The organism is Haladaptatus halobius, assembly GCF_020618475.1.
In the GTDB taxonomy this organism is placed as follows: Archaea; Halobacteriota; Halobacteria; order Halobacteriales; family Haladaptataceae; genus Haladaptatus; species Haladaptatus halobius.
On record NZ_CP085335.1, the window covers coordinates 168,913 to 221,125 of the forward strand.

69 protein-coding genes and 1 pseudogene (2 of these 70 running past the window's edge) are annotated in these 52,213 nt (G+C 64.0%); 34 read left to right on the top strand and 36 right to left on the bottom strand.

The annotated features are described in order from the left end of the window. Positions 1 to 672, bottom strand: the start of a protein-coding gene (locus tag LIW51_RS00850; RefSeq protein WP_227376696.1) for an ABC transporter ATP-binding protein. It extends 1,200 nt beyond the left edge of the window; the window shows 672 of its 1,872 coding nt (coding positions 1-672); its start codon is at positions 670 to 672; its stop codon lies off the left edge, out of view. A 183-nt stretch (positions 673 to 855) separates the two neighbouring features. Here LIW51_RS00850 and uvrA point away from each other — a divergent pair, with 183 nt between their 5' ends. The 3 genes from uvrA (at position 856) to LIW51_RS00865 (ending at position 5,704) form a co-directional block, all read left to right on the top strand. Further along, positions 856 to 3,798 carry an excinuclease ABC subunit UvrA gene (uvrA, locus tag LIW51_RS00855; RefSeq protein WP_227375376.1) on the top strand — a complete coding sequence of 981 codons (2,943 nt, stop codon included), beginning with the start codon at positions 856 to 858 and terminating at the stop codon, positions 3,796 to 3,798. Positions 3,799 to 3,996: 198 nt separating this feature from the next. Further along, complete coding sequence (locus tag LIW51_RS00860) at positions 3,997 to 4,542, top strand: DUF7344 domain-containing protein (RefSeq protein ID WP_227375377.1); 546 nt, start codon at positions 3,997 to 3,999, stop codon at positions 4,540 to 4,542. A gap of 76 nt (positions 4,543 to 4,618) precedes the next feature. Next, positions 4,619 to 5,704, top strand: a complete 1,086-nt coding sequence (locus LIW51_RS00865) for a geranylgeranyl reductase family protein (RefSeq protein ID WP_227375378.1) — start codon at positions 4,619 to 4,621, stop codon at positions 5,702 to 5,704. 38 nt (positions 5,705 to 5,742) lie between these two features. On the opposite strand, the gene LIW51_RS00870 is transcribed toward LIW51_RS00865, so the two are convergent. Then, the gene (locus LIW51_RS00870; protein WP_227375379.1) at positions 5,743 to 5,889 is read right to left on the bottom strand and encodes a hypothetical protein; all 147 of its coding nucleotides are present in this window, start codon (positions 5,887 to 5,889) and stop codon (positions 5,743 to 5,745) included. A gap of 73 nt (positions 5,890 to 5,962) precedes the next feature. On the opposite strand from LIW51_RS00870, the gene LIW51_RS00875 reads away from it, so the two are divergent. Then, on the top strand, positions 5,963 to 6,211 hold the full coding sequence (locus tag LIW51_RS00875) for a hypothetical protein (protein ID WP_227375380.1): 249 nt from the start codon (positions 5,963 to 5,965) through the stop codon (positions 6,209 to 6,211). A 131-nt stretch (positions 6,212 to 6,342) separates the two neighbouring features. Here LIW51_RS00875 and LIW51_RS00880 read toward each other — a convergent pair whose 3' ends face one another. The 7 genes from LIW51_RS00880 to LIW51_RS00910 form a co-directional block, all read right to left on the bottom strand. Continuing rightward, a complete protein-coding gene (locus LIW51_RS00880; protein ID WP_227375381.1) occupies positions 6,343 to 7,851 on the bottom strand; it encodes a carboxypeptidase M32 in 1,509 nt (502 codons plus the stop codon). Between the two features lie 54 nt (positions 7,852 to 7,905). Then, positions 7,906 to 9,015: a M20 family metallopeptidase gene (locus tag LIW51_RS00885; RefSeq protein WP_227375382.1), complete on the bottom strand. Its 1,110-nt coding sequence runs from the start codon at positions 9,013 to 9,015 to the stop codon at positions 7,906 to 7,908. A gap of 63 nt (positions 9,016 to 9,078) precedes the next feature. After that, positions 9,079 to 9,333: a glutathione S-transferase N-terminal domain-containing protein gene (locus LIW51_RS00890; RefSeq protein WP_227375383.1), complete on the bottom strand. Its 255-nt coding sequence runs from the start codon at positions 9,331 to 9,333 to the stop codon at positions 9,079 to 9,081. A gap of 25 nt (positions 9,334 to 9,358) precedes the next feature. Beyond that, entirely contained in the window at positions 9,359 to 9,985 is a 627-nt protein-coding gene (locus tag LIW51_RS00895; protein WP_227375384.1) for a DUF2238 domain-containing protein, read from the bottom strand. Continuing rightward, the gene (locus LIW51_RS00900) at positions 9,985 to 10,566 is read right to left on the bottom strand and encodes a hypothetical protein (protein ID WP_227375385.1); all 582 of its coding nucleotides are present in this window, start codon (positions 10,564 to 10,566) and stop codon (positions 9,985 to 9,987) included. Before LIW51_RS00900 ends, LIW51_RS00895 begins: the two co-directional genes overlap by 1 nt. 41 nt (positions 10,567 to 10,607) lie before the next feature. Then, complete coding sequence (locus LIW51_RS00905; protein ID WP_227375386.1) at positions 10,608 to 10,916, bottom strand: DUF7344 domain-containing protein; 309 nt, start codon at positions 10,914 to 10,916, stop codon at positions 10,608 to 10,610. A 60-nt stretch (positions 10,917 to 10,976) separates the two neighbouring features. Beyond that, a complete protein-coding gene (locus LIW51_RS00910; protein ID WP_227375387.1) occupies positions 10,977 to 11,138 on the bottom strand; it encodes a hypothetical protein in 162 nt (53 codons plus the stop codon). Between the two features lie 81 nt (positions 11,139 to 11,219). Between LIW51_RS00910 and LIW51_RS00915 the strand changes: the two genes are divergently transcribed. Next, positions 11,220 to 13,058, top strand: coding sequence for a PINc/VapC family ATPase (locus LIW51_RS00915; protein WP_227375388.1), 1,839 nt, complete (start codon positions 11,220 to 11,222; stop codon positions 13,056 to 13,058). Positions 13,059 to 13,080: 22 nt separating this feature from the next. Here LIW51_RS00915 and LIW51_RS00920 read toward each other — a convergent pair whose 3' ends face one another. Further along, the gene (locus LIW51_RS00920) at positions 13,081 to 13,359 is read right to left on the bottom strand and encodes a MarR family transcriptional regulator (RefSeq protein WP_227375389.1); all 279 of its coding nucleotides are present in this window, start codon (positions 13,357 to 13,359) and stop codon (positions 13,081 to 13,083) included. Positions 13,360 to 13,675: 316 nt separating this feature from the next. Further along, positions 13,676 to 14,296 carry a GTP-binding protein EngB gene (gene engB, locus LIW51_RS00925; RefSeq protein WP_227375390.1) on the bottom strand — a complete coding sequence of 207 codons (621 nt, stop codon included), beginning with the start codon at positions 14,294 to 14,296 and terminating at the stop codon, positions 13,676 to 13,678. An 88-nt stretch (positions 14,297 to 14,384) separates the two neighbouring features. On the opposite strand from engB, the pseudogene LIW51_RS00930 reads away from it, so the two are divergent. The 3 genes and pseudogenes from LIW51_RS00930 (at position 14,385) to LIW51_RS00940 (ending at position 17,799) form a co-directional block, all read left to right on the top strand. Further along, positions 14,385 to 15,714 (top strand): annotated as a pseudogene (locus LIW51_RS00930) (TIGR00341 family protein). Positions 15,715 to 15,803: 89 nt separating this feature from the next. Next, on the top strand, positions 15,804 to 16,463 hold the full coding sequence (locus LIW51_RS00935) for an SIMPL domain-containing protein (RefSeq protein WP_227375391.1): 660 nt from the start codon (positions 15,804 to 15,806) through the stop codon (positions 16,461 to 16,463). Positions 16,464 to 16,503: 40 nt separating this feature from the next. Then, positions 16,504 to 17,799, top strand: a complete 1,296-nt coding sequence (locus LIW51_RS00940; RefSeq protein ID WP_227375392.1) for a TIGR00341 family protein — start codon at positions 16,504 to 16,506, stop codon at positions 17,797 to 17,799. Here LIW51_RS00940 and LIW51_RS00945 read toward each other — a convergent pair. Next, a complete protein-coding gene (locus LIW51_RS00945) occupies positions 17,769 to 18,728 on the bottom strand; it encodes an NOG1 family protein (RefSeq protein ID WP_227375393.1) in 960 nt (319 codons plus the stop codon). The genes LIW51_RS00940 and LIW51_RS00945 overlap by 31 nt on opposite strands. A 99-nt stretch (positions 18,729 to 18,827) precedes the next feature. Between LIW51_RS00945 and LIW51_RS00950 the strand changes: the two genes are divergently transcribed. Then, the gene (locus LIW51_RS00950) at positions 18,828 to 19,196 is read left to right on the top strand and encodes a DUF5518 domain-containing protein (RefSeq protein WP_227375394.1); all 369 of its coding nucleotides are present in this window, start codon (positions 18,828 to 18,830) and stop codon (positions 19,194 to 19,196) included. 85 nt (positions 19,197 to 19,281) lie between these two features. After that, positions 19,282 to 19,596 (top strand): ASCH domain-containing protein, encoded by a 315-nt coding sequence (locus LIW51_RS00955; RefSeq protein WP_227375395.1) that lies wholly within the window; start codon positions 19,282 to 19,284, stop codon positions 19,594 to 19,596. A gap of 147 nt (positions 19,597 to 19,743) precedes the next feature. Here the strand turns inward: LIW51_RS00955 and hisE are convergent, their stop codons facing one another. The 3 genes from hisE to pth2 all read right to left on the bottom strand — a co-directional run bounded on the left by hisE (position 19,744) and on the right by pth2 (position 20,978). After that, positions 19,744 to 20,028 (bottom strand): phosphoribosyl-ATP diphosphatase, encoded by a 285-nt coding sequence (gene hisE / locus LIW51_RS00960; RefSeq protein WP_227375396.1) that lies wholly within the window; start codon positions 20,026 to 20,028, stop codon positions 19,744 to 19,746. After that, complete coding sequence (locus LIW51_RS00965; protein ID WP_227375397.1) at positions 20,025 to 20,477, bottom strand: bifunctional nuclease family protein; 453 nt, start codon at positions 20,475 to 20,477, stop codon at positions 20,025 to 20,027. The genes hisE and LIW51_RS00965 overlap by 4 nt, the downstream gene beginning before the upstream one ends. Positions 20,478 to 20,639: 162 nt before the next feature. Continuing rightward, positions 20,640 to 20,978 (bottom strand): peptidyl-tRNA hydrolase Pth2, encoded by a 339-nt coding sequence (gene pth2 / locus LIW51_RS00970; RefSeq protein ID WP_227375398.1) that lies wholly within the window; start codon positions 20,976 to 20,978, stop codon positions 20,640 to 20,642. 80 nt (positions 20,979 to 21,058) lie between these two features. Here pth2 and LIW51_RS00975 point away from each other — a divergent pair, with 80 nt between their 5' ends. The 3 genes from LIW51_RS00975 to LIW51_RS00985 all read left to right on the top strand — a co-directional run bounded on the left by LIW51_RS00975 (position 21,059) and on the right by LIW51_RS00985 (position 23,317). Beyond that, positions 21,059 to 21,256: a hypothetical protein gene (locus tag LIW51_RS00975; RefSeq protein ID WP_227375399.1), complete on the top strand. Its 198-nt coding sequence runs from the start codon at positions 21,059 to 21,061 to the stop codon at positions 21,254 to 21,256. 574 nt (positions 21,257 to 21,830) lie between these two features. Further along, positions 21,831 to 22,421: a dCTP deaminase gene (gene dcd, locus LIW51_RS00980; RefSeq protein ID WP_227376697.1), complete on the top strand. Its 591-nt coding sequence runs from the start codon at positions 21,831 to 21,833 to the stop codon at positions 22,419 to 22,421. Further along, positions 22,418 to 23,317, top strand: coding sequence for a thiamine-phosphate synthase family protein (locus LIW51_RS00985; RefSeq protein WP_227375400.1), 900 nt, complete (start codon positions 22,418 to 22,420; stop codon positions 23,315 to 23,317). Before dcd ends, LIW51_RS00985 begins: the two co-directional genes overlap by 4 nt. A gap of 15 nt (positions 23,318 to 23,332) precedes the next feature. Here LIW51_RS00985 and LIW51_RS00990 read toward each other — a convergent pair whose 3' ends face one another. Both LIW51_RS00990 and LIW51_RS00995 read right to left on the bottom strand, forming a co-directional pair. Next, complete coding sequence (locus tag LIW51_RS00990; RefSeq protein WP_227375401.1) at positions 23,333 to 23,668, bottom strand: hypothetical protein; 336 nt, start codon at positions 23,666 to 23,668, stop codon at positions 23,333 to 23,335. Positions 23,669 to 23,854: 186 nt separating this feature from the next. Continuing rightward, positions 23,855 to 24,172, bottom strand: coding sequence for a PRC-barrel domain-containing protein (locus tag LIW51_RS00995; RefSeq protein ID WP_227375402.1), 318 nt, complete (start codon positions 24,170 to 24,172; stop codon positions 23,855 to 23,857). 84 nt (positions 24,173 to 24,256) lie between these two features. Here LIW51_RS00995 and LIW51_RS01000 point away from each other — a divergent pair, with 84 nt between their 5' ends. From LIW51_RS01000 to LIW51_RS01010, 3 genes are all read left to right on the top strand, one after another. Then, positions 24,257 to 25,294, top strand: a complete 1,038-nt coding sequence (locus LIW51_RS01000; RefSeq protein WP_227375403.1) for an N-acetyltransferase DgcN family protein — start codon at positions 24,257 to 24,259, stop codon at positions 25,292 to 25,294. Beyond that, positions 25,291 to 26,337, top strand: a complete 1,047-nt coding sequence (locus tag LIW51_RS01005) for a dipeptide epimerase (protein WP_227375404.1) — start codon at positions 25,291 to 25,293, stop codon at positions 26,335 to 26,337. The genes LIW51_RS01000 and LIW51_RS01005 overlap by 4 nt, the downstream gene beginning before the upstream one ends. 106 nt (positions 26,338 to 26,443) lie before the next feature. Continuing rightward, positions 26,444 to 27,637, top strand: coding sequence for a redox-regulated ATPase YchF (locus LIW51_RS01010; protein WP_227375405.1), 1,194 nt, complete (start codon positions 26,444 to 26,446; stop codon positions 27,635 to 27,637). Positions 27,638 to 27,730: 93 nt separating this feature from the next. On the opposite strand, the gene kdgK1 is transcribed toward LIW51_RS01010, so the two are convergent. After that, a complete protein-coding gene (kdgK1, locus tag LIW51_RS01015) occupies positions 27,731 to 28,684 on the bottom strand; it encodes a bifunctional 2-dehydro-3-deoxygluconokinase/2-dehydro-3-deoxygalactonokinase (protein ID WP_227376698.1) in 954 nt (317 codons plus the stop codon). Between the two features lie 123 nt (positions 28,685 to 28,807). Here kdgK1 and LIW51_RS01020 point away from each other — a divergent pair, with 123 nt between their 5' ends. Further along, complete coding sequence (locus LIW51_RS01020) at positions 28,808 to 30,775, top strand: bacterio-opsin activator domain-containing protein (protein ID WP_227375406.1); 1,968 nt, start codon at positions 28,808 to 28,810, stop codon at positions 30,773 to 30,775. Here LIW51_RS01020 and LIW51_RS01025 read toward each other — a convergent pair whose 3' ends face one another. The 3 genes from LIW51_RS01025 to LIW51_RS01035 form a co-directional block, all read right to left on the bottom strand. Next, entirely contained in the window at positions 30,776 to 31,585 is an 810-nt protein-coding gene (locus tag LIW51_RS01025) for an aldo/keto reductase (protein WP_227376699.1), read from the bottom strand. A 126-nt stretch (positions 31,586 to 31,711) separates the two neighbouring features. Beyond that, the gene (locus LIW51_RS01030) at positions 31,712 to 32,254 is read right to left on the bottom strand and encodes a hypothetical protein (protein ID WP_227375407.1); all 543 of its coding nucleotides are present in this window, start codon (positions 32,252 to 32,254) and stop codon (positions 31,712 to 31,714) included. 25 nt (positions 32,255 to 32,279) lie between these two features. Continuing rightward, a complete protein-coding gene (locus tag LIW51_RS01035) occupies positions 32,280 to 32,750 on the bottom strand; it encodes an SgcJ/EcaC family oxidoreductase (RefSeq protein WP_227375408.1) in 471 nt (156 codons plus the stop codon). 120 nt (positions 32,751 to 32,870) lie between these two features. Here LIW51_RS01035 and LIW51_RS01040 point away from each other — a divergent pair, with 120 nt between their 5' ends. Continuing rightward, on the top strand, positions 32,871 to 33,497 hold the full coding sequence (locus tag LIW51_RS01040; RefSeq protein WP_227375409.1) for a helix-turn-helix domain-containing protein: 627 nt from the start codon (positions 32,871 to 32,873) through the stop codon (positions 33,495 to 33,497). Positions 33,498 to 33,544: 47 nt separating this feature from the next. Next, positions 33,545 to 34,213, top strand: coding sequence for an NADPH-dependent F420 reductase (gene npdG, locus LIW51_RS01045; protein ID WP_227375410.1), 669 nt, complete (start codon positions 33,545 to 33,547; stop codon positions 34,211 to 34,213). Positions 34,214 to 34,298: 85 nt separating this feature from the next. On the opposite strand, the gene trxA is transcribed toward npdG, so the two are convergent. Then, a complete protein-coding gene (trxA, locus tag LIW51_RS01050) occupies positions 34,299 to 34,568 on the bottom strand; it encodes a thioredoxin (protein ID WP_227375411.1) in 270 nt (89 codons plus the stop codon). A 163-nt stretch (positions 34,569 to 34,731) separates the two neighbouring features. Between trxA and LIW51_RS01055 the strand changes: the two genes are divergently transcribed. Both LIW51_RS01055 and pdxT read left to right on the top strand, forming a co-directional pair. Next, positions 34,732 to 34,896, top strand: a complete 165-nt coding sequence (locus LIW51_RS01055) for a preprotein translocase subunit Sec61beta (RefSeq protein WP_227375412.1) — start codon at positions 34,732 to 34,734, stop codon at positions 34,894 to 34,896. 36 nt (positions 34,897 to 34,932) lie between these two features. Beyond that, on the top strand, positions 34,933 to 35,514 hold the full coding sequence (gene pdxT / locus LIW51_RS01060) for a pyridoxal 5'-phosphate synthase glutaminase subunit PdxT (protein ID WP_227375413.1): 582 nt from the start codon (positions 34,933 to 34,935) through the stop codon (positions 35,512 to 35,514). A 30-nt stretch (positions 35,515 to 35,544) separates the two neighbouring features. Here the strand turns inward: pdxT and LIW51_RS01065 are convergent, their stop codons facing one another. After that, positions 35,545 to 35,691 carry a hypothetical protein gene (locus tag LIW51_RS01065; protein WP_227375414.1) on the bottom strand — a complete coding sequence of 49 codons (147 nt, stop codon included), beginning with the start codon at positions 35,689 to 35,691 and terminating at the stop codon, positions 35,545 to 35,547. A 59-nt stretch (positions 35,692 to 35,750) separates the two neighbouring features. On the opposite strand from LIW51_RS01065, the gene LIW51_RS01070 reads away from it, so the two are divergent. From LIW51_RS01070 to LIW51_RS01080, 3 genes are read left to right on the top strand one after another with little or no spacing between them, the layout of a single operon-like run. Beyond that, entirely contained in the window at positions 35,751 to 36,128 is a 378-nt protein-coding gene (locus LIW51_RS01070; RefSeq protein WP_227375415.1) for a DUF7344 domain-containing protein, read from the top strand. Positions 36,129 to 36,155: 27 nt separating this feature from the next. Then, complete coding sequence (gene truD, locus LIW51_RS01075) at positions 36,156 to 37,493, top strand: tRNA pseudouridine(13) synthase TruD (RefSeq protein ID WP_227375416.1); 1,338 nt, start codon at positions 36,156 to 36,158, stop codon at positions 37,491 to 37,493. 41 nt (positions 37,494 to 37,534) lie between these two features. Next, positions 37,535 to 37,972 carry a zinc ribbon domain-containing protein gene (locus LIW51_RS01080; RefSeq protein ID WP_227375417.1) on the top strand — a complete coding sequence of 146 codons (438 nt, stop codon included), beginning with the start codon at positions 37,535 to 37,537 and terminating at the stop codon, positions 37,970 to 37,972. Positions 37,973 to 37,976: 4 nt separating this feature from the next. Here LIW51_RS01080 and LIW51_RS01085 read toward each other — a convergent pair whose 3' ends face one another. The 3 genes from LIW51_RS01085 to LIW51_RS01095 are packed head-to-tail and all read right to left on the bottom strand — an operon-like array spanning position 37,977 to position 39,276. Further along, entirely contained in the window at positions 37,977 to 38,471 is a 495-nt protein-coding gene (locus LIW51_RS01085) for a hypothetical protein (protein WP_227375418.1), read from the bottom strand. Then, positions 38,375 to 38,932 carry a hypothetical protein gene (locus LIW51_RS01090; RefSeq protein ID WP_227375419.1) on the bottom strand — a complete coding sequence of 186 codons (558 nt, stop codon included), beginning with the start codon at positions 38,930 to 38,932 and terminating at the stop codon, positions 38,375 to 38,377. The genes LIW51_RS01085 and LIW51_RS01090 overlap by 97 nt, the downstream gene beginning before the upstream one ends. Next, entirely contained in the window at positions 38,929 to 39,276 is a 348-nt protein-coding gene (locus LIW51_RS01095) for a hypothetical protein (protein ID WP_227375420.1), read from the bottom strand. Before LIW51_RS01095 ends, LIW51_RS01090 begins: the two co-directional genes overlap by 4 nt. Before the next feature lie 95 nt (positions 39,277 to 39,371). Between LIW51_RS01095 and LIW51_RS01100 the strand changes: the two genes are divergently transcribed. Genes LIW51_RS01100 through LIW51_RS01120 form a run of 5 tightly spaced genes read left to right on the top strand, consistent with a single transcriptional unit; the run spans position 39,372 to position 40,982 of the window. Next, positions 39,372 to 40,088 carry a DUF2103 domain-containing protein gene (locus LIW51_RS01100; protein WP_227375421.1) on the top strand — a complete coding sequence of 239 codons (717 nt, stop codon included), beginning with the start codon at positions 39,372 to 39,374 and terminating at the stop codon, positions 40,086 to 40,088. A 41-nt stretch (positions 40,089 to 40,129) separates the two neighbouring features. Beyond that, the gene (locus LIW51_RS01105) at positions 40,130 to 40,288 is read left to right on the top strand and encodes a DUF8015 family protein (RefSeq protein ID WP_227375422.1); all 159 of its coding nucleotides are present in this window, start codon (positions 40,130 to 40,132) and stop codon (positions 40,286 to 40,288) included. A 43-nt stretch (positions 40,289 to 40,331) separates the two neighbouring features. Further along, a complete protein-coding gene (locus tag LIW51_RS01110; RefSeq protein WP_227375423.1) occupies positions 40,332 to 40,610 on the top strand; it encodes a 50S ribosomal protein L37ae in 279 nt (92 codons plus the stop codon). Beyond that, positions 40,607 to 40,741, top strand: a complete 135-nt coding sequence (locus LIW51_RS01115; RefSeq protein ID WP_227375424.1) for a DNA-directed RNA polymerase subunit P — start codon at positions 40,607 to 40,609, stop codon at positions 40,739 to 40,741. Before LIW51_RS01110 ends, LIW51_RS01115 begins: the two co-directional genes overlap by 4 nt. 4 nt (positions 40,742 to 40,745) lie before the next feature. Beyond that, on the top strand, positions 40,746 to 40,982 hold the full coding sequence (locus LIW51_RS01120; protein ID WP_227375425.1) for a KEOPS complex subunit Pcc1: 237 nt from the start codon (positions 40,746 to 40,748) through the stop codon (positions 40,980 to 40,982). Positions 40,983 to 40,985: 3 nt separating this feature from the next. Here LIW51_RS01120 and LIW51_RS01125 read toward each other — a convergent pair whose 3' ends face one another. From LIW51_RS01125 to LIW51_RS01135, 3 genes are all read right to left on the bottom strand, one after another. Next, positions 40,986 to 41,939 carry a DUF7972 family membrane protein gene (locus LIW51_RS01125; RefSeq protein ID WP_227375426.1) on the bottom strand — a complete coding sequence of 318 codons (954 nt, stop codon included), beginning with the start codon at positions 41,937 to 41,939 and terminating at the stop codon, positions 40,986 to 40,988. Between the two features lie 256 nt (positions 41,940 to 42,195). After that, the gene (locus LIW51_RS01130; protein ID WP_227375427.1) at positions 42,196 to 42,603 is read right to left on the bottom strand and encodes a hypothetical protein; all 408 of its coding nucleotides are present in this window, start codon (positions 42,601 to 42,603) and stop codon (positions 42,196 to 42,198) included. Beyond that, complete coding sequence (locus LIW51_RS01135) at positions 42,600 to 43,613, bottom strand: NAD-dependent epimerase/dehydratase family protein (RefSeq protein WP_227375428.1); 1,014 nt, start codon at positions 43,611 to 43,613, stop codon at positions 42,600 to 42,602. The genes LIW51_RS01130 and LIW51_RS01135 overlap by 4 nt, the downstream gene beginning before the upstream one ends. Positions 43,614 to 43,697: 84 nt before the next feature. Here LIW51_RS01135 and LIW51_RS01140 point away from each other — a divergent pair, with 84 nt between their 5' ends. The 4 genes from LIW51_RS01140 (at position 43,698) to LIW51_RS01155 (ending at position 45,422) form a co-directional block, all read left to right on the top strand. Next, positions 43,698 to 44,348: a helix-turn-helix domain-containing protein gene (locus LIW51_RS01140; protein WP_227375429.1), complete on the top strand. Its 651-nt coding sequence runs from the start codon at positions 43,698 to 43,700 to the stop codon at positions 44,346 to 44,348. A gap of 45 nt (positions 44,349 to 44,393) precedes the next feature. Further along, positions 44,394 to 44,792, top strand: coding sequence for a prefoldin subunit beta (locus tag LIW51_RS01145; protein WP_227375430.1), 399 nt, complete (start codon positions 44,394 to 44,396; stop codon positions 44,790 to 44,792). Positions 44,793 to 44,795: 3 nt separating this feature from the next. After that, on the top strand, positions 44,796 to 45,038 hold the full coding sequence (locus LIW51_RS01150) for a DUF3194 domain-containing protein (protein ID WP_227375431.1): 243 nt from the start codon (positions 44,796 to 44,798) through the stop codon (positions 45,036 to 45,038). A gap of 135 nt (positions 45,039 to 45,173) precedes the next feature. Continuing rightward, on the top strand, positions 45,174 to 45,422 hold the full coding sequence (locus LIW51_RS01155) for a hypothetical protein (RefSeq protein ID WP_227375432.1): 249 nt from the start codon (positions 45,174 to 45,176) through the stop codon (positions 45,420 to 45,422). Between the two features lie 24 nt (positions 45,423 to 45,446). On the opposite strand, the gene LIW51_RS01160 is transcribed toward LIW51_RS01155, so the two are convergent. From LIW51_RS01160 to LIW51_RS01190, 7 genes are all read right to left on the bottom strand, one after another. Next, complete coding sequence (locus LIW51_RS01160) at positions 45,447 to 45,611, bottom strand: hypothetical protein (RefSeq protein WP_227375433.1); 165 nt, start codon at positions 45,609 to 45,611, stop codon at positions 45,447 to 45,449. A 35-nt stretch (positions 45,612 to 45,646) separates the two neighbouring features. Next, positions 45,647 to 47,044, bottom strand: coding sequence for an FAD-binding oxidoreductase (locus LIW51_RS01165; protein ID WP_227375434.1), 1,398 nt, complete (start codon positions 47,042 to 47,044; stop codon positions 45,647 to 45,649). Between the two features lie 67 nt (positions 47,045 to 47,111). Next, on the bottom strand, positions 47,112 to 48,968 hold the full coding sequence (locus LIW51_RS01170; RefSeq protein ID WP_227375435.1) for a DUF2070 family protein: 1,857 nt from the start codon (positions 48,966 to 48,968) through the stop codon (positions 47,112 to 47,114). Positions 48,969 to 49,003: 35 nt separating this feature from the next. Further along, entirely contained in the window at positions 49,004 to 49,552 is a 549-nt protein-coding gene (locus tag LIW51_RS01175) for a GMP synthase subunit A (RefSeq protein WP_227375436.1), read from the bottom strand. 38 nt (positions 49,553 to 49,590) lie between these two features. Beyond that, the gene (locus LIW51_RS01180; protein WP_227375437.1) at positions 49,591 to 50,778 is read right to left on the bottom strand and encodes a PKD domain-containing protein; all 1,188 of its coding nucleotides are present in this window, start codon (positions 50,776 to 50,778) and stop codon (positions 49,591 to 49,593) included. A gap of 171 nt (positions 50,779 to 50,949) precedes the next feature. Further along, positions 50,950 to 51,120 (bottom strand): hypothetical protein, encoded by a 171-nt coding sequence (locus LIW51_RS01185; protein ID WP_227375438.1) that lies wholly within the window; start codon positions 51,118 to 51,120, stop codon positions 50,950 to 50,952. Positions 51,121 to 51,145: 25 nt separating this feature from the next. After that, on the bottom strand, positions 51,146 to 52,018 hold the full coding sequence (locus LIW51_RS01190; protein WP_227375439.1) for a TIGR01548 family HAD-type hydrolase: 873 nt from the start codon (positions 52,016 to 52,018) through the stop codon (positions 51,146 to 51,148). A gap of 154 nt (positions 52,019 to 52,172) precedes the next feature. Here LIW51_RS01190 and LIW51_RS01195 point away from each other — a divergent pair, with 154 nt between their 5' ends. Next, positions 52,173 to 52,213, top strand: the 5' end (the start) of a protein-coding gene (locus tag LIW51_RS01195) for an SAM-dependent methyltransferase (RefSeq protein WP_227375440.1). It continues 490 nt past the right edge of the window; only the first 41 of its 531 coding nucleotides appear in the window; its start codon is at positions 52,173 to 52,175; the stop codon falls past the right edge of the window.

Consider the following 52,213-nt stretch of genomic DNA (forward strand, 5'->3'; position numbering starts at 1 on the left):
CGTCTTGATGACGCGGACGCCCCCGAGGTTGTTCTCCAGTCGGGAGTTGAGCGCGCCGACACTCGCCCGCATCGCCGCGTACTTCGGCTGGATAGTTCGGACGAAGAGGTACGTGAACCCCGCGAGCAGCGGCACCGGCAGGAGCGCGACGAGCGCGAGCGAGGGGTTCAACGAGAACAGGAGCGCCCCGATGCCGAGCACCATCACGCCGATGCGGAGCGCCGAACTCAGGCCGTCGTTGAGGAACGTCTCCAGTTGGTTTACGTCGTTGTTGAGCACCGACATCAGTTCGCCGGTCTGCTTGCCGTCGAAGAAGTCCATGTCGAGCAACTGCATCGTGTCGTAGGTGTCGACCCGGAGCGTATGCTGGACGCCTTGGGCGAACCGATTCCAGCCCCACCCGGAAAGCCACGAGAAGACCGCGCCGACGAGAAACGACGCCGCGATGACGCCGATGGAGAGCCAGAGCTGACCGGTCGCCATCTCGGGAACCCACGCCGTCGGGAGCAGGGGGAGCCGAAACGGTCGCCGATTCAGGAATATTGCGTCGATGGCGAGTCCGAGGACGAACGGCGGGAGCAGCCCCGACAGGCGACCGAGCGTCGTCGCCACGATGCCGAGCGCAAACTCGACCGCGTGGCCGCGGCCGTACTCGGCGTAGAGCCGCCACATCGGGTTGTCCGTGGTCGGTTTTTGAACGTCAGTAAGTCGATTGAGTGCGCTGAATGGTATCACCTAGTTCGAAGGTTCTAGGCCTTCAGTGGCTTTGTGTGTTTAGGTACTCCCTTTCACTTTCACTCCGCTTTCGCCCGCAACCGACAGGCATACCCTCGTTCGGTGGCTGGCTGTGAATAGATGAGCAAGGACTACATCGAAGTGCGGGGGGCCGAGGAACACAACCTCAAAGACCTCGACGTTCGGATTCCGCGCGAGCAGTTCAACGTGGTAACCGGACTATCGGGGTCGGGGAAGTCCTCGCTCGCCTTCGAGACGGTGTACGCCGAGGGGCAGCGACGCTACATCGAGAGCCTCTCCGCCTACGCCCGGAACTTCCTCGGGCAGATGGACAAACCGCAGGTGGAGAACGTCGAGGGGCTGTCGCCCGCCATCTCCATCGACCAGAAGAACGCGGCGAACAACCCGCGCTCGACGGTCGGAACGGTGACCGAACTTCACGACTACCTGCGACTGCTCTACGCCCGCGTCGGCAATCCTCACTGTCCGCAGTGCGGGCAGGAGGTCGGCGAGCAGAGCGCCCAGAACATGGTTCGTCGGGTGCTGGATTTGCCGGAGGGCACGCGAGCGAAGATCGCCGCGCCGGTCGTCCGCGACCAGAAGGGTGCGTTCGCCGACCTGTTCGACGACCTCGTCTCGGACGGCTACTCCCGCGTCGAGGTGGACGGTGAGGAGTTCGACCTCACACTCGACCGCCCGGAACTCGACAAGAACTACGACCACACCATCGACGTTATCGTCGACAGGGTGAAAGTGAGCGAGGAGGCTCGCTCGCGCATCACCGACAGCGTCGAAACCGCGCTGGAGGAGGCCGAGGGCATCATGAAACTCGTCGTTCCCGACCCGCCGGAGGACGTGAACCTCGGCTCGGAAGCACGCTCGACGGGCGACCTCGCCGGGGAGGACGACGAGCGCCTCGTCGTGGAATTCTCCGAAGACCTCGCCTGCACGCACTGCGGCATCGATTTCCGCGAGATAGAGACGCGGAGTTTCTCGTTCAACAGCCCGCACGGTGCGTGCCCGGAATGTGAGGGTATCGGCGAGACGAAGGAAGTGGACGAACAGCTCGTCATCCAGGACCCCTCGAAACCGCTGAAGAATGTCTTCGAGCCGTGGAGCTACCAGCGCACGTACTACCGGCGACAGCTCGATTCGGTCGCGCGACATTTCGGCGTCGACCTGAACACGCCGTTCGAAGACCTCGACTCGGACGTTCGGGAGGCGTTCCTCCACGGAACCGACGAGGACGTGCTGTTCAAGTGGAACACGAAGAACGGTATCCGGCGGAAAGAACAGCCGTTCGAGGGCGTCATCCCGAACCTCGAACGCCGGTACGTCGAAACCGATAGCGACCGAGCGCGGGGTCACATCGAGGATTACATGGCCGTGACGGAGTGCCCGGCGTGTGATGGCACTCGACTGCGACCGCAGAGTCGGTCCGTGTACGTCGACGGCACCTCCATCTCGGAAGTCAACGGAATGTCCATCGGCGACGCCCTGGAGCACTTCGAGAACCTCGAGGCGAACCTCACGGAGCGCGAGAACCGCATCGCGGAGGAGATTCTGAAGGAGATTCGCGCTCGACTCGGCTTCATGGAGGAAGTCGGTCTCCAGTACCTCACACTCGACCGCGAAGCGTCGACGCTTTCGGGCGGCGAGAGCCAGCGGATTCGGCTGGCGACGCAGATCGGGTCGGGGCTGGTCGGCGTGCTCTACGTGCTGGACGAACCCTCCATCGGGCTTCACCAGCGCGACAACGACCGCCTGCTGAACACGCTCTGCGAACTGCGCGACCTGGGTAACACCCTCATCGTCGTCGAACACGACGAAGAGACGATGCGCCGGGCGGACAACGTCATCGACATGGGTCCCGGCCCCGGCAAGCGCGGCGGCGAGGTCGTCGTACAGGGCGACGTGGAGGATGTGATGGCCCACGAAGGAAGCCTCACGGGCGATTACCTCGCCGGGCGAAAGGAGATTCCTGTGCCGGACTCCCGCCGGGAGAGCGACACCTACCTCACGGTTCGCGGGGCGCGCCAGCACAACCTGAAGGAGTTGAACGTGGATATCCCGGTCGGGAAGTTCACCGCCATCACTGGCGTTTCCGGATCTGGCAAGTCCACGCTGATGCACGACATCCTCTACAAGGGACTCGCCCGCGAGATGAACAACAACACCTCGGTCGACCCCGGCGACCACGACGCCATCGAGGGGATGGACAAGATCGAGAAGGTGCGACTCATCGACCAATCGCCCATCGGTCGAACACCGCGATCCAACCCTGCGACCTACACCGGCGTCTTCGACTACGTCCGCGAACTGTTCGCCGAGACGAAACTCGCCAAACGCCGCGGCTACGAGAAGGGCCGCTTCTCGTTCAACGTGAAAGGCGGGCGCTGCGAGGAGTGTGGCGGACAGGGAACCGTGAAGATCGAGATGAACTTCCTTTCGGACGTGTACGTTCCCTGCGAGGAGTGCGAGGGCGCACGTTACAACGACGAGACGCTCGACGTGACCTATCGGGAGAAGACGATTTCCGACGTGCTCGACATGTCAATCGAGGAGGCACACGACTTCTTCGAGCACGACACGCGCATCCGTCGTCGCCTGAAGCTCCTGAAGGACGTGGGGCTCGACTACATGAAACTCGGCCAGCCGTCCACGACCCTCTCCGGCGGCGAGGCCCAGCGCATCAAACTCGCCGAGGAACTCGGCAAGAAGGACACGGGCGACACGCTCTACCTGCTGGACGAACCGACGACCGGTCTCCACCACGAGGACGAGCGCAAACTCATCTCAGTGCTCCAGCGACTGGCGGACAAGGGGAACTCCGTCGTCGTCATCGAACACGAACTCGACCTCGTGAAGAACGCCGACCACGTCATCGACCTCGGGCCGGAGGGCGGCGAGAAGGGCGGCGACATCGTCGCCACCGGAACGCCCGAGGAAGTCGCCCGAGTCGAGGAGTCCTACACCGGGCGCTACCTCCGCGACAAACTTCCCGCCATCGACCTCGACGGACCCCGTGCCGACAGATCCGCACCCGCCGCGATGGACGACTGAACGGCGTTCTACTCTTTCGAGGAATGGCAGGCTTACCCCGGAGAATCGCACGCTTAAATCCGAATATACTAATTAATTTGAAAATTACCGCCAGCTAAGCACTGGATAACAAAGTGTCGTCCGCGGTAATTTCGCACTCGTGTTACATTCGGGTGGCGATGGCATAGGCACAACAACGGATTGCGGGTCACAGGTGGCATGAGTTCGACTGATGGAACCCCCCAAGAACTGTCGGAAGATTTAATCTTCGACGTTCTTAAAAATCGACGGCGACGATACACGCTCCACTACCTCAAACAGCAGGGCCGCCCGGTCGAGCTAAGCGAGCTCGCCGAGCAGGTTGCGGCGTGGGAGCACGACACCACCGTCGAGGGTCTCTCCGCGAACGAACGGAAGTCAGTGTACACGTCTCTGTACCAGACGCATCTACCGAAACTCGCGGACGCGGGTATCGTGGATTACAACCAGAACAGGGGCGTCGTCGAGCTTTCGGGGAACGCGGCACAGCTGGAGGGGTACCTGCGCCCGCAGGACGAGTTCCCGTGGATTCGATACTACCTTGGTCTCGCCATCGTGAGTGCGATACTCGTCCTCGCGGACTTCCTCGGTATTCCGCCGTTTACCACGATACCGGACGAGATATGGGGTGTGCTCATCGTCGCCGCGTTCGCGCTCTCCGCGCTCGTCCACTATCTCCGGCGTCGACAACTCGGAATGGGGGAACGACCGCCGTCGGCGCGGTAGGGGAACCGCCGCGAAGCCGCGGTTTCCTTGAGACGAGAAAGAAGGTATTTGACCCACGGACAAGTAAGCGACCACAATGTACGATTTCGTGGTTGTCGGCGCAGGTCCCGCCGGGTCACGGTTCGCACGGCAGGCCGCAGACGCGGGATACGACGCACTCGTCCTCGAACGGGGACGAGTGGGGACGCCGCTCGCCTGCTCCGGCCACGTAAGCACCGACATCTGGGCGTTCACTCCCGACGGTGCGCGCGACCACCTCCTCCAGAACGAAATCTACGGCGCGCGCTTCCACGTCGGCGGCCCCGACTCGCCTGAACATCCCTTCTACAAGGATACGGTCGTCTCGAACGTCATCGACCGCGTCGGTCTCGACCGCACGCTCGCACGCGCCGCCCGCGATGCGGGCGCGGACGTGCGCGAAGACCACACCGTGACGGACGTCGTCGAACACGGCGAGTACGTGGCCGTGACGGCGAGCACTCCCGACGGAACCGAGACGTTTCGCGGGAAGATGGTCGTCGGCTGCGACGGCCCCGTCTCTCGCGTCCGGCGGGAACTCGGCTTGCCGGAACCGGGCGAGAAGCTACAGGGCGTCCTCGGGTTCGCGCTCGACGCCCACAGCGGAAACTTCGTGGACGTGCATCTCACCGCCCCGAAGTTCTTCGCGTGGCGCATCCCGCGCGGCGAGGCGGGCGTCGAGTACGGACTGGCCGCGCCGCCGGGGAAGAGCGCCCGCGACCTGTTCGACCGCTTCACCGCCGAGTACGACGTGGAGACGGACCACTTCTGCGCGGGGATGATACCTATCGGCCCGCCGCCGCGAGTGACGGCCCACCGGGGATTCCTCATCGGCGATGCCGCCGCCCAGACGAAACCCTTCACCGGAGGCGGCATCCTCTACGGCATGACCGCGGCGGATCACGCGGTTCGAACCGTCGACCCCGACGACCCCGGCACGCTGGCCGACTACGAGCGAGCGTGGCGAACTGACTTGAAAAACGAGATTCGACTGGGCCACTGGGTGCGCCGCGCCTACTCCCTGCCGGAGTCGGTGCAGAGCGTGGGACTCAGGGCTATGTCGGGCGAGATCGGCGTCCACATGGACAGACCCTCCTCGTTCTTCTCGACGGAACACCTGCGGAAACTGCTCAGACGGGCGTAAGGGGTTCTCCCTCTCACTCTGCTGGCAGTAGACGAACGTTATTGACCCCACCGAGACAGTAACGCGACTCCGACGAAGGCGGCGGAGACGCCGACTCCTCCTATTGCCGAGAAAATGGCGTCGTACTCGCGCTCGCACATCCGGGGTTCGCCTTCGAGGACGTAGTACTGCCCGCGATACTCCACGAGAAGCGGAAGTCGCAGGTCGTCTGGACACTCGTCGCGGAGGAATCAGGACTTCGTCACCGCCGCTGATAGGGTGCTCGACGGCCGCCTTTCGGAACACCTCCCGTGCTTTGAGCGAGAGTTCCGAGTAGTTCGTTCGCGGGTACGTGATTGCAAACGGGCCGTCCGTCCGGTCGACGAGGATTTCGGTTCTGTCCGTACAGGGTGGCTCCAAGGGGTCTCCGAGGCCGAGACCGACCGTCCCGGCGAGCACGCCGAAGCTCAGCAACGTGATTACGAACCAGACGTGTCCACTCTCTATAGTGATACCGAAACGACATAACAAATAGTTTCACCCGACGTACCGCTAATACCGCGCGTTCGCGTGCTTCTCATCGTTTCCGCTGTTCAAGACGATCGAAGTCGCGTACCCGCTCATAGGAAAGGAACGAAAGAAACGGGGATGAACTCGTCTTACAGGTCGTACAGTGCACCGTACTTCTCGTTGACGTACTCCACGAAGTAGTCGGCGGTGAACTCCTCGCCGGTGGCCTGCTCGATGAGCTCGTCGGTGGTGTACAGACAGCCGTACCGGTGGACATTGGCGGTGAGCCAGTTGTGGAAGTCGTCGAACTCGCCCTCTCGAATCTGCTCTTCGAGGTCTGGGATGTCCTCCTCGGCGCTGTCGTACAGTTGCGCCGCGAGGACGCTGCCGAGCGAGTAGGTCGGGAAGTAGCCGAAGCTGCCGTGGCTCCAGTGGATGTCCTGTAGACAGCCCTCCGCGTCGGTGTCGGGGCGGATGCCGAGGTACTCCTCGTACTTGTCGTTCCAGAGTTCCGCCACGTCCTCAACCTCGATTTCGCCGCGGATGAGCGCCTTTTCGATCTCGAATCGCACCACAATGTGCATGTGGTACGTGAGTTCGTCCGCCTCGACGCGAATCAGATTGTCCTCGTACACGCGGTTTGCGGCCTCGTACACGTCCTCGACGGAGGCGCCTTCCGCGTCCGGGAAACGCTCCTTGACGGCGGGGAGGAATCGCTCCCAGAAGGCGCGAGATCGACCGACGTGGTTCTCCCAGATGCGGGACTGGGACTCGTGGGCCGTCAGGTCCCGCGACTGGCCGAGCGGCGTCCCGTAGTGTTCGTCCGGCAGTCCCTGCGTGTAGGTCGCGTGGCCGAACTCGTGGATGGTGCTCATCAGCGCGCCGAGGGGGTCTTCCTCGTCGAAGCGCGTCGTCACCCGAGCGTCGAACGTCGTCCCGCTGGAGAACGGGTGGGGCGCAGTGTCGAGTCGGCCGCGATTCCAGTCGTAGCCTAACGTGTCGAGCACGTCGCGCGAGAGTTCTTCCTGCGTCTCCGTGTCGTAGGTGCCCTCGAACGGCGTTGCGAGTTCCACGTCGCTTTCGCGCACCGATTCGATGAGGGGAACGAGTTCGTCGCGGAGGCGGGCGAGCGTCTCCTCCGCGGTCTCGATGCCGAGGTAGGGTTCGTAATCTGCGAACAACACCTCGTAGGGGTCGCTGTCGGGGTCGATATGCTCGGCGTACTCTCGTTTCTGCTCGACCAACTTCTCCAGTGTCGGCGCGAAGATGGAGAAGTCGTCCTCCGCTTTCGCTTCCTTCCACTTCGGCAGCGCCTCGGACGTGGTTCGGGATATCTCCTCGACCAGTTCGCCGGGGACGCGGGTCGCTCGCTCGTAGTCGCGGCGTACTTCCCGCACCACGGCGGCCTGTTCGTCGTCCAACTCCCGCGATTCGAGGTCGTCCAAGTAGTCGCCCATCTCGTCGTCGGTCAGCAGGTCGTGGGCGATCGCCGACAGGGCGGAACGCTGCTGCGACCGGGCGGGCGTGCCGCCTTCGGGCATCATGACCTCCTGATCCCAGCCGAGGATTCCCGCTGCGTTCTGCACGTTCGAGATCCGTTTCACTTTCTGGAGAAACTCCTCGTACGTGGCGTTCTCTGTGGCGGCTTCGGTTGCCATCGTTCGGTGTTTGCTGTCACCGATTATCAATGAATGGGTTTCGGAACGAAACGGTCAGAGTCGCTCCGCCGCGTTGCGGTAGATTCGGTAACAGCGGTGTAACACGTCGACGCTGACGCTCTCGTCTTTCGTGTGCGCTTCGCCGGGTTCCGACGCGCCGCAGACGACGCAGGTCGTCCCGGCCTGCGAGAGCCACCCGGCGTCGGTCGCGTGCGGTTTCGTGACGTGCTCCGGGTCGCCGTCCTGCGCGTCGCGGGCCGCGGAGAGCACCGTCTCGGCGAATTCGGCGTCGTCGCACTCCATCGGTGGTAAGTTCTGTTCGACCGTCCACTCGACGCCCTCGACCTCCTCGACGGTCACGAGGTCGGCGTGTTCGTCGGGGACGGTTCGCTCGTCGACGGTTATCTCGCACGTGTCCGGAATGACGTTCCACGCGCTGCCGCCGTCGATTTCGGTGACTACGACGCTGCCGGAGATGTCGTTGCCGAGCACGGACACCGTCGGAACCTCGCAGTCGCGCACGATGTCGACCGCGTCGCAGGCCCGGTAGATGGCGTTCTTCCCCGCGTCCGGTTCGCTGGCGTGCGCCGCCGTTCCGCTGGCCGTGAGGGTGCTCGCGCGTCTCCCTCGGTGTGCGACCACCACGTCGGTGACGCCCCGTTTCGAGTAGTTCGTGGAACCTTCGGCGACGATGGCGTAGTTCGGGGAGAAGCCGTGACCGATGGCGTGGCGCGCTCCGTTTCCGCCGAGTTCCTCGCCGACGAAGCTGGCGAAAACCAGTTTGCAGGAGGGGTCTGCGTCGCGGAAGGCGAGCATCGACGCGACCACCGAACCTTTCATGTCCGCGGTTCCTCTGCCGTAGAGTCGTCCGTCGCGGCCTTCGACGACGTACTCGCCGTCTTCGACCTGCGACGCGGCCGGCGGCACGACGTCGTGGTGGCCGACCAACGCTAACGATGTATTCGACTCCTGCCGGGCGGCGGCGTCGTCGGACTCCGACTCGGTGCCTATCCTGCGAGCGACGACGTTCCCGACGCCGTCACGAGTTACGTCGGCGTCCGTCTCGGCGCGAAGCCACTCTTCGATGTAATCGCCCGCCGCCATCTCGCCCTCGTGACTCGGAATCGACACGAGGTCGTGGGTCAACTCGACCAGTTCGTCCATGCAGCATCTCAGTTCCTCTAGCGGCTTAGTTCCGCCGTCCTTAGCGACGATTCGACGCCGTCCTCAATCGTAGTGCTCGCGGAGGTAGTCTACGATATCGTCGCTCTCGTACATCGATACTTCTCGGCGGGTGTCGACGAGAAACGGAATCTGGTCGTCTCCTCCTACCGCCTCCAGTTCCGACTGCGCCTGTTCGTTGTTCACGTCGCCCTCGTGCGACCGCGGGTTGTGGACGACGTACGAGAGGCCGAGGTCTTGCATCGCCTGCCGGACGTTCTGAGAATACGGACAGTCTTCCGCTTGATACAGTTCGAGCATACTCGCCCTTCAACCCGAATCTCCGTTAGCGTTGTTGCTCGTCGCTCCCCATCGACGCCGCGAGCGACCACGCGATTCGCATCGGTCGAGCGCGACTCCACGCGACGACGATGACGCCACCGACGAAGTCGAACACCAGATCGAGGATGATATCCTTCATGCCGAACTGGATAAGCACCGCCTTACCACCCACGGCGTTCGCCAGAAGGCCGGATGTGAATTCGAGGACTTCCCAGAGCACGCCGAACGCGAGGGCGAACACGAGCACGAACAGGAATCGGAGTTCGCGGGGGAGTTCGACGCGCTCCGAGTGGAGTTCGACCGCCCGAAGGAAGGCGTAACTGGTGCCGGCGACGATACTGGCCGAGAGCGCGTGGGCGACCGAATCGTACCACGGATACTGTCGGTACGGGCCGAGTATGCCGACCGTGTGTACGAAGACGGCCGCCGTGAGCCACAGCACGAACCCGGCGCTCATCGACACGCCCTTGTCCCGCCGGAGGAACGCCGGAACGAACGTCACGAGCAAGGAGACGCCGCCGTTGACGGCGACACCGACGTTGCCCCGATAGATACCGTAGGCCGTGAGCGCGAGGAGTCCGGCCTGAAGGAGTCGAACGAGACGGCGCTTGTACCGCTTCGGAACGACCATCAGTCACCACCACCGAGCAGGTCGATATCGGTGTCCACCGCCGAGAGGTCGAAGTACAACTGGGAGGCAATACCGGCACCGACGCCCACGCCCGTCGCGGCCACGAAGTCCCACATGAGGGCGTTCTGCGACCGGAGATGCTGCGTTCCGAGTAAGCGGTCGGCGTAGAACTGTGCGACCGCCCAGCCTCCGACCGCGGCCATCGTCGTGAGCGCGACCAGCGTCACCGCGAACCACGGCGCGAGCCTCGCGGACGTGAACGTCGCCAGCTCCACGACGAGCACGAGCGCGATGGCCGAGACGACGAACGAGAGCGCGACGCCGTCCAGCGCGGGCGGCCCGAACGTCCGGACAAATATTGGAAGCACGGCGAACGCCAGCGTCTCCCACGGAAGCATCACTGACGAGTCGCGCGCGGCGAGCGGCGGAACGAGGGCGACGATCACGAGAAGGACGGCGAACCCGGCCCAGAGGGCCTCTCCGAGGACGATCATCGCCGGAATCGACGCCGTCGCCACCGCGACGAACGTCCACGCGAGGCCCGCGTCCCGCTTCGTAACGAGCGCGTCGAGCGCGGTCATACGGGGCGTACATTCGCCATCGGATTCAAATTGGCGCTTCCTCAGCGGGTCTGAACTGCCTTTTCGTCGAAACAGCACTCCAGCAACGTCTCCGCGAGCTGGCAACCGCGATAGCGAACGGTTCCGGTTCGGGCGTCGTAGTCGACCAGCGCCGTGGCGGCGAGTCGGGGGAGGTGGACGTGACGAAGGAGAACTTCGGCGTTCGGCTCGTTTTGGAACACCCCCGCGAGTTCCTCGACTGTTGTGGGTTCGTCCGATGAATCGGATAGGTGGGCCAGGAGGTGATGGCGCTGAGAATCTGACAAAACACTGAACACAGTGTCGAGTGTCGCTGACTCTGAAGCGGACATTATCCCAAGTGGGACGAATATTGCTCTAATAATTGCGCTTGCAAACGCAGGCTACCGGTTTCAGATGCCGCAGTCGTCGGTGAACTCATACTCCTCGCGTCGGTCAAGCTTTCGGTCGATAGCGTCCAGAAGCCACTCGTCTATCGTCTCGTCCGCGCAGTCGGCCTCGATTCGGTCGCGGGTTTCGGCGTCGACGGTGAGTACCAGGTGGGCGTGGCGCATCGAATAGCGTACGGTACGGAGTCCCAAAAGCGTGACTCCCACGCTGAAACCCTTATCAGGCTACCGTCCGAAGTTGCGCGCATGAACGTAGTGCCGGATACGAGCGCCGTCGTCGACGGCCGAATATCCCAGAAAGTCGCTGACGGCGACTTTGCCGGGGCGACGGTACTCATCCCCGAGGCCGTCGTCAGCGAACTGGAATCGCAGGCGAACAGGGGCGAAGAGAGCGGTTGGAACGGGCTGTCGGAACTCCAGCGACTCGCGGACTCCGCTGACGCGGGCGATATCGACCTCGAATACGTCGGCGTCCGACCGAAGCCCGAAGAGCAGGGGTACGCCCACCGGGGCGAGATAGATGCGCTCATCCGCGAACTCGCGGACGAGCACGACGCCACCTTCGTCACCAGCGACCTCGTCCAGAGCGAAGTGGCGCAGGCGAAAGGGCTAGAGGTGGAGTACATCGCGCCGAAGACCCGCGACGTGGGTCGACTCGGCATCGAGGACTACTTCGACGAACAGACGATGAGCGTCCACCTCCGGGCGGACGTCCCGCCGATGGCGAAGCGCGGTGAAATCGGCGAGATGCACTATCAGGAGATCCGCGACGACCCCTCAACCGACGCCCAACTCAAGGAGTACGCCCAGGAGATCGTCCAGAGCGCGAAACAGAGCAACGAGGGGTTCATCGAGATAGACGAACCAGGGATGACCATCGTCCAGTTCCGCGATTACCGCATCGCCATCGCGGAGCCGCCCTTCGCCGACGCGTGGGAGATCACCGCGGTTCGCCCCATCGTCAAGACGAACATGGAGGATTACGAGCACGCCGACGAACTCAAAGGTCGCCTGCTCAAACGCCAGCGCGGCGTCCTCATATCCGGGGCGCCGGGTGCCGGAAAGTCGACGTTTGCGCAGGCCGTGGCGGAGTTCTTGGCGAACAACGACTTCGCGGTGAAGACGATGGAGAAACCGCGCGACCTGCAAGTCGGGCCGGAGATAACGCAGTACACCGCGCTGGCCGGGGAGATGGAGAAGACCGCGGACTCCCTGCTGATGGTGCGCCCCGACTACACCATCTACGATGAGGTTCGGAAGACGGACGACTTCGAGGTGTTCGCCGACATGCGCCTCGCGGGCGTCGGGATGGTCGGCGTCGTCCACGCGACCCGGCCCATCGACGCGCTCCAGCGGCTCATCGGGCGGGTCGAACTCGGCATGATTCCCCAGATAGTGGACACCGTCGTCTACATCGAAGCCGGACAGATAGAGAAGGTGTACGACGTGAAGACGCAGGTCAAGGTGCCCGAGGGCATGATGGAAGAAGACCTCGCGCGTCCGGTCATCCTCGTCGAGGAGTTCGAGACGGGCACGCCAGAGTACGAGATCTACACCTTCAACCGGCAGGTCGTCACGGTTCCGCTTCAGGAGGGCGACCGCGACGAAACCGGCGTCTCCCGCCTCGCCAGACAGGAGATAGAACGCGAGGTTCAATCGGTCGCCCGCGGCCACGTGGACGTCGACCTTCAAGGCCAGAACAGGGCCGTCGTCTACGTGGACGAGAGCGACATCTCCTACGTCATCGGCAAGGGCGGCGGGCGAATCGACGACATCGAGAACCGCCTCGGCATCGACATCGACGTGCGAACCCACGAAGAGAAACCCTCGTCGGTCGGCGACGGCGGGACGGCCGCGACGCCGCGCGGCGACGTGGTGACGCCCGAGATCACCTCGCGGCATGTCATCATCCCGCTCTCCGGCCACGCCGGGGAGACGGTGGAGGTGCAGGCCGACGGCGAGTACCTCTTCACCGCGACGGTCGGACGCGGCGGTGACATCCAAGTCTCACGCGGGAGCGCCATCGCTGAGGAGTTGGAGCGCGCCATCGACAGGGAACACCAGATAACCGTCGTGACGGCGTGAGAAAGGGAAGAAAGTCGGTCGGTTATTCGGCGCACTGGGCGTCCGCGGACTGGTCGGTTTCGACCTCGTTCGGGACGGTTATCTCGTAGAGACTCTGGCGGGCGTCCGCGAAGTAGATGTCCTCTTCGACGACACCGATCTCCTCCAACCGTTCGAGTGCGTATCGAACCGTGCGCGCGGAGAGCATCGATTCGTTCACGATTTGCTTTTGGGTGAGCGACCCCTTGTATTCGAGAACCTTGAAGACGAGTTTCGCACTCGGGGGTAGGTCGTCTATCTCTTTCCGCTCAGTTTGAGACATCATCATTACGAATCGAAACACCCAACCGGCATAAAACTATTGAGAACGAATAACACGGTAACGGTCGGCTCTGTTCGAATAAAATTCCCCCTGAAAGCTTTTGAATACACTCTCCGTGCCGATTCCGGCAGTGTGTCCAGACTGACTTAAAAACGGTGTTGATAATATTTTAACTGTCTCCTTGAAAGCCCTGGACATCACTTCGATGCCGAACGGTTTCCAAATCACCCCTTCCTCGCACGAATGTTTATAAATTATCGAGCGACCAAAGCCGCCGATGCCCGAGAGTATCGAACGAGAACCGCAAAAATCCGACCTACGAGAAGAACTTCAGCAGGTCGTCACGCTTCTGCTCGTGGAGGTGGGTCTTGACGGCCTCGTTCAGCGCGTCGATGTTCCCGCGCTTCGCGCTGATGGGTGTGATGGTGTCCTGCCACTGTTTCCAGGGCGGATGCAGGCCGAGGCGGTCACAGAGGTCGTCCAGTCTCTCGTCCCTGTCGTCCACCTTGTCCATCTTGTTCACCGCGACGACGACCGGAATATCCACGTCTCGGAGGAAGTAGAACATTTCCACGTCGTGCGGAATCTCGTCCTCGCCGGAGTGGCGGTCGATGATATCCACGGCGCTCTTTCCGTCCACGACGAGGACGCCGACGAGGATGTCGTCCGCGTGTTCTTCGACATACTGTACGATGTCGGTCTTGATCTGCTCGCGGCGCTCCTCGGACACGCCGGACATGAATCCGAATCCCGGCAGGTCGGTCAGCATGAAATCCTCGCTGACCCAGTCGAAGTGGTTCGGTTTACGCGTGACGCCGGGTTTGCCGCCCGTCTCGAAGCGGTGCCCCGTCAGCTCGCGCATCAGAGTAGACTTGCCGACGTTCGAACGCCCGACGAACACGATTTCGGCGCTTCTGTCGGGTCGGTTCTCGAACATATTCCCTCCTTTCCTCCCTCGACGCTTAACCGCCATGCTTTGCGTTCGAGCCGTCCCTTATATCACCCTCGGCTTCCCATCGTAAAACGTGCGACTCGTACAGGTTTCTATCCCAACGGGCGAGCGCAAGACCGTCGTCGAGACGCTCGAATCCGAGGGTATCGACTACTTTCTTACCGACGAAGCGGGCGGTCGCAAGTACACTGCGATTGCGGCGTTTCCGCTCCCGCAGAACGCGGTTCAGACGGTCATCGACAAACTCCACGATGCGGGACTGAGCGACGACGCACACACGGTCATCATCGACGCCGAGACGGACACGTCCCGCGAGTTCGAGGAGTTGTCGAAGCGATACGACGCGGAGAGCGGTACCGACCGAATCGCCCGTGACGATAATCCTCACGCGGGCGCGGGAGCTGTCGCCCCGGCTCCGAACGTTCGTCTTCATGACCGTCGTGAGCGCCATCGTCGCAACGGCGGGAATGCTCATCGACTCGCCCGCCGTGGTGGTCGGGTCGATGGTCATCGCCCCGCTGGTCGGCCCGGCGCTCTCCGCGGGCGTCGGTACCGTGCTGAACGACCAGGGGCTGTTTCGCCGCGGCGTGAAACTACAGATATTCGGTGTCGTCGTCGCCATCGCCAGCTCGACCATCTTCGCCCTCGTCGTACGATATCTCTACCTCTTCCCGCCGAACACCGACGTTACGTCGATCTCCCAGATAAGCGGGCGATTGACGCCCGATTTCCTCTCGCTCATCGTCGCCCTCGGTGCCGGGGCGGCGGGCGTCGTAAGCCTCGCGGCGGGCGTGTCCGTCGCGCTCGTCGGTGTCATGATCGCGGCGGCGCTCATCCCGCCCGTCGCGGCGGTCGGTATCGGCATCGCGTGGTGGCGACCGACTATCGCGCTCGCCGCGAGCGTCCTCGTGCTGGTGAACGTACTCTCCATCAACCTCTCGGCCATCGTGACGCTCCAGTACATGGGGTATCGACCGAAAAGCTGGTTCCAAGTGGAACGCACTCAGACGGAAATGGTTCGCCGAATTGGCGTTCTCGTCGTCGGCATCGCCCTACTTTCCATCTTTCTCGGCGGTGTGACCTACTCGTCCTATCAGAGCGCACAGTTCGAGGAACAGACAAACGATGCGGTCGAATCAGTCCTCAACGACTCCCAGTACCGGCAGGCCGAGAAGATCGACCTGCAAGTGCAGTATCGAGGTGGACTTCCGATGGGGAACAGCGCGTACGCCCGCAGTCTCCCGTTCCGCCAACCCGACCGCGTCGTGGTGACCGTGGGACGACCGGCGGACGGTCGCTACCCTCTACTCGCAGATAGGTTACACGACCGAATCGAACGCCGAACCGGACAAGATGTCGCGGTGCAGGTTCGATACGTCGAAACCGACGAAGTTTCGGCCTAACTATTTGTCACTCGCCGACGTTTTCCTGCCTCCATGTGACGCGCACTCATCGCGGCGTTGGGGGTTGCTATCCTACTTGCTTCCGTAGGATGGGGACTGCTGGCGGTGCGACGCAGACAGAGAACAGTACGAGTACGACGATTCGCGTCTCGGCGGTCGGTGAAGTTCAAGCGGAACCGGATCAAGCGCTCGTGCGAGTCGCGATTGTCCAGTCCGCGGACGACGCCGAAACGGTTCGCACGCGACTCGCCCGGAACGCCTCGCAGATGCGGGAGGCGCTTCGAGAAGTCGGCGTCGGCGACGACCGGATTCGAACCGTCGCGTTCGACATCAGCGAAGACCGCGACGAAGAGGGGGCTCCGTCCGGATTTCGCGGTGTTCACGCGTTCGAGATAACGCTGAATGACACCTCGCGTGTGGGTCGGGTCGTGGATACGACGGTGAAAAACGGCGCGAACGAAGTCGATGGCGTCGCGTTCACGCTCTCGGACGCTCGCCGCGACGAACTCCGAACGCGGGCGCTTCAGAGCGCGGTGAACGGCGCACGCGCCGACGCGGAAATCATCGCAGATGCGGAGAATCTGTCGATAACCGGCGTCAGAAACGCCTCGACCGTAGAGTCGTCGTTCGTTCCCGCCGAAGCCGAGACGACCGCGGTGGCCGACGCTGGCGGGAAGACGGAAGTCGAGTCCGGGCCGGTGACGGTGGCAGTACAAGTGACGGTGACCTACGAGGCGCGCCCCGGATAGCGGCCTGAACGCTTTTGTTCCGGTGTGTGGTTGTGCCCTCGTGCGTCTGATACACGTTTTCATCCCGGAGGAACGACAGGAGGCCGTTCTAGGGGTGCTCGACGATCGAGACGTAGATTACGTCGTCATCACCGCGTCAGGCGTCGCCGACGGCGGAATGCTGATCGAGTTTCCGCTTCCGACCGACGCCGTCAGCGACGTGCTCGGACGGCTTCACGAAGCTGGTCTGGACGAGGAGTCGTACATCGTCGTCGGCACCGCGGAGACCGCGGAAACGGCCACGATGGAACTGCTGGAGCATAGGTACGCGAGCGATTTCTCGCCGTTGGCGACCAACGAACTCCGGTCGAAGTCGCGGGATATGTCGCGCGACCCGTACTCGTTCGTCTGGATGATCGTCCTGTCGGCGGTCATCGCCGCCGGAGGGTTGCTTGCCGACTCGCCCGCCGTGGTGGTCGGGTCGATGGTCATCGCCCCGCTGGTCGGCCCCATCCTCACGACCGGCGTTGGCGTCGTCACGGGCGACCGGAAGATGGTCGCCGACAGCGTCAAGTTCCAGGTGGGCGGTCTCGTCGTGGCGATCGTCGCCGCGACGCTGTTCGGTTTCCTCCTCCGCCTGACCGGGTTCGCACCCGTCGGCCTCGACGTATCCTCTCTGGAGTTGGTGACCGTCCGCCTCGCGCCGACGTTCATCACGGTCACCATCGGTCTCGCGGCGGGGTCTGCCGCCGCGTTCGCGCTCACCACGGAAGGCCCGACCGCGCTCGTTGGCGTGATGATCGCGGCGGCGCTCTTGCCGGGGGCGGCGACGGTCGGTATCGCCCTCGTCTGGGGGGCGCTCGTCGTGGCGCTCGGTGCGACACTCCTGTTGGCGGTGACCATCGTCGCCATTAACGCCGCCGTCATTGTCACGCTCCGCTATCTCGGTTACCGTTCCGCTGAGGGCGATTCGAGCGTATTGCCAAGCGCCCTGCGAGTCGTCGCTCTGATCGTTTTGGTCGCCATCATCGGTGGCGTTCTCTTCGGGACGTACCAGCAACTATCGTTCGAGCGAGAGACGACGAGCGCGGTCGAGGACGTGCTCAGCCGTCCGGCCTATGGCGGACTCGACGTGGTGGCGATTCGAACCGAGTACGACGCGCTCGGCGGGTCTCGAACCGTCACCGTGACGCTGAGCCGAACGTCGAACCGGTCGTATCCTTCTCTCGCCCGAGACGTTCAACGTCGCATCGCCGCCCGAACCGGTCGCTCGCCCGAGGTTCGAGTTCGCTATCGGGATTATCAGGTCGCGGAGCCGGGTTCCAGCTACCCCTCGAACGGGAGTTCGGGTTCGTAGCCGATGGCTTCGACCGCGGCGTCGAGCGTCTCGGTGACGTTCTCGTCCTCCTCGATGCTCATGAACAGATCCGCATCCACGTCGGTCGAGAGGTCGGCCTTGTTGCAGACGGTGAGGACGGGCACATCGCCGAACTGTTCCTCGACGGAATCGCGGAGTTCGAGCTGTGCGTCGAGGGGGAAACCGCAGTAGGCGCTCGCGTCGACGATGAATAGGATGCAGTCGGCGAGGTGGGTGAGCGCCGAGACCGCCTGGGATTCGATGGCGTTTCGCTCGTCGGCGGGGCGGTCGAGCAGACCGGGGGTGTCCACGATCTGGTAGCGGATGTGGTCGCGCTCGAAGTGGCCAACTCGGACGCCCTTGGTCGTGAAGGGGTACTCTGCGATCTCGTTGCGGGCGTGCGTCACGCTGTTGACGAACGACGACTTCCCGACGTTGGGATAGCCCGCGACGACGACGGTGGGGTCGTCGGGGGAGATGTCGGGGAGTTTGCGGAGGTCGTTTCGCGCCGCGCCGACCCGGTCTAAGTCGGCTTCGACTTCCTCGACCACGTCCGCGAGACGGGCGAACCCCTGTTTGCGAACCTTGCGAGCGTAGTCGATGTCGCCGCGGAGTTTTCCCTGATACTCGCGTCCGATCTCCTTCGTCTTCCGGGAGGCCCACTGGATCTCGGAGAGGCTCTTTCGAACTTCGTCCACGTCCACCACGGCGTCCGCGAGTTCGTAGTAGAAGGGGTCTACCTCGCGGAAGTCGGGCCACGACGTGACGACGTTCTGGAGGTTGTCGGAGAGGACGTTCGAGGCGGTCTGGAGCATTGACTGTTGGGCTTGGACGCCGCTTTTGGCCCGCCCCGCTCGCGCCGCCCGCGAGAACGCCTTGTCGATGAGTTCCTCCGACGTGGGCGTCGTCGGCAAGGTCTCGAAAATCATAGTCCCTCGTATGACTTCCCTCCTTAAAAGGCCGTCCATAGCGTTGTTCGGCCGATTTCGGCGGGAGGCTTTTGCTCACCCGTCCCGTATCCTTTTGTCATGACCGATTGGTACGCGGTCTTCGTCGGGTTCGTCGTGTCGGTGCTCGCGGGAATCGTCGCGTTCGCCATCCCCGGAATCGGCCACGTCGGAGCGGGACTCGTCGGCGGGTTCACGGCGGGCTACGTCGCGGGCGGCGGATTGGGTCGGGGCTTTTGGCACGGCCTGCTCGCCGGGGCGCTCGGCGGAATCGTCGTCGCGCTCTTCCTCGGTTTCGCCGGAACCGTAATCGGCGGACTGATGGGCGGCCCTCCCGGGTCGCTGTTCGGCGGGGTCGGCGTCTTTCTGGCCGCCGTCTTCGTCGCGCTCCTGTTGGCGCTCGACAGCGCGGTCGGCGGCGCGGTCGGCGGCGTGCTGAAAGGACGGTAGCGGGAAGGAGCGGAAATCAGTAGCGTCGAAGGAGTGGCGGTGCCGAAAGGACAGCCGTTTTCCGCCGGCGGGTCGAACCACCACCATGGCCCACATCGACGCCAACACGGTACTTCCGGCGGAGCACATCCAGCAGGCGGTCGCCTCGGGGCGAGTCTCGCAGTTACACCGCGGCGACCGGTACGCCGACCAAGGCGACACCTTCGACATCGACGGCGAGACGTTCGAGGTGGTCGAGGTCACCGAGCGAACACTGGGCGATTTGACCGACGAAGACGCGCGGGCCGAGGGGTCGGAGAACTTGGACGCGTACCGGGAGCGACTAAACCAAGCCCACGAACACTTCGAGTGGGACGACGACGCGACGGTGTACCGACACCGATTCGAGCGAGCGGAGTAGCTAAGAATCGTTTCACGTTATCCGACCGCCCAGCCGCGGAGAGCACACACCGACCGAGTACGCGAAACGCGCGAGCCTAGCGAGGGCTTTCGGGGAGAACTCAAGCGTCCTGTCTGTGATTCGACCCGCGAAAAAGAACTCCCGAACCTAGCGTCGTTCGGCCAACTCCGACCGTAAATCCGCCAAATCCATGTCCTTCATCGCCAGCAGGACGAGCAGGTGGTAGACGATGTCGGCGCTCTCGTGGGCGATTTCCTCGCGGTCGTCGTCCTTCGCGGCCAGTACGAGTTCCGTCGTCTCCTCGCCCAGTTTTTCGAGGACGGCGTTTTGTCCTTTCTCGTGGGTGAACAGCGACGCGGTGTACGACTCCTCGGGGAGCGTCTCCTTCCGGTCTTCGATGACGGCGAAGAGGTCGTCCAGCACGTCGCTCATGGACCGATCTGGGCGACTTCCCGGATATCCTGTAGCTCGTCGAACTGGGCGCGCTCCTGCTGGCCGTGTTCGAACACCTCCTCTGCGACTTCGATGGGTGCGCCCGTGCGGGACGCCAACGCCAGCGAGTCGCTCGGTCGGGCGTCCACGACCTCGTGGCCGCGCGGCGTCTGGATGTGCAGATCGGCGATGTAGGTGTTGTCTTCGAGTTCGCTGACGACCACGCGCTCGATTCGTCCCCCGAGTTCCTCCATCACATCGAGCAGGAGGTCGTGGGTCAGCGGTCGCCCGATGTCCTCGGCTTCCATGCCCCGGGCGATGCTGACGCCCTCCTCGAAGCGGATGAAGATGGGGAGGATGTCGTCGCCGTCGTTCGGCGCGAGCACGACCACGGGGAGCGGACCTTCGCCCGTCGCGGCGACGCGCACCGCGTCGATTGAAACGTTCATACCGGAACCGAAGCGGGCCAGCGCCAAAAACTTGCTCACCGCTCTTCGCCTGTATCCTCCTCACCTCGATCATACGGACAGAGAGACGCTCTGTCCCGTGCTCGCTCCGTCGTCGCTCACGAGACCTTCGTTCGCTCGGCTGCCGTGCGTCGCTGGCAACCGTCAGTGCAGCGGGAGATCGCCGGTCACCCGGTCTACGAGGTCGTCTTCCGCCGGACCAACTGCCAGCGTCGTGACCGTTCCGGGGTCGAGTTGGGTGTGTCCCGCGTCGCGGACGACCGCGTGGGGCAGACCCTCCGCCCGCGCTTTCTCCGCGAGGCGGAAGATCTCGCTCTCACCGCTGGCTTTCAGGACGACCTTCTTCTGTCCCTCTCCCTTCCATCGCTTTCGCGCTCGGCGACCTGTATCCTCGTAGGCTGAGAGGGAAGCGTGGGCGACCTGTGCCGCGAGTTTCCCCTCGCCCATACCGATGTCGGTGCGGGCGACGATGGCCTGCTTCATGGTCGTGTGTCGGGGGGATGGAGTAAAACGCTGGCTACTCGATTTGGGACATTCTTTATCTGCGACAGTAAACGGGGAGCATGCTCGGCGACGCCCTCTGCAATCCCGACCGCTTCTTCCGCGAGCGGACGCCGAAACTGGCGTTCCCGCAGACACTCGCCGTCGTCTTTCTCGTCACCCTGGTCACGACCGCGTCGGTCGGCGTCATGGGCTGGTGGCTCAGCCAGCGGATCACGGCGACGACGCTGGTCGACAACCCTGACCGACCGACCGCCTGAACCGTTCTGTGATAGAACTTTCGTATCCTCGACGATAAACTTCTCCGAGGGCTGTAACCAGCCGAAACGGATCTCCGTCTCCGTCGGCGACCTGCTCTGGCGAGCGTTCAGCGATATGTACCCGATCATCTTCGTCAGCGTCCTCGTCGTCTGGTTCGTCCACGGTGCGGCGCTTCACGTCGTGTGATTGTTCGCGGGTGGAAACGGGTCGCTACTCGACACCCTCGGCGTCGCGGCGTGGGGGATGGTTCCGAGAGTCTTCCAAACGTCGGTCGGCGTCGTGCTGTTCTACTTCGCGGTTCGGAACGCGACCTTGGACGGAAACGTCGCGGTGCTTGCCGAACAGATCAGATCGTTGACCGCGACCACGACCGGCGGAAACGTACTCCTGTCGGCGCTCGTCACCGTCTGGCAGTGGTTCATCTGGAGCTACGGTCTGAAACACGCGGAACCTCCCGATTTCGGACGCGACGGTCACCGCCGGCGTCGTCGCGCTATTCTCGTTCGGCCTCTCGCTCCTCGGTTCCGTCTGACGACCGGTGGGTCTTTACTCACCCCCGCCCGTTCTACCGACATGATACTCTCCGACGCCGACATCGCTCGCCGCCTCAACTCGGGCGACCTCGTCGTGGAACCGATAGACGAACCGGAGCTACAGATTCAACCGGCGAGTATCGACCTCCGACTCGGCAAGGAGTTCTTGGAGTTCAAGCGCACGAACATCCCCTGCATCCACCCCGACAGCGAGCAGGAAGTCGAGAGCTACGTCGCGGAAACCGTCGTGGAGGAGGGAGACGAGTTCATTCTCCACCCCGGTGACTTCGTGCTCGGAACGACGAAGGAGCGCGTCGAGATTCCGGCGGATCTGCTGGCCCACGTCGAAGGGCGCTCGTCGCTCGGTCGACTCGCGGTCGTCGTCCACGCCACGGCGGGGGTCGTCGACCCGGGCTACCGCGGGCAGATAACGCTCGAATTGTCGAATCTCGGCACCGCCCCTGTCGCGCTGACGCCCGGAACGCGCATCTCGCAGCTCATCTTTACGGAGCTCAAAACCCCGGCAGAGCGCCCCTACGGCTCCGAGCGCGGGTCGAAGTACCAAGATCAAGCCGGCCCGCAGGCGTCACGAATCGGCAGTGACCACGAGTACGGGGGTGAGCAGATGTGAGATTCGCCGAGGAGATCGTCGTCGATGAGTTCCTCCCGACGTTTCGCTCGATGCTCGCCGAAGACCTCCGAGAGCGCGGACTGACCCAGAGCGAGGTGGCCGACGCCCTCGGCATCAGCCAGAGCGCCGTCTCGAAGTACGCCCACGGCGACGTGGCGCAGAACGCCCGAATCCGCGAAGACGAGCGAATCGTGCGCCTCGTGGACGAAATCGGCGAGGGGCTGGCGACGGGAAGCATGAGTCGAGTACAGGCGCTTGTGGAGGTGGAGGTGCTCATCCGGCGACTCGAAGACCACGACCTCATCTCGCAACTGCACGAAGAGCGGATGCCGGAGCTCAAGGGCCACGGCGGCGATTTCAACGTCCACGACCCGAACGACGAACTCCGGGCGACGGAGCGCGTCCTCTCGTCCGTGCGCCGAGGACTCCGCGCCGTCGAACAGGCGGGGGGCTTTGCATCGCTCATTCCGGCGGTCGGGTCGAACCTCTGCGAGTGTCTCCCCGGTGCCGACGGCATCGACGACGTTGCGGGCGTTCCGGGTCGCATCTTCGACGTGAAGGGGCGAGCGACCATTCCCGCGGAGCCAGAGTTCAGCGTCAGCGAACACGTCGCCTCCATCCTGCTCGCGGTGCGGAGCCACGGCGTCGATGCTCGCGCCGCGCTCAACGTTCGGTACGACCCCGACATCGTCGCGCGACTCGAAGACCTCGGGTACGAAACCGCGGAGTTCGACGCCAAGTACGACAATCTCAGCGAGGCGGTCGGTGCTGCTCTGGACGAGACCCCCGACGCGACGGTGCTCTATCACACCGGCGGCTACGGTATCGAACCGATCACCTACATCCTCGCCGACAGCGCGGAAGACGCCGCGGAAATCGCTCGGAAGCTCGCCTGAACGCTTCGCCCGCGCTCACACCGTCGTTCGTTCGCCCTGTCGCACCTCTCGAACGATGTCATCGGCCAACACGTCGTCGCGCCCACTTCGAAGGTCGTCGACTTGTTCCGCGAACGAGACGAGTTCCGTGACGGCCCGTTCGCGGCTCTCGACCCGGCCGACGGGGCGAGCCGTCGTGAACCGATTGCCGATGCTGTCCACCAGTTCGAGCTCCCACTCGCCCGCAATCGTCGCTTTCACCGCCCGCACCGCGATGTTCGCGTCCCGATGCCGGAGTCCGATCTCGTCGCCACGGAGGGGTGACCGCTCCCATTCGGTGGGGATATCTCCGCTATCGGGCAGTGGTGGCATATCCTATTGTTTGCCGGCCAGTCGGGTGTGCACCGTGCCTGCCTGTGCGGGTCGTTTATGCCACGAGGTCGAACTGACACACACAAAGTATATACTAGTTTGGTCTCACTATTCAGATACCTCGGGTAGGGGTACACGAGATATGTTTTTATAGAACAGACTGCTCAGCTGCGGGTCTAGAGACGTTCAACCCCGCGCTTCGACGATTATCTCGTCGTCTTCGATTCGCTCGACTCCGTCCTCCGAGAGGGCGAACGTGTTCTCGTCGCTTCCGCCGGCGCCGAGTTCGGTCTTCATCTCCTCGACCACAGCCGGTTCGGCTTCGACGTGCGCCGTCCCGTGCCGTACATCTTCGACGATACCGAGCTGAGTTCCGTCGGCGTCCACGACGCGCTTTCCTTCCTCGTCCTTGGTGAGGTCGACCGTCATGGAATAAAACCCGCCGCGCGTGGCCTTCAGGGCTGTGGCCGTTTCGTTCTCGCGGACGGATGGTCGCCGACACATCTCGGTCAAAAATCCCCATCCGGCGTCACGTACCCTTCCATGAAAGGGGGCAATACTTTCGTCCGCTGTGCGCCTGCTTAGCATATGAACCTCCGGGACGCCTTCGACGCCCCCGCTCCCGCGATCATCCTCGCGGAGGGGGCGTTCGGAACGATGGACGGCAAGACGGCCAACGGGGTCGTGATGCACAGCGAACTGTTCGACGCGCGGGCGGTCATCGACTCGACCCACGCCGGGGAGGATGCCGGTGTCGTTCTCGACCGACCGGACGTCGGCGACGTTCCCATCGTCGACTCCACAAGCGACGCGCTCGAACGCGCACCGAACGCCGAAGTGCTCGTCATCGGCGTGGCACCCGCCGGCGGTGCGCTCCCCGACGAGTGGGTCGAAGATATCGAGGCGGCCGTCCGCGCTGGGGTGGATGTGGTGTCCGGCCTCCACGTCTTCCTCTCCGAACGGGAATCGTGGCGGAACCTCGCGGGCAAACACGACGCACGCCTCTTCGACGTGCGAAAACCGCCGGAGGACGACACCCTCCGGGTGGGTGACGGGCGGGTCGACGAGACGGACGCCGACGTCGTGTTGACCGCCGGAACCGACTGCGCGGTCGGAAAACGCACGACGACGTTCGAACTCTATCGCGCCGCGAAGCGCGCCGGACTGAACGCGGGGTGGGTCGCCACCGGCCAGACCGGAATCATGGTCGGCGCGCATCGCGGCGTCGTCATCGACCGCGTCCCCGCCGATTTCACCGCGGGCGTCGTCGAAGACCTCGTTCACGCCGTCGCCGAGGAACACGACATCGTCTTCGTCGAAGGGCAGGCCGCGCTCACCCACCGCGCCTACTCGGGCGTCACGCTCGCGCTCCTCCACGGCGCGTGGCCCGATGCCGTGGTGCTGGCCGACCAACCCGACCGCGACGGGAGAACCCACTTCGAACAGTGGTCGGTCGCGGGCGTCGAACGGGAACTCGACCTCGTGGAAGCGCTCTCGGACGCGACCGTCGCCGCCGTCTCAACGTGGGCCGACCCGGCGGAGATCGACTACCCCGTCCCCGCCGCGAACGTCTACGACGAGGGCGGGTCGGACGACCTCCTCGCCGCGGTTCGGGCGGTTCTATGAGAATCGAACGCGTCTCGGTCGAACCGCTCGACCTGCCCCTCCGCGAACCGTTCGAAATCTCGCTCGGCACGCAATATCACGCGAACAACCTGCTCGTGACGGTCGAAACCGACGGCGCGACGGGGTACGGCGAAGGTTCGCCGCTCACTCACGTCACCGGCGAGACGCAGGAAGCGGCCCTCGCAACTGCTCGGACCGCCGCCGACTTGATAGACGGGCGGAATCTCGCCGACTACCGCGACCTCGTCTCGGAGGTTCGGGCGACGTTTCCCGGCATGGTGTCGGCGCTGTTCGCGGTCGAAACCGCGATTCTGGACGCCTACTGTCGGGAGCGCGGGATGCCGCTCTCCGAACTGTTCGGCGGGTCGCCGAGGCCCGTCACCACCGACCTCACCGTCCCCATCCTTCCGCCGGACGAGGCGAGAGGGCGGGCGGAGCACGCGGTGGCGGAGGGGTTCGACCGCCTGAAAGTGAAGACCGGGACGACAGTCGAAGACGACGTGGCGCGGGTCGCCGCGGTTCACGAGGGCGCGCCCGACGTGGAACTGACGGTGGACGCGAACCAGGGCTGGACGCCGAAGGAGACGGCCCGATTCGCAAACGAACTCGAATCGCAGGGAATCGACCTCTTGCTCGTCGAACAGCCGGTTCCGGCGGAGGACGTGGTCGGCCTCGCACGAGTGCGCGAGGCGGTGTCGGTTCCCGTCGCCGCCGACGAATCGGTGTTCGCGCCCGAGGACGCGATTCGAGTCGTCCGCGAGGACGCCGCGGACGTGATAAACGTCAAACTCGGCAAATCCGGATTGCTGGCGGCGCGCGACATCGCAGCCATCGCCGAGGCCGCGAACGTCGAACTGATGGTCGGTTGCATGCTCGAAAGCGCGGTCGGCATCCACGCCAGCGCGCACGTCGTCTCGGGCGTCGGGTCGTTCTCGCACGTCGATCTGGACGGGAATCTCTTACTCGCGGAAGACGTGATCTCCTCGGAGCGCGGGCCGACCATCGATGTCTTCGGGCCGGGGCACGGTATCGCGCCCGAGTAGTTCGAACCCCAGCGATTCGCCCGAGCGCCCGCGCGAATCGCTATCATTCGACAGTCGTGTCAGCGTTTGAAAACCCCTTTACGCTCGGATGGCCGACTCCGGCCTAATGAGTTACAAGATCGGTCTGGTCGGGAAGCCCTCGGTGGGCAAATCGACCTTCTTCAACGCCGCGACGATGAACGACGTGCCGGAGGGCGCGTACCCCTTCACGACCATCGACCCCTCCGTCGGCGAAGCCTACGTCCGGGTGAACTGCGCCGCACCCGAGTTCGAGGAGTCCTGCACCCCCAGCGTCGGATTCTGCGAGGAAGGAACTCGCTACGTCCCCACGAAACTCGTGGACGTGGCCGGTCTGATTCCCGGCGCACACGAGGGGAAGGGCCTCGGCAATCAGTTCCTCACCGACCTGAACGAAGCCGACGTGTTGGTGCACGTCGTAGACTTCTCCGGCCAGACCGACATTGAGGGCGAACCGACCGAGGGCCACGACCCTCGCGAGGACATCGCGTTCCTCGAAAACGAACTCGACATGTGGTACGCGGAGATACTGGACAAGGGTATCGAACGCTATCGATCGGGCTACGACGGCGACGAGAAACACGTCGAGGAAGACCTCGCCGAGCAGATGAGCGCGTTCAAGACGAACAAGGACGAGATAAAGCAGATCATCCTCTCGCTCGGCCTCGAACTCGACCCCGAGAAGTGGGGGGACGACGACCGCGAAGCGCTGGCCCGTGAGATCCGCAAGCGCACCAAACCGATGGTCATCGCGGCGAACAAGATGGACACGCCCGAAGCACGGGCGAACTTCGAGGAGATTACGTCCGACCCCGACTACGACCACCTCACCGTCGTCCCCGCTAGCGCGCACGCCGAGAAGGCGCTGAAGAAGGCCGATGAGCGGGGCGTCGTCGAGTACGACGCGGGCGACGCCGACTTCGAGATAACGGGCGACGTAAGCGAGGAGCAGGAAGCGGGATTGGAACAGATTCGGGAGTTCACCGCGGAGTTCGGCGGCACGGGCGTCCAGCGCGCCATCGAAGCCGCGCTGTTCGACGAACTGAACCTCATCGTAGTGTTCCCGGGTTCCGCCAACGGAAGCGCCAGCGAGAAGGGCGTCTTCCGCGACTGCTTCCTCCTCCCTGGCGGTTCGACGGCGGAGGATTTCGCCTACCACCTCCACAGCGACATCGGCGAGGGATTCCTGCACGGCATCGACTGCCGGAGTAAGCGCCAGATCGGATCGAGTTCGGAGTTAAACCACCGGTCGGTCGTGGAAATCGTCTCGACGAATCAGTGATGCGATAGGGGGCGTCCACAACTATCGAGCGAGACCGGACGCGTTCGAAGTCGGTGCTGCAAACTGACCGACTGCAACTTCTTCGTAGCGACGTTACCGGGAGATTCCCCGGCCCTCGGATTCGATGACCCGTTCGACCTCGTCGAGCGTCAACACTGCCATGTCGCCGGGGATGGTTCGTTTGAGGGCGGCGGTCGCCGCGCCGTATTCGAGGGCGGTCGGTACGTCTTTGCCCGCGAGTCGCTGGGCGAGAAACGCCCCGACAAAGGCGTCGCCGGTTCCTATCGGATCGACCGTCTCGGTGTCGAAGGCCGACTGGGCTATCACCTCGTCGTCGTGAAGCGCCAGCACTCCGTCGGCACCGCGAGTCACGATGACGGTCTCGAAGTCCCAATCGGCGGCGAGTCCGCGAGCGATTTCGTCGACGCCGCCCGACCGGTCGAGCACGTCGCGGGCGTCGCGCTCCGCCGTCACGAGCACGTCGACCATCGGAAAGAGGTTGGTCAGGCTGGCTTGTGCTTCGGCGGGCGACCAGAGCTTCGAACGATAGTTCACGTCGAAGGCGGTCGTCGTCCCGGCGTCCTGCGCGTCGGCGAGCACCTCGCCGACGGTCGATTCCAGAGTGGGCGAGAGGGCGGGGGTGATTCCGCTGGTGTAGAAGAGGCGAGCGTCTCGGACGGCGTCCAGCGGTACGTCGGCGGGGCGGGTCGTCGTGACCGCGGCGTCGGCGCGGTCGTAGATGACGTTCGTCCCGCGTGGCTCGGTACCGTATTCGAGGTAGTACACGCCCTGTCGGCCCTCGTCGCTCCACGCGATTTCGGTGTCGATGCCATACTGGCGGAGGCCCGCGACCACGCGCCGTCCGAGGGGCGAGTCCGGAAGCTTCGAGAACCACGTCGCCGCCGCCCCGAGTCGATGGGCGGCGATAGCGACGTTGCTCTCCGCGCCCGCGGCCCGGAGTTCGAGGGTGGCCGTGCTCTCGATTCGCTCGTAGTCGGGGGGCGAGAGACGCAACATCGTCTCGCCAAACGTCACGATATCGGTCATGTCCACGAGATTGGCCGCGGGAATCATAGTTCGCCCGGTCGCGACATTCCATTGTTAGCGGAATTTTCCACAGCCGCAATCTATATTGTTCGTTAATTAACTAGAATAGCCACTGGTCATCACATGAGCAACCAGAAACGGAGGCGACCGGAGTATTCCGAAATCGAGATGTTCGAGAACGACCTCTGTGACGCACTTCCCGACGTATTCTACGCTATCGATCGCAACTGGCGGCTTCGCAACTGGAACGACCAGTTACCGAAGCAGACCGGGTACACCGACGAAGAAATCGCGGAGATGCACCCGTTGGAGTTCATTCCAGAAGAAGACCGCGAGACGATAGCACAGGCGGTTCTAACGGTGTTCGAGCACGGCGAGACGCGAACGGTCGAATCGCAACTCGTCACCGAAGACGGCGAGTACGTCCCCTACGAGTTCAACGGGTCGCCCATCACGGACGCGGCGGGAACCGTTGCTGGGTTGGCGGGCACGGGACGAAACATCTCGGAGCGAAAGGAGCGCGAGCAGGAACTTCAGCAGTACGAAACCCTGTTCGAGACCGTCGACGACGGGGTGTACGTTCTCGATTCGGATCTTCGGTTCGTCGCGGTCAACGACGCATTCGCGTCGATGACCGGATACGACCGCGACCGACTGCTCGGCATGCACGCTTCACTCGTCAGTAGCGACGCGGGATGGGAACGAGGTTCGGAACTGGCGACCGAGATGGCGGACGGGAGACGCGAGGTGGCAGCCCTCGAATCCGAACTCGTTCGAGCGGACGGAACGTTGCTCCCCATCGAAACCCGATTTACCTACCTCTCAGACGACGCCGATGCGGTCGTCGGTGTCACGCGCGACATAACCGAGCGGAAGGAGCACGAGCACACTCTGCGCCAGCAACGCGACGAACTGCGGACGCTCGACCGCATCAACTCCCTCATCCGCGAACTCGTGCTGGCGCTCGCGTCGACGGCGACTCGCGACGAAGTCGAGCGAACGGTCTGCACTCACTTGGCGGACTCGGATCTGTACCGGTTCGCGTGGATCGGCGAACGAAACCGAGCGACTGGGTCGGTCGCACAGCGAACGCAAGCAGGAACGGACGACGGGGCGTGGGAACTCATCGAACAGGGAACCGAGGACGAAGAATGGGAACGTCCGGCCAGCGTGGTGCTCCGTACCGGAACGCCGGAAATCGTGGACGACATCGCCACCGACTCTCGATATCCGGAATCGGTGCAAGAGGCCATCGCCGACACCAGCATCCAGTCCGGCATCGCGGTTCCGCTCGCGCATGGGAAGACGAGCTACGGCGTCTTGGTCGTCTACGCGACCCGCCCGGGGGCGTTCAGCGAGCGCGAGGCCGCCGGCTTCGAATCGCTCGGCGAACTCGTCGGGTTCGTCATCGACGCCGTCGAGAGCAAGCGGCTACTCCACGCAGATCGGGTCGTCGAACTGGAGTTCCGACTGACCGACGAAACGGCGTTTTTCACCTCGATATCGAACCGGTTCGACGCGACGTGCGTTCTCGAAGAGGTGATTCCGTCCCAAAGCGAAACGCTCCTCGAATACGTTCACATCGAAGGCGTATCCTCAGGCGAGGTGGTGCGACTCGCCGAGCAAACGGATGCGGTGCGACACATCCGGTTGGTCGAGGGGACGCTGTTCGAGGTCACGGTAGCCGGTGCGTCGCCGGTTCTCTCGTTGGTCGAACGAGGCGCGTCCATAACGAAAGCGGTCGCGGAGGACGGTGAAGCGCACATCGTCGCCGAACTTCCGCCGGACGCTGACGTTCGGAGCATCGTCGAAGCACTCGAAGACGAGTTTCCCGACTCCGAACTGGTGGGGAAGCGCGAGCGCGAACGACCCGCCCGAACGGTCGACGAGCTGCGGGCGGAATTTGAAGTCGACCTCACCGAGCGTCAGTCGATAGCCCTTCAGTCGGCGTACGTCGCGGGCTACTTCGATTGGCCGCGGGAGAGCACCGCGGAAGAGGTGGCAGACGCTCTCGGCGTCACGTCGGCGACGCTCCACCAGCACCTCCGAAAGGCCGAGAAGAAGTTGCTCGTCGCGTTCTTCGGAGAGTGATTACCACGGGGCGAACGACGGGTCGACTTCGCGCTCTCGCCGGTCGAGACCGTCGATTTTTGCGACATCCTCGTCGTCCAGTTCGAAGTCGAGCGCGGCGAAGTTGTCCTCGATATGGTCGCGGCCGGTCGCCTTCGGAATCACGGCGACATTCTCCCTCTGCACCAGCCACGCTAAACTGACCTGCGCTTCGCTGACGTCGTGCTTCTCGGCGACGTCGTTCAGTTCGGGCACGTCGAACGCCTCGCCGCGGGCGAGCGGGGAGTACGCCACGAGTTGGATATCGTTTCGCCGTGCGTACTCGACGAGTTCGTCCCGCGGGAGCAGGGGGTGCATCTCGACTTGGTTGGCGAAGAGGGGCGCGTCGAGGGTCTCCCGCGCTACGTCGAGATGTTTGGGCTCGAAGTTGCTCACGCCGACGTGCTCTATCGTCCCCTCGTCGTACAGCTGGTCGAACGCCGCAAGCGTCTCCTCGGGGTCGTACTCGCGGGCGGGCCAGTGGATGTAGAGCAGGTCGAGGTAGTCGGTGCCGAGTTTGTCGAGGCTCGCCCGGATGCTCGACAACACGTCGTCGTATGCGAGCTCGTCTATCCAGACTTTCGTGGCGAGGAAGATGTCTTCGCGGTCGACCGACGACCGCTCGATTCCCTCGCCGACGTACTTCTCGTTGTCGTAGGCCTGCGCGGTATCGACGTGCTCGTAGCCGAGGTCGAGGGCGTATCGCACGCTTTCGACGCATTCCTCGGGGTCGGTGTTCTGCCACGTTCCGAGTCCCAGTTTCGGGATGCCGTCGCTGGCGTCGTAGGTCATCGTACTCCGAACAAGGGCCAGCGCGGAAAAAGGGGTTGCGTCGGCGGAAATTCCGGCGAGATTCGCAACCGGTCGCTCGAAGTCGAGTTGCTCGGGTAGGAGATCCGTAATTGTCACCGCGTATCCTCAACCCCCGAGCAGTTCCGCGATGAGACCGCACAGACAGATCACGAACAACGGAATGGTCACGAGATTCTTTATCGTAAAACTGACCAATGAACCGATTCGGCTCGATCCATCGAAGACGCCGAGGCGTGCCGTCGACCAGTCCACGACCGGGTCGCTCGTCAGGACGAACAGACACGCGTTGGCGACGAGAAAGACGCCGCCGAGGAGTAGAACCTGCCACGCTATTAGCGGCCACCGGTCGCTGGCGTTTATCGACAAACCGCTACCGACGGTCGTCGTCGAGAGGACGATGGTGATTACGACGATGACGAGCGCCACCCTGAACAGTCCCACGACGGATTCGACGATCAGCAGTAACGACTCCGGTAGCTGCTCGCCCCAAAGGACGAACACCCAGCGGGAGAGGACGGGAACGATCGAGAAGGCTCCGATGAGCAGGACGTTCGAAACGTAGAACGACACCGCCCAGTGGAGGAGGCGCACCGTCGCGGTCACCCCGTCGTCGAACGACTGGAGAAACGTCGTAACGTGATTTTGCATGGTTGTGAGAGATTCGACCGGTTGACTACGTGCGGCGTCGCAGATGTGAGATGAGGTACCGCCAGCAGAACCGTACCGTTCTCAGGCTGCTGGTCGGCGTGTTCTGGAAGGAGGCGATACGCCACTCGTCCTGGCGTTTCGTACAGACGGTGGTCGTCAAACCGTTCGGTTCGACCGACCCCTCCTCTTCGCCGGGGAAGAGGATGGCACCCTCGGAGCAAATCACGACGACATCGGGAGCGAGGTATCGCACGTCCACGGGACGGCTCCAGAGACGGGTTCCTCGAAAGATACCGTCAAACAGTCGCTGATGAACCGCGGCGATCTCGCGGCGACCGTCGAGTCGGTCGCCGGTTGCGACGACGTAGTTCGCCTCCTCGTCGAACGGCTTCGCGAACGCGTCGCCGTCGCCGTCGTTCCAACCGTCGGTTACCCGTCGGAGGAGAGCTTCGATCGCCCGTTCGTCGTCCGGAGTCGGAGCGGCGTCGGTCGTCATCGACTCGCTCCTCGGCATCGAACACGCGCTGTCGATTGCATATGTAGAGGGAAACGGCGAGGTACCAAAGGGATAAACCGAAACATGTTGCATTTTACGGTCGCCCAACGAAGGTAACGCATGCCTACAGCACGGTTGCGAATCGAACCGAGCCACGACGGATTGGCCGCAGTCTCGGTCGCACGCCCGGACGACGAGTTCAGAATACTGGACGGACATCCTAACGAGGACGGGCTGTTCGTCCTGTACGAAATCCGGACGACCGACCCTAACGGAGTCGTTCGGGAGTTCGAGGCAGCGGACGAAGTTCGGTCGTGCGAGGTGATGCATCGAAGCGACCGTGTCGTTCTCCTCCGATGTTCGATACCGAAGCCGAAGCCGTATTGCGTCGCGAACGCATCGAAGGGGTTCGCAACGTTCCCGCTGATACTCCGAAACGGGTGGCTCCACGTCGAAGTCACGGCCTCCGACGGCGACCTATCGACCATGAAAGCGGCGTTGGAAGACGCGGGACTCGCCTATCGCGTCGATTCTGTCTCCCAATCATACGACAGTAGTGATCTCCTCACGGAACGACAGCGGGAGTTCGTCGGCGAGGCGGTTGAACGAGGGTACTACGACACCCCACGCCGATGCACGCTCACGGAACTGGCGCGTTCGATGGGCGTTACGAAGGGGTCGGCTAGCAGAACGCTTCACCGGGCGGAAGGAAGGATCGTCGCGAAGTTCGTCCGAGAAAGTCGATGAGAGCGGCTTCCGGAGAACTTATCCACGCCCCGGGAGACACCCAGAATATGCGAATCGCACTGCTGGGGGGAACCGGCGATATCGGGCAGGGACTCGCGCTCCGCTGGGCGTACGATACCGACCACGAGGTCGTCATCGGCTCGCGCGACCCGGAGAGAGCCCGCGCGATGGCCGAAGAGTACGAGACCGAACTGGACAGTTTGGGCGTCTCGCGTTCCATCAACGGCTTCGCCAACGGGATGGCCACCGAGCGCGCCGACGTGGTCGTTCTCGCCGTGCCGCCGTTCTACGTCCGCGACACGGTCGAGGCCGTCGCGGATCGCCTCGGCGAGGTGGACGTGCTCGTCACCCCCGCCGTCGGGATGGATCGGGCCGAAGACGGCTTCCACTACAAACCGCCGAAGGCGGGGAGCGTGACGGAACTCGTCGCGGAGTCCGTACCCGAGGGCGTGCCCGTCGTCGGCGCGTTCCACAATCTCTCGGCCGACCGCCTCGCCAACCTCAAAGTAGAACTCTCGCAGGACACCCTCCTCGTGGGTGATGACGAGGACGCCAAGGAGATGGTTCGGACGCTGGCCGAGGAGATAAAGGGCCTGCGGGCGCTCGACGCGGGGGGAATCGCCAACGCCGCCGAGGTCGAGAGCGTGACGCCGTTGCTCATCAACCTCGCGCTCAACAACGAGGGGATGCACGACGTGGGCGTCCGATTCGAGTAGGTTCGACTACGAGTGAGTAGCGTGCGGAGTAACTGCACCGCTCACGGTTCGCGTGTCCAAAGATTCGATTTTGCGTTCGGACTGGTTACGCGCCCGCTTCTTCCAAGACGCGCTCCAAGTCGTCGCGCTGGGTGACGCCGACGAATCGCTCGACGACGCCCTCGTCGTCCTCGATGACGATGGTCGGGATGGAGCGAACTTGGTACTCGTTCGCAACGTCTTGGTGTTCGTCTACGTCCACCTTCTCGAACTCGACGCTGTCTCTCCAGTCTTCCTCCAAGTCCTCGAGAATCGGGTCTTGGGTCTTGCACGGTCCACACCAGTCTGCGTAGAAGTCGAGTAGCTTGACTGTCATGCGTTTCTTTCCTGAATTTCTGTCGCCGCGTGCATAAGGGTTTCTTACTCCGCTAGCTCTGCCGGAGTTCCGTGGATTACGCCGAACCGTGGATTCGAGTGGAAGCGAAGCAGGCTGACGGTGTTGCGAAAGGTTTACCCCCGACGCTCTCTGAACCGCAACTATGAGCAGTGGCCAGAACTCCGGCGGGCTGATGTCCAGTGCCGGACTCGTGCGATACTTCGACGCTGAAGACCGAAACACGATCCGTATCGATCCCAAGACGATCGTCGCGTTCGGCGTCTTCTTCGGCGTCTTCATCATGGTGTTGAACTTCCTCGCGATATAACGAGTCCCTTTTCCCGACGCTCTCCGTACCACCGGTATGAGTCTCGACGCTGGCGTCATCGCCGTGCAGGGCGACGTGAGCGAGCACGCCGACGCGATCCGGCGGGCCGCCGCCGCGCACGGCGAAACCGCGGAAGTCACGGAGATTCGCCAGTCCGGCGTCGTTCCGGACTGCGACCTACTCTGCATGCCCGGCGGCGAATCGTCCGCCATCTCCCGCCTGCTTCAGTCGGAGGGCATCGCCCCGGAGATACGGTCCCACGTCGCGGACGGAAAGCCCATCCTGGCCACCTGCGCCGGTCTTATCGTCGCCGCGGCGGACGCGGGCGACGACCGCGTCGAGAACCTCGAACTCGTGGACGTGACCGTCCAGCGCAACGCCTTCGGGCGGCAGAAGGATAGCTTCGAAGCCCCGCTCGACGTGACCGGCCTCGGCGACCCCTTCCCCGCCGTGTTCATCCGCGCGCCGCTCATCGGCGACGTCGGCGAGGCGGAGGTGCTCGCGGCGTGGGACGGGCGGCCGGTCGCGGTTCGGGATGGCCCCGTGGTCGGAACCTCCTTCCATCCAGAGTTGACGCCCGACGACCGCATCCACGGCCTCGCGTTCTTCGGCGACTAGCGGGGTGGTGCATCGATTTCGACGCCACCGTTATCGCGTCGTTGAAATCGCGGGCCACGTCACCGGAAACGCTCGGTCTTCGGCGACGCTGGCACCCGGTTCGTCGCCCTCCATTTTCTGCGACGGTCGCGTTTCTCCCGTCGCCCTTCGTCTTCGGCGACGGTCGCATTCGCTCATCGCCCTACCAACGTACGTAGGTATCAGGTACTTGGTCGTGACCCGCCACTACTAACTCGATGATCGAGTGGGAAACGGAATTCGATAGAGGAGCACTGCTGGCCGACGAGGAGCGCGACGTACCGGTCGACCTACTGTTCGAGGTGTTCGGGAGTCCACGTCGGCGACGCATCTGCTCTCGCCTCGACGACGAATCGACGACCGTCTTGATAGATGACCTTGCCCGTCACATCGTCGAACAGGAGACCGGCACCCTCGCTGACGACGCATCGCCCGACGCGGTAGAGCAGGTCGAGATACTGCTCTATCACGTCGACCTCCCGAAGATGGCGGAAGCGAATTTCGTCGCCTACGACCCGGAATCTGGTCTCGTCGCCCCCGGAGACGACATCGAGCTAGCCGCGAACTACCTCGAATTCCTAGAGTACACGTTTTAATCCCGCCCGGGTTCACTTCCCGAACGAATGCGCGAGGCACACCCCATCGAGACCGCGGTCGGAATGGAGTTCTACGTCAGCGACGCCGACGGCGTGGGCGGTCGACTCCGCGAGGCGAATGACGACTTCCGAGTGCGGGAGATCGAACGATTCGACGCCGAACCGCTCGACGCCGACCCGGGTTCGTACCCGCACCTCGTCGTCCGGGCGACCCTCCGCGGGTGGGATACGAACGACTTCGCCCGCAGGCTCTCCGGAGCGCTCGGAATCAGCCGCGAACGCGTCTCGTGGGCCGGAACGAAGGACAAGCGCGCGGTAACGACGCAGTTGTTCAGCCTCCGGAAAGTTTCGCCCGACGACCTCCCGGAAATCTCGGGCGCCGACATCGAACCCGTGGGGCGGGCGGGACGGGCGCTCCAGTTCGGCGACCTCGCCGGCAACGAGTTCGAAATAACCGTCTTGAATCCCGACCGCCCGGCGAACGCCGAACGAATCGCGGACGAACTGCGGGCGTTCGTCGGCGGGCGGGACGCAGAACGGCTCGCGGTTCCCAACTTCTTCGGCCAGCAGCGATTCGGCAGTCGACGACCGGTCACGCACGAGGTCGGCCTGCACATCGTCCGCGGCGAGTGGGAAGAGGCGGTGATGGCCTACGTCGGCAACCCCTTCGAGACGGAACCCGAGGACACGCAACGAGCCCGCCGGACGGTCGAGGACGTCGCGCCCGATTGGAACGCCGCGCTCGACGTCCTGCCGAAGCGACTCGACTTCGAGCGAGCGATGGTACACCAACTCGCCGAGAACGGCGGTGACGACCCCGCCCCGGAGGAGTTCCGGGTCGCGTTGGAGGCCTTGCCGACCAACCTCCAGAGACTGCTCGTGAACGCGGCCCAATCGTTCGTCTTCAATCGAATCCTCAGCGAACGACTGCGCCGGGGGCTTCCGTTCAACGAACCTGTCGCCGGCGACGTGGTCTGTTTCGCCGAGGAGGTCGACGGACTGGTCGTCCCGGACGTCGACCGACGACAGCGTGTGACCGAGAAGCGCGTTCGCACCGTCGAACGCCACTGCGAGCGCGGTCGGGCATTCGTCACCGCGCCGCTGGTCGGCACCGAGACGGAACTCGCCGATGGCGAACAGGGGGACATAGAGCGCGAGGTGCTCGCCGACCTCGACCTCGAACCCGCCGATTTCAACTCGCCGGGGGAGTTCTACTCGACCGGAACCCGGCGGGCGATGCTGGTGCGAACCGACTTCACGTTGTCGCACGATCCGCTCTCGTTCGGATTTTCGCTCCCCTCGGGGTCGTACGCCACCGTATTCCTGCGAGAGTTCCTGAAAGCCGACCCCCTCGATATGGGATAGGACTTTCCGCCTCGCCGTCGTACCCCGGCGGGGGACCGGGGATGGAGACGAGAACTAGAACCGACCGAATTCAGCGGGAGATCGACACCGCGCTCGCGGAAGGGTGGCGCATCGAATCCGAGACGCCCGACAGGGTCGTGCTCGTGAAGCGAAACTACGGCGACTTCGGCGTTCACATCGTCCTCGCGCTGCTGACGTTCTGGTGGACGCTCGGCGTCGGGAACCTCGCCTACGCCGCCTACAAGTACGTCAACGATTCCCAGCGTCGCGTCCTCTGGGAGTCGGAACGCGAATGCCCGGAGTGTGGGACGACGGTCGCCCCCGACGCGAACTACTGTCGCAACTGCGGGACGGAACTGCCGACCGACCCGGAACCGGTCGGCATGACCTGCCCGAACTGCGGGGCCGCGGTCGCGGAGGGTGCGAAGTACTGTAGCTCGTGCGGCGCGGGAATCGCGGAGGTGATGGAAGGGGCCTGACTCCTCACTTCTTCGTCGGCGTCGCGCGTCCGAGGAAGAACGCTGGCAGGCTGAACAGTACGATGAAGACGAGGACGAACACGGTGAACAGGACGGAGAAAACGATATCTAACGGCGTCCCGACGCGAGTGACCGGTCTCGTCGCCGCGATGATAACCGCGAGCAGCGTCGGCGGGAGGACGACGGCCGTGCGGCGATATCGGAGGTCGGTCGCGGCGTAGCCGACGACCGACATCGAGAGCAGTAGGAGGGTGGCGAACGCGGCGAACAGGAAGTCGGTCACGCCGTAGAAGTTCAGTTCGAGGAGCCGCGAGACGAGGTACGGATCGGTGAGCGCGACGGTAACGACCGTCACGACGAGACCGACCGACCACGCGAGTATCGCGGCGACGAACCCACGCTTCAGGGTCGGACGAGCGTCGGAGGTGGCGAAAAGGGAGAGCGCGATATACGCACTCCCCGCGAAGAGTGCGCCGAGCGAGTACCGTCCGTCTCCCATGACGACGGCCTGTGAAATACCGAACAGCAGTCCGACGACCCGATGCCGCCGACGATTTTCGCAGTCAGTCGAGCCGTCGCGTCGCTCCGTTTCACGGTTTTTCCACCGACCCAAACGAATCCGACGAGAAGCGCGAACAGCGTCATCGCGGGTAAAAGTACGTCGAAGAACAAGTTACGAACCACGTCCGCGAGCGTCTCGGCCACCGCGACGAAACTCCACATCTCACCGACGACATCGCTCGATTGGGCGAAGGTGACGAACGGGCCGTCTCCCCCGTCCCGATACTCGGTCAGCGTGAACTCGTTTCCGGCCGCCGATGCGCCGGTCGGCGCGCGCGTAACGGCGGTTCCCGGCGGCCCGCGAACCGTCAGTCGAGCCGCGCCGAGGTCGGCGTAGTTCCACGTCCCCGGTTCGTGGAAGTGGTCGAAACGAAGGACGCCGCCGGGAGTGCGAGTCACCGCCTGGTCATCCGATATCGGAGGACGACGACGTCGTCGGACGTGACGCGGGCGTCGCGGAGCGTCGTGGGTGTGGGCGCGTCGAACGCACCATCCGCGGCGGCGACGAGCGCGTAACGATTCTCGCTGAAGTTCCGAATCTCGTCGTCCGCCAATCGGTTGCGAATCGTCCAGTCCGCGATACCGTTCTCGTGAATGACGACCGTGGCGGTGCTTCGCTCGATGTCGGTTCCGACGCCGCTGCACGGGGTACAAACGTCGACGGGAGGTCTCGCCCCGAGAATCGGTGTCGTGACCGCGACGAGAACGACGAGTACGAGGAGGGCGAAGGTTCGGGAACGCATGCTCCAAATCGTATTTCGTCCGATAAGTTTCTTTCCGCCACAGAAGACGGAGTTGGAACGTGGAGATTAAACGCGACGCTCCGAAAGTGACTCCCATGGAGTGTCGGCAGTGCGCGTCCTCGCTCGAACGCCCCGGCGACTACTGTCTGGTCTGCCGGACGCGCAACGCCGACGCGGTGGTTCTCGACCTTGACCGCGACCACGCCGCGATGACGATGCTGCTGGACGAGGACGCGGTGGGCGCGACCGACGTGCGGACGACGCCCGAGGACGGGGAGCGGGAGGTCGTCGAACTCCGCAACTTCGCGGGGCGCGTCGCGGACGAAGTCCGGCGAAAGCGCCCTGAGGAGGTGTACGCGGCGGGCGACCGAGACGTGATTCGGGCGGTGCGCGCCCAACTGCGCCATGATTTCTACCGGGTGGGCGACGAGCGCCCGGTGGGGGAGGTGCTCGAACGCCGAAACGAACGGTCGCTGGAGGTCGTGGAGACCGACCCGGGCGACAAACTCGGCGGCGCGCACACCACGCTCATCGGCAACCGGGACGGGATGCGCGCGATTCGGGAGGTCGCTCGCCACCCGCACGTCAAGAAGATAATCCCCGGACCCATCAGCGCGGGCGGGTCGAGTTCCCCGTCCGGCGTCCGGGCCAAGGCGACCCGTGCCGACGAGAACGGGAACGTTCGTCTCCTCCTGCGCGACGGTTCGAGCGTCCAGGAGAATCGTGTCGTCACCACCGCTATGGATCGAGAGCGCGGCGAACGAGTGCGAGACGACTTGAACGAAGTGCTCGCGGAGACGGGGTTCCAGTAGCCACAGACCTTTTGGGCGTGGCTCTAATTATATGTAATTACATGACCTCACGCTACGACGCGGTGCTCGCGGCGATACCGACGCTCTCGGGCGGTGGATTCGTAGCGGCACAGTTCACGTCGCTTCCGTTGGCGGTGCTCGGATTGGTCGGGGCGGTGCTCGTGGTTGGGTACGCGCTGGCGCGACCACCACGCGATTGAACTCAAAGGGTTTATCAGTCCTCTCGGGTAATTTCTCGGTACTATGGCCGAAGACTCTAAATCACGAACCGGTAGCGCCGGACGGTTCGGAGCGCGATACGGTCGCGTCGCCCGAAAGCGGGTCTCAGAAATCGAGGCGGACAAGAACGAGAACCACACTTGCCCGGACTGTGGAAGCAGCAGCGTCGACCGGAAGGGAACCGGTATCTGGGCGTGCGGTCGGTGCGGCTACGAGTTCGCCGGCGGTACCTACCGCCCGCAGACGCCCGCCGGACGAACCGTCAAACGCTCCATCCGCGCCGCCCTCGCCGACGAAGAATGAGTTACAAGTGCTCGCGCTGCAAACGGGACGTCGAACTGGACGAGTACGGCGGCGTCCGCTGTCCGTACTGCGGACACCGCGTCCTGCTGAAAGAGCGGAGCCGCGACGTGAAGCAAGTCGAAGTCCGGTAACGCCGTGTCTCACGACGTGCTTCTCGAATTCGACTACGAATCCGACGAGCGTGCGACACTGATTTTCCGAAGCGTCGAACGAGAGGTCGGCGAGATAGACGGCGACCGCTCGCGGACGACCGTCAAGCGGGACGGAAGGACGGTCGTCGTTCGGGTTTCCGCCGACGACCTCGTGGCGCTCCGGGCGGCGCTGAACACGTGGCAGACGTTGGTGGGGGTCGCGGAGAAGGTTTCGGGATGAGGGTTATCCTCCGTTCGACTCCGGAACGAAGTAGCCGTACGCGGCAGTGCGCCGCGCGACAGTTGCGACCCGAAGGATGAACGAAACGAGGACTGCTACCGGCGAGAGTACCACCGCGACGATCAGACTGACGATGACCACAAGCGGGTCGTACCCGAGCGGCGTCGTCGGGAGGGAACGGTAGCTCATTATCGTCAGTCCCGAAACGACGATGGAGAGGACGCCGGTATAGAGTATGTAACGGGAGAGCTGTGCGAGTTCGCGTTGGATGAATATCATCTTGAAGTACTGTCGCGCCGTGTCGAGTTGGACGAGCAGGTTTTGAATGTCTTCGAGTATCTGCTTCGTCGCGTCCGAGAGCGCATCCGTGTGTTTCGCCCTGAACCGCCGAGTCTCGTACTGCTGCATCGAGTCGTTGTAGTCGAGGATGACCGAGAGCACGACGAAGAGGTCGGCGCGCGGATCGTCCAGTCTGGCGATCTCGTCGTCCACCCGTTCGAACAGTCGCGCGTACTCTTCCTTCTCCTCCCCGACTTCCGAACTTCCGCACTTCTCTTCGAACGAACGAACGCGCTCGTCGAGCGCACGAAACAGCTCGCGGAGGAACGCCGCCGTATTCGGCGGACTCACGAGGAGGTCGATCTGCTCTCCGACCTCCTCTCGGAACTCCACCATCGCCTCTAACTGCCGTTTTTGGTTCTTAACCCCGCCGAACTCCTGCGAGAGAATGAGTTGATTCACGGCCACGACGACCGTGACGAGCGTCAGGATTCCGTTCACCACCCCGTTCATCAGCCACATGAGTCGCGCCGGGTTGGTCAGCAGGAACAGCTTGGCGACCCCGAACACGACGTTCACGGCGAATATCCCTACGAGAATCCCGACGGCGACGGTGAGGCGGTCTCCCCGAAACAGCAACCACCACAGCGCGCGGTCGAGATAGCCTCTCGGAGCCACGTTACTTCCCTCCGCGCGACCGATAGTTTACAACTACTCTCATCCCTACCGTTTACTACCGACTCCGTCCACCAACTGTTTGACGGCGACCGCCGCCGAGCGACCCTGCAACTGCTAGCCTTCGAGGATAGAGGTGATCGTTTCACGACGACTTCGGCGTCGAATCGCAGTGGCGGACGAATCACCGAACGTGCTCGAATATCGGCGTTCCCGAATTTCCGACGTCCCGCCACTCGTCTCCGTCCGCCGGAGCGAACTAGGGTTCGTGGTCGACGCTATCGCCGAAATTCCACAGCCACGCACCGACGACTGTCCCACCCGATCCGGCCGCCGCGACCAGCGCGGCGGTCAGGAAAAACGGCTCCCTCCACGAACCACCGACGGAGTGAACGTTGTCCGGGTTCGGGACGAGGAAGTGGAAGTAGACGCCGAACGCGAGCGAGGCGGCCATCGAGGCGACGAACACCGCGCTCCCGAGTCGCTCTCTCCCGCGCCACAGGAGCACGAACCCGACCACGGGTGCGATTGTCGCCACTCCGACGACGAACGCTGATTGAAACGGCATCAGCGGAACCGGCACGGCGGCGTGTGGAACGCCGTGAGCGAGATTGACGAGCAGGTACGCGCCGAGCGCGACGGCGGCGACCGTCAGTTTCCCCGTCACTCGCCGCTCCTCACCCCGGATGCGGCGAGCGGTTCGGGAGACTCCCCGCCCGCCATCTCGGCGAGCGTCCCCTCCTCGCGCCACGTCTCGACCACGTCCGCGAGCCCCTCTCGATAGCTCGGGTAGCGCGGTTCCCAGTCGAACGTCTCGCGGAATCGCTCGTTCGAGGTCGGGGCCGAACTCGTCAACAAGCGAACCGACGCTTTGCCGACGAGGGGGCGCGCCAGCCACCCCGGAATCCGGCGGGGTTCGGGGGCGTTGAGTCGGTCGGCGAACGCTCGTACGAGCGTGGCGAGTGCGACCGGTTCGTCGTCGGTGACGTGCCAGAGGCCGGTCGCGTCGGATTCTGTCGCCGCGGCGAACGCCCGCGCCGCGTCCTCGACGTGGAGTATCGAAAGCGTCGCGTCCCGCCTTCCGAGGGGACCGCCGCCGAGGATGGGGAACCTCCCGTCGAGCAGTCCGGAACCCATCTGACGTGTGTGGGCAGAGTCTGGCGCGTAGAACCACCCGCAGCGCAGGATGCCGACTTCGAAGCCGTGTTCGTCGCCGCCCCGCCGGACGATCCGTTCCGCGTCGAGCGCGGAGCGCGTGGAACGGTCGGGGTTCGGCGGTGCGTCCTCGTCGAACGGCGCGCCGTCCGGTCGGCGGGCGAGCCACGTGATGCTCTGGAAGAGGAGTCGGCGGGCGTCTATCTCCGCGGCGACCGAAACGAGATTTCTGGCTCCCTCCGCGCGCACTCGGTCGTTTAGCACCCACTCCTCCTCGGTCGGTTTCGTGCTCGTCGGAATCGCGGTGGCGGCGTGGATCAGCACGTCGCACCCCGCCCCGGCGGTGCGGAGGGATTCACGGTCGAGCACGTCCCCGCGTCGCGGTTCGCCGCCGCGCTCGGCGACGAGTTCGTCACCTCGCGCATCGCGGGTGAGTCCGACGACGGCGTGGCCTCTGTCGGTAAGTTCGGTGACGAGTTGGCGACCGAGAACTCCGGTTGCCCCTGCGGCGAAGACGTTCATAGGTAGTGATTGGGGAGATTCGACGATAGCGGTTGTGCCGCAGTCGTCTGGTCGATTTATAAGTGTCCGAACTGACACTCGACTATGAAGTACCTTCGCCTCACGCTCGACCCCGGCGAAACCTCGGTGCATCCCGTGTACGACGTTCTGACCGACGCTGAGTACGTCGAGCGGGCGCGCGGCCTCCACGGAAACGTCGCCGCAGATATCGCCACGCTCCTCTTTCACGTTCGAGGCGATGCGGAGCGATTCACGGCGAGATTGGACGATATCCCGGAAGTTCTGGACTACGACGTGACGCTCCTCGCCGACGACGAGTTCTACTGCTACGTCTACAATGAGACGACCGCCGTCGATGGGGCGCTGTTCGCGGCTTTCACCCGCGAGAGCGTCGTGCAGGTATCGCCCATCGAGTACCACGACGACGGGCGGGCGACGTTCGACATCGTCGGCAGTTCGGACGACCTCCACGCCGCGATGACCGACGCTCCGCCGGGCGTCGAACTTCGCGTCGAACAGGTCGGAGAGCGCGCGACCGGCAGCGAGGACGTCGAAGCGTCGCTGAGCGATCGCCAGCGAACGGCGGCGAAAGTCGCGGTCGAGTTGGGGTACTACGACGTTCCCCGGCGAGCGAGTCACGCGGACGTGGCCGACGCGCTCGGGTGCGCCCCAAGCACCGCGGCGGAACACCTTCGGAAGGCCGAATCGCGGGTCTTCCGTGGGCTTTTTGACTGAGGCGCAAAGCGTGGCTTTTTCAGTCCCGACCACGAGGATGGAGGTATGCAGGGTAATCTTCCGCCGGAGGCACAGGAGAAGCTCGAACAACTGCAAGACCTTCAGGACACGGCCCAGCAGGTCGCGGTGCAGAAGAATCAGGCCGAGACGCAACTGAACGGGGCGCAGAACGCGCTCGACGAATTGGACGACATCGACGAGGACACGACGATGTTCCGCGAGGTCGGCGAACTGTTCGTCAAGACGGACTACGACGAGGCGCAGGAAGACCTCGAAGACAAGGTAGACAGCCTCGAAATCCGCGTCGAGACGCTCGAAAAACAGGAGAACCGCGTCCGAGAGCAGTTCGAGCAGCTTCAGGGCGAACTTCAGAGCATGCTCGGCGGCGGTGCGGGTGCGGGGCCGTCCGGCCCGACCGGTCCCGGCGGCGCCGGCGGCGCGTAAGCGATGGTCAGCGACGAAGAAGTCGTCCGAACCGCCGCAGAGGCGGCCGAAGACGTGATATTTTCGCGCATCAAGCAGTCGCAGGTGAAAGATTTCGACGTTACCGTCACGTTCGAGGAGGGAATCCTCGACGTGGATGTGTACGTCAACGCGTCGGAGGCGGATCGGGACGAGGAGAAGGTGGCGAACGACGCCGCGCTGGCGGCCCGCGCGGCGGTGGACGAACTGTTCGCCGAGAGCGCCTGATTTCATCCGATTCGTTCGCGGTATCTAACGTCAAAAATTATTACCATCGCGTGTCTCCGTGACACGTCGCCAGTCACGGGCCCGTCCGGCGGTCGTTCTCCGGAGACGGCGGAATCGGCCCGTTTTCCTGGCGTCGTGAGACAACGTTCTTCCGGGTTGAACCACCCGCCCGACACCCCGTCGGGACAATCGACGGCTGGGCACCGCTTCCTTCGGATGAACCGGCGTGCGCCGAGCATCGAAACGCCCTCCCTCCGCGGAGAAAGCGGGATCTGCGCCGAGAACTGCGCGCCGGAACGAGCCGAAGGTGGCGACCCGAAAACCTTCGACGGAAACGTCGGGGCAGTAGGTTCCGTGCGCCGTCGACCCGGTTGTCGCCAGTGAGGGTGGCGGCGGTCTTCGGGAATATCATCGGGGTGTTTTCGCCGTGACGTACGCGATTGCGACGAAGACGACCAGCGCGAGCAGTGCGAGTGCGAGGGCGGTGAGCCGCGGAACCGAGACGCCGAGCAAGACGAGAAAGGTGACGAAGAGCCACGCGAGAAATAGCGTGAGAACGGTTCCGAGACGCATTTCCGCTCGAAAGAGCGTTCACGAAAACGTAGTCGTTACAGTCTTTCCTTCGCTTCCACGTTCCCGTGCGCGTGGAAGACGTTCTCCGGGTCGTACTTCGCTTTCACTTTCGCGAGTCGCTCGGCGTTCTCGCCGAACGGAATCCACGAGGGGTCTTCTTCGAGGCCGGGGAAGTTGACGTACTGACCGCGCGCTTCCGGATACTCGCGCATCTCCGCGATGCTCTCGCGCACCCACGCGATGGCGGCCTCGGTCTTTCTGGGGTCGTCCCAGTTCGCCTCGAAGTTGAGTCCGTACGGGACGTCCCGATACGCGAAGGCCGTCTCGTCGTCGCCGACACGGGCGATTTCGCCGCCGCCTTGCCAGACGTCGACGGTCGAGAGCGGAACCGGACATCGCTCGGCACAGGCGACGATGCTCTCGATGATCTCGTCGTTCAATTCGTCCAGATAGAGCGACTTCCAGTAGTAGAGTCGCCCGTCCGGGTAGTCCTCGTCCAGCATCGACTGGAGTTCGACGTAGGGCATCGTCCCGCTGAAATCTACGACCGGGTCGGCGAACTCCCGGAGGGGACGAAGGGCGTCTTCGCCTTCCTCGGGGTCGCCGGCGTAACAGCCGAGAAAGGCGATGGTCGGGTCACCCCACGACTCCTCGGGGAACTCCTCCAGTTCCGGCACCCACGCGTAAAAGGGGAGGACGCTCACCTCGTCAGGGGCGTCCTCCGTGTACTCCCGGAAGAATCGGAGGGCTTCGGTCGCTCTGTCGCCGTCGTGCCAGACGAAGCAGGTGGCGACCTCCGGTCCGACGGGGTGGCAATCGTACTCGAAGGCGGTGACGATGCCGAAGTTGCCGCCGCCGCCGCGGAGCGCCCAGAACAAGTCCTCGTGTTCGTCCTCGCTCGCGGTGACGAACTCCCCGTCCGCGGTCACCACGTCTGCCGCGACGAGGTTGTCGCAGGAGAGGCCGTACTTCCGGCGGACGTGGCCCATCCCGCCGCCCAGCGTGAGGCCCGCGATACCGGTGTCGGAGACGACGCCGCCGGGAACCGCCAGCCCAAACGGTTGCGTCTCTCGGTCGAGGTCGCCCCACGTCGCGCCCGCCCCGGCGCGGACTCGTCGGTCGTCCGGGACGACCTGCACCCAGTTCATCGGTTCAAGGTCGACGACCAGTCCGTCGTCCACCGTCGCCCGTCCGGCGACGCCGTGACCGCCGCCGCGAACCGCGATGGGCAGGTCGTGCTCCCGAGCGAAGTTCACCGACGCGATAACGTCCGCGACACCTTCGCACCGCGCGATCATCGCCGGTCGGCGGTTTATCATCCCGTTCCACACTCGGCGCGCTTCGTCGTACCTCTCGTCGTTGGGCGTGACGAGTCCCCCTTTCAGTTCCGATTCGAACGACTCGACCGCGGATTCGATGGTTTCAGTGGCCATGTTCCCCACCGCCAGAGGATAGGCGCGAAGGGTCGATAAACGCGACTGCGGAATGGTCTGATAGGTCTCAGGCGAGGAAGAAGATGAGGATGCTGATGGCCGTCACCGCGAGGATGACCGCGCCCGCCAGCGCCCCGCCCATGGCGATGACCGCGTTGGCATGACTCGCCAGCGTCTCGGTTCGGTCGTTGCCGAACACCGTCACGTCGGCATATTCGCTCTCCATCCCCGCTTCGACCGGTTCGAGGTCGGCGGCGGCGTCCTCGACCAGCCGATCCACGAGGTCAATGAGTTCGTCGTGGTCGATGGCTCCGCCGACCTGATTCGAGGATTCGACCATGTTGACGACGTGGGTGTCGGTGGTCATCACCTCCACCTCGTCCGTCCCGACCGCGGCCACGATTCGGTCCCGGAGGCCGGGTTCCATGTTGTTGCCATCCACGAGCACGTAGGCCGTTTGCTGTCCGGCGACTTCGACCACCGCCACCCGGATGCCGAGCGGGCCGATTCCGTCGGCGGGCGTCCACGACGTCTCGTCCCACGCGACGCCGAGTTTCGGTCGTCCGCGCGCCGCCGCTCCGAGTTCCGTCGCGGCGGTGCGAGCCGCCTGAATCATCTGGAAGGAGCGCTCGCTGCCGGGGTAGACGTGACCGAGGTCTTCACCCTGCAATCCGTTGTTGCAGTTGTGCGCATCCACGAGCATCACGTCGTCCACTCCGCTCGACCGGGCCTCCGCGGCGGCGGCGAGTCCGACCGCGTACTCCACGTCGTCCGCGAACTCCGGGGAGTAGGTGGCGACCAATAGGGCGTCGTCGCCGAACCCCTGCCCGACGAGCTTGGCGTCACCCTCCTGCGTCCGAACGCTCCGACTCGCGGAATCGCTGTACTCGATCCGCTGGTAGGCCGCTTCCGCGGTTTCGAGGATGGTGTCCACCTCGCGCTCGGTGACGAGGTTGAAGTCGTGTCCAGCGGTGGCGTGGGGCGGAAACGCGAGGCCTTTGGACTGACTCGCCACGCGCCGAGGGAGGTTCCCGCCGCCTATCTCGCCCATCGGTCCGGGATGGATCATCGGCAGGACGAACCGGGCTTTCTCGCTCCCGTCCGTTCGGCGGAACGAGAGCACGGTGACGGGAATGACCGCCGGTTGACCGATCTGCTCGAAGAAGTCCTCCAGTTCGCGGGTGCCCTCCGCGATGTGGCCGATGAATCCCCCGACGAAGTCAAGCAGACTGACGCCGAGACTGCGCCGCCACGGGCGGTCGATGACGACGAGGAAACCGTACACGCCGAGGGCGTACACCCCGCTCACGACGGCGAGGAGGAAGAAATCGCGGGGGGTAATGAGTTGTGTCAGTGCTTGCGGGGCCTTCTCTGGACGAGCCAGTACGTTCTGTACGAGCGGTCCGCCGAGTTTGAGGACGCGGATCGTCTCGCTGTAGACGAACAGCAACACTCCGGCGGCCCCCGTCTGGATGCTTGCCGGGAGTAGCGCGACCGAGAGCGACTTCCGCGAGACGGCCATGACGACCAGCAACCGTAGCGCGAAGATAGACGCTAAACCCACGATGAGTGCGTCGAGGACGAAGTCCTGCTCGAGCTGGGTAAACACGACGACGGTACCAGCAATCGTCAGGATGGCGACCACGATCACCTCACACGCCAATGCCAGCAGCGACGACCGATTGTACGTCAACTGGCCGCCGAGACGGCGGTCGACCGGCGTCGTCAGGACGCTCGCGGCGACGGTCGGAATCCCGATGAAGAAGATGCCCTCCCACGCGTCTTGCAGGACGTACTGCGAGTCGAACGCCCCGATACCCGCGACGGCCGCGATGAACAGCGCGAAGGTGACGCTCGCGTACCACCGGGGGGCGCGGAAGATGTAACGAGAGAGACTCGCCAAGTCGCCTTGGGTCGCTGTCATTGGAGGAAGGCCACGCCGCGGAGAGTTAAAGAATGCTACTCGCAGACGGCGAGGAAATTTTCGAAAATTTCCTCGCCCTCGTCGGTGTGTGCCACTTCCGGGTGCCACTGGACGCCGTACAGGTCGCGGTCGGCGTCGCTCATCGCCTCGATGCCGCACACGTCGCTCGTGGCGGTGCGCTCGAAGCCCGACGGCACCCGCTTCACTTCGTCGGCGTGGCTTGCCCACACCCGCGTCTCGGGCGCGAGCGATCCGACGAGAGGGTCGTCGTCGTCGGTTATTTCGACCGTCACGTCGGCGTACCCTCCGTAGTCGCCGCCGCCGACCTCGCCATCGAGGACGTGCGCCATCACTTGCATGCCGAGACAGATGCCGAGGACGGGAACGTCGAGTTCGAGGTAGTCGGCGCAGTAGCCGATGTCGTCCATCGACGGCCCACCGGAGAGGACGAGTCCGTCAGCGTCGATCTCCTCGGGCGGCACGGTGTTGTCGACGAGGTCGGTTTCGACTCCCATATCACGGAGCGCCCGGTGCTCGAGGTGCGTGAACTGACCGCGGTTGTCCACGACGAGAATTTTCGTCATTGTCGGGCGTTATGGATGGCGCGAATAAAAACCGCTCGTCACCGCCTCGCCGCGACGGCCCCGGCGAGCAGGGCGAGCGCGACGCCGACGGTCGTCCACTCGGGGTGCTCGACCAGCACGTCGGCTCCCGGCAGCGCGTTCGGCTCCCGCGTCGTCTCCCCGCCCGGCGATTCGCGGGACGAATCTTGCGTTCGGTCGGACGACTCACTGGTCGAGCGACCGTCGGTCGTGCCCTCCGTCACTTGCACGGTCGCGGTCGCGTCGTCGGTCTGGCCCTCGCTATCGACGACCGTCACCCTCGCCGTGCGCTCGCCGGGCGTCTTGTAGGCGTGACCGGTCGTCGCTTCCTTCGTCGTCTCGTCCACCGTCCCATCGCCGTCGAAATCCCAGCGATACTCCGTCACGTCGCCGTCCGAGTCGCTCGTCCCGCTCGCGTCGAACGTCACCGATTCGCCCGTCTTGATTCCGTCATCCGCGCCGTTCGCGCTGAGCGCGGCCTCCGGCGGAGCGCCGCACCCGCCGGGACGGACGGTCACGGGTGCATCCATGTCGAGTTCGGTTTCGGTCGGGTCGCTCGTGCTTCCGGAGAGGAACGCCCACGAGTTCACTGACTCCGCCCCGAAGCGGGGGTCGTGTAACGCGGCGTCTCCGTTCCACCTCGGGGTGATGGTCGTCCGAAAGTCGCCCGACACCCCGCGGAAGACAGCCCCGTCGATGCGGGAACCGGTCCACGTCCAGTCGATGCGGTTCCGCGACCACCGGTCTTCGCGTCCGTCGTAGGTGTCGTCCATGAGCACCCACCGACCCGACTCCGGCAGTCCGTCGAACCGGAACGACACCGCGCTCATCGGGAGTTTCTGCCCGGTGCGTCCGGTCCGTCGCCGGTCGTGCAGTATTACGAGGCTCACGACCCCGTCGGGAGCCTCGTAGAGGAACATCGTGCTCCCGTTCTCGCGGGTAAGCGACGACGGCGCGAAGGAGCTGTACGACCAGTCGCTCGGTTCGGTGTAGGGATTTCGGTAGTCGTAGAACCGCACGACGTTCTCGTCTCCTTGGATGGGTTTTACCGGGACGCAGGTGTCGCCCTGCTCCACGGCGTACACATCGTGCTCGGACGCCGGCGTGTCTGGCAGGTCGTCGCTGGGCAGTCCGGGCGGCGGGAGGGCCGCGGCGGTACCGAGCGTGGAGAGAAGGAGGAGGGCGATTAGCGCGGTGCGTCTACTCATCGACGATACGACCTCGCGGTTCGGTGCGGGTGGCTCGAAGCGAGTCGGTGTCTCATGTTCTCAGCATGTCCGCGTCGTGCGGACTATCGTCGCCGAAAACGGGACGTTCTTACTTTGTTATGTTCCGTCTGAAACCCGCGTAGGACGCGCTTAGCCCGAGGCGAGGCGGAGCTACGCGATGCGCTTTAGCGCGAAGTGGGCTACCGGAAGCATCGCGAGGAACAGCGGAATCGCGTAGAAAATTTGTGTGAAGGGGTCGGGCGGCGAGAGAATCCCGCCCAAGACGAGCGCGAGGAAGAGGGCGAGTAGAACCGTTTTGACGGCGTGTTCGCTGGAGACCATACCTTCCGATTCCGTCGTTCCGGTATCAATCTTCTCCCAACAACGCGAGCAGGTCGTTTATCGAATCGACGACTGCCGTTGCGCCTTCCGCCTCGTACTTCCGGCGGCCTTCCTCGCCCGTCAACCCCCCCGTCAGGACGCCGACGCCGGAGTAGTCGCGGTCTGGGTTCGTCTCCGTCGCGTTCACGGCGGTTCGGATGTCGTCCAGCGTATCGCCGACGAAGATGACGCGCTCGGCGTCGAATCGCTCGGCCAGCGTCGTCAGCGCGTGGGGGTGAGGCTTGCCCTGTTCCCAGTCGTCCATCGTGAATCGATGTTCGTCGGCCACGTCCAGTCCGGCGCGTTCGAGGGCGATGTCGGCCTCGGCCGCGGGTCTGCCGGTGACGACGCCGACGGGATAGTTCGCGGTGAGTTCGGCGAGCGTCTCCGGTTCGACTAACACGGGTTCGTCGTTGATGTAGCCTCGCGCGTCGAGCGTCGGCTCCGCGTCTTCGAGGTCGGCGTACAGTTCACCCCCGAGGTAGAGCTGCTGGAACACCTCGCGCAGACGACCGGGGTTCCACGCGTCCCGGACGCGAGCGAGAGCGTCGTCGGGCAGGGAATCGGCCACGACGCGCTCGGCGGCGTCGAGTCCGCCGCCTCGTTCGGCGATTCGGTCGGTGAACGCCTCGACGGGCTGGTCGAGACCTTCGCGCGAGGCGAGGACGTACAGCGCCGCGGCGTACGTGAGTTCCCAGTCGTTGTTGAATCCGCCTGCGTCCTTGAACGCCTGCACGTCGGATTTGGGGATGGTGTCGCCGTAGACCCGCGAGACGGACTCCACGATAGCCCGTCGATAGGAGTCCGCCACGTCCACGAGCACCCCGTCGATGTCCAGTACGACAGCGTCCGCGTTCATGTGCTGGCGTTCGTGCGATGGTGTAAGGGTCTGCCGAATCGCTTTTTTCCGTCTCCCCTCCGAAGCATGACCGATGCAGTACGACGAACTCCAGCGCCTCTACGGACGCGACGAGTATTACTAGGGGACGGAACCCAACGAGTTAGCCGAGTCGGTGCTGGAGTTCGCCCCCGACCGAGTCGCTCCGGCCGCGGT

Bases quoted from the DNA above. Each gene is read 5' to 3' on its own strand.
- uvrA (WP_227375376.1), top strand. From the start codon at position 856: ATGAGCAAGGACTACATCGAAGTGCGGGGGGCCGAGGAACACAACCTC.
- LIW51_RS00860 (WP_227375377.1), top strand. From the start codon at position 3,997: ATGAGTTCGACTGATGGAACCCCCCAAGAACTGTCGGAAGATTTAATC.
- LIW51_RS00865 (WP_227375378.1), top strand. From the start codon at position 4,619: ATGTACGATTTCGTGGTTGTCGGCGCAGGTCCCGCCGGGTCACGGTTC.
- LIW51_RS00880 (WP_227375381.1), bottom strand. From the start codon at position 7,851: ATGGCAACCGAAGCCGCCACAGAGAACGCCACGTACGAGGAGTTTCTC.
- LIW51_RS00885 (WP_227375382.1), bottom strand. From the start codon at position 9,015: ATGGACGAACTGGTCGAGTTGACCCACGACCTCGTGTCGATTCCGAGT.
- LIW51_RS00890 (WP_227375383.1), bottom strand. From the start codon at position 9,333: ATGCTCGAACTGTATCAAGCGGAAGACTGTCCGTATTCTCAGAACGTC.
- LIW51_RS00895 (WP_227375384.1), bottom strand. From the start codon at position 9,985: ATGGTCGTTCCGAAGCGGTACAAGCGCCGTCTCGTTCGACTCCTTCAG.
- LIW51_RS00900 (WP_227375385.1), bottom strand. From the start codon at position 10,566: ATGACCGCGCTCGACGCGCTCGTTACGAAGCGGGACGCGGGCCTCGCG.
- LIW51_RS00905 (WP_227375386.1), bottom strand. From the start codon at position 10,916: ATGTCCGCTTCAGAGTCAGCGACACTCGACACTGTGTTCAGTGTTTTG.
- LIW51_RS00910 (WP_227375387.1), bottom strand. From the start codon at position 11,138: ATGCGCCACGCCCACCTGGTACTCACCGTCGACGCCGAAACCCGCGAC.
- LIW51_RS00915 (WP_227375388.1), top strand. From the start codon at position 11,220: ATGAACGTAGTGCCGGATACGAGCGCCGTCGTCGACGGCCGAATATCC.
- LIW51_RS00920 (WP_227375389.1), bottom strand. From the start codon at position 13,359: ATGTCTCAAACTGAGCGGAAAGAGATAGACGACCTACCCCCGAGTGCG.
- engB (WP_227375390.1), bottom strand. From the start codon at position 14,296: ATGTTCGAGAACCGACCCGACAGAAGCGCCGAAATCGTGTTCGTCGGG.
- LIW51_RS00935 (WP_227375391.1), top strand. From the start codon at position 15,804: ATGGGGACTGCTGGCGGTGCGACGCAGACAGAGAACAGTACGAGTACG.
- LIW51_RS00945 (WP_227375393.1), bottom strand. From the start codon at position 18,728: ATGATTTTCGAGACCTTGCCGACGACGCCCACGTCGGAGGAACTCATC.
- LIW51_RS00950 (WP_227375394.1), top strand. From the start codon at position 18,828: ATGACCGATTGGTACGCGGTCTTCGTCGGGTTCGTCGTGTCGGTGCTC.
- LIW51_RS00955 (WP_227375395.1), top strand. From the start codon at position 19,282: ATGGCCCACATCGACGCCAACACGGTACTTCCGGCGGAGCACATCCAG.
- hisE (WP_227375396.1), bottom strand. From the start codon at position 20,028: ATGAGCGACGTGCTGGACGACCTCTTCGCCGTCATCGAAGACCGGAAG.
- LIW51_RS00965 (WP_227375397.1), bottom strand. From the start codon at position 20,477: ATGAACGTTTCAATCGACGCGGTGCGCGTCGCCGCGACGGGCGAAGGT.
- pth2 (WP_227375398.1), bottom strand. From the start codon at position 20,978: ATGAAGCAGGCCATCGTCGCCCGCACCGACATCGGTATGGGCGAGGGG.
- LIW51_RS00975 (WP_227375399.1), top strand. From the start codon at position 21,059: ATGCTCGGCGACGCCCTCTGCAATCCCGACCGCTTCTTCCGCGAGCGG.
- dcd (WP_227376697.1), top strand. From the start codon at position 21,831: ATGATACTCTCCGACGCCGACATCGCTCGCCGCCTCAACTCGGGCGAC.
- LIW51_RS00990 (WP_227375401.1), bottom strand. From the start codon at position 23,668: ATGCCACCACTGCCCGATAGCGGAGATATCCCCACCGAATGGGAGCGG.
- LIW51_RS00995 (WP_227375402.1), bottom strand. From the start codon at position 24,172: ATGTGTCGGCGACCATCCGTCCGCGAGAACGAAACGGCCACAGCCCTG.
- LIW51_RS01000 (WP_227375403.1), top strand. From the start codon at position 24,257: ATGAACCTCCGGGACGCCTTCGACGCCCCCGCTCCCGCGATCATCCTC.
- LIW51_RS01005 (WP_227375404.1), top strand. From the start codon at position 25,291: ATGAGAATCGAACGCGTCTCGGTCGAACCGCTCGACCTGCCCCTCCGC.
- LIW51_RS01010 (WP_227375405.1), top strand. From the start codon at position 26,444: ATGAGTTACAAGATCGGTCTGGTCGGGAAGCCCTCGGTGGGCAAATCG.
- kdgK1 (WP_227376698.1), bottom strand. From the start codon at position 28,684: ATGACCGATATCGTGACGTTTGGCGAGACGATGTTGCGTCTCTCGCCC.
- LIW51_RS01020 (WP_227375406.1), top strand. From the start codon at position 28,808: ATGAGCAACCAGAAACGGAGGCGACCGGAGTATTCCGAAATCGAGATG.
- LIW51_RS01025 (WP_227376699.1), bottom strand. From the start codon at position 31,585: ATGACCTACGACGCCAGCGACGGCATCCCGAAACTGGGACTCGGAACG.
- LIW51_RS01030 (WP_227375407.1), bottom strand. From the start codon at position 32,254: ATGCAAAATCACGTTACGACGTTTCTCCAGTCGTTCGACGACGGGGTG.
- LIW51_RS01035 (WP_227375408.1), bottom strand. From the start codon at position 32,750: ATGACGACCGACGCCGCTCCGACTCCGGACGACGAACGGGCGATCGAA.
- LIW51_RS01040 (WP_227375409.1), top strand. From the start codon at position 32,871: ATGCCTACAGCACGGTTGCGAATCGAACCGAGCCACGACGGATTGGCC.
- npdG (WP_227375410.1), top strand. From the start codon at position 33,545: ATGCGAATCGCACTGCTGGGGGGAACCGGCGATATCGGGCAGGGACTC.
- trxA (WP_227375411.1), bottom strand. From the start codon at position 34,568: ATGACAGTCAAGCTACTCGACTTCTACGCAGACTGGTGTGGACCGTGC.
- LIW51_RS01055 (WP_227375412.1), top strand. From the start codon at position 34,732: ATGAGCAGTGGCCAGAACTCCGGCGGGCTGATGTCCAGTGCCGGACTC.
- pdxT (WP_227375413.1), top strand. From the start codon at position 34,933: ATGAGTCTCGACGCTGGCGTCATCGCCGTGCAGGGCGACGTGAGCGAG.
- LIW51_RS01065 (WP_227375414.1), bottom strand. From the start codon at position 35,691: ATGAGCGAATGCGACCGTCGCCGAAGACGAAGGGCGACGGGAGAAACG.
- LIW51_RS01070 (WP_227375415.1), top strand. From the start codon at position 35,751: ATGATCGAGTGGGAAACGGAATTCGATAGAGGAGCACTGCTGGCCGAC.
- truD (WP_227375416.1), top strand. From the start codon at position 36,156: ATGCGCGAGGCACACCCCATCGAGACCGCGGTCGGAATGGAGTTCTAC.
- LIW51_RS01080 (WP_227375417.1), top strand. From the start codon at position 37,535: ATGGAGACGAGAACTAGAACCGACCGAATTCAGCGGGAGATCGACACC.
- LIW51_RS01085 (WP_227375418.1), bottom strand. From the start codon at position 38,471: ATGGGAGACGGACGGTACTCGCTCGGCGCACTCTTCGCGGGGAGTGCG.
- LIW51_RS01095 (WP_227375420.1), bottom strand. From the start codon at position 39,276: ATGCGTTCCCGAACCTTCGCCCTCCTCGTACTCGTCGTTCTCGTCGCG.
- LIW51_RS01100 (WP_227375421.1), top strand. From the start codon at position 39,372: ATGGAGTGTCGGCAGTGCGCGTCCTCGCTCGAACGCCCCGGCGACTAC.
- LIW51_RS01105 (WP_227375422.1), top strand. From the start codon at position 40,130: ATGACCTCACGCTACGACGCGGTGCTCGCGGCGATACCGACGCTCTCG.
- LIW51_RS01110 (WP_227375423.1), top strand. From the start codon at position 40,332: ATGGCCGAAGACTCTAAATCACGAACCGGTAGCGCCGGACGGTTCGGA.
- LIW51_RS01115 (WP_227375424.1), top strand. From the start codon at position 40,607: ATGAGTTACAAGTGCTCGCGCTGCAAACGGGACGTCGAACTGGACGAG.
- LIW51_RS01135 (WP_227375428.1), bottom strand. From the start codon at position 43,613: ATGAACGTCTTCGCCGCAGGGGCAACCGGAGTTCTCGGTCGCCAACTC.
- LIW51_RS01140 (WP_227375429.1), top strand. From the start codon at position 43,698: ATGAAGTACCTTCGCCTCACGCTCGACCCCGGCGAAACCTCGGTGCAT.
- LIW51_RS01145 (WP_227375430.1), top strand. From the start codon at position 44,394: ATGCAGGGTAATCTTCCGCCGGAGGCACAGGAGAAGCTCGAACAACTG.
- LIW51_RS01150 (WP_227375431.1), top strand. From the start codon at position 44,796: ATGGTCAGCGACGAAGAAGTCGTCCGAACCGCCGCAGAGGCGGCCGAA.
- LIW51_RS01160 (WP_227375433.1), bottom strand. From the start codon at position 45,611: ATGCGTCTCGGAACCGTTCTCACGCTATTTCTCGCGTGGCTCTTCGTC.
- LIW51_RS01165 (WP_227375434.1), bottom strand. From the start codon at position 47,044: ATGGCCACTGAAACCATCGAATCCGCGGTCGAGTCGTTCGAATCGGAA.
- LIW51_RS01170 (WP_227375435.1), bottom strand. From the start codon at position 48,968: ATGACAGCGACCCAAGGCGACTTGGCGAGTCTCTCTCGTTACATCTTC.
- LIW51_RS01175 (WP_227375436.1), bottom strand. From the start codon at position 49,552: ATGACGAAAATTCTCGTCGTGGACAACCGCGGTCAGTTCACGCACCTC.
- LIW51_RS01180 (WP_227375437.1), bottom strand. From the start codon at position 50,778: ATGAGTAGACGCACCGCGCTAATCGCCCTCCTCCTTCTCTCCACGCTC.
- LIW51_RS01185 (WP_227375438.1), bottom strand. From the start codon at position 51,120: ATGGTCTCCAGCGAACACGCCGTCAAAACGGTTCTACTCGCCCTCTTC.
- LIW51_RS01190 (WP_227375439.1), bottom strand. From the start codon at position 52,018: ATGAACGCGGACGCTGTCGTACTGGACATCGACGGGGTGCTCGTGGAC.